This is a genomic window from Spirosoma daeguense, from assembly GCF_054776875.1.
The window spans coordinates 1-57,671 of sequence record NZ_BAAHBF010000010.1; the positions used below are offsets into that span (position 1 = coordinate 1).

At 46.2% G+C, this 57,671-nt stretch carries 52 protein-coding genes (1 of these 52 running past the window's edge); 20 read left to right on the top strand and 32 right to left on the bottom strand.

Annotated elements, in window-relative coordinates:
* Positions 1-259 precede the first annotated feature (259 nt).
* The 4 genes from ACYVD4_RS27585 to ACYVD4_RS27600 are packed head-to-tail and all read right to left on the bottom strand — an operon-like array spanning position 260 to position 1,496.
* A complete protein-coding gene (locus ACYVD4_RS27585) occupies positions 260-838 on the bottom strand; it encodes a DUF4494 family protein (protein ID WP_460951159.1) in 579 nt (192 codons plus the stop codon).
* A 1-nt stretch (position 839) separates the two neighbouring features.
* Positions 840-1,007: a hypothetical protein gene (locus tag ACYVD4_RS27590; RefSeq protein ID WP_460951161.1), complete on the bottom strand. Its 168-nt coding sequence runs from the start codon at positions 1,005-1,007 to the stop codon at positions 840-842.
* A complete protein-coding gene (locus ACYVD4_RS27595) occupies positions 1,007-1,219 on the bottom strand; it encodes a hypothetical protein (protein WP_460951162.1) in 213 nt (70 codons plus the stop codon). Before ACYVD4_RS27595 ends, ACYVD4_RS27590 begins: the two co-directional genes overlap by 1 nt.
* Positions 1,209-1,496 (bottom strand): hypothetical protein, encoded by a 288-nt coding sequence (locus ACYVD4_RS27600; RefSeq protein WP_460951163.1) that lies wholly within the window; start codon positions 1,494-1,496, stop codon positions 1,209-1,211. Before ACYVD4_RS27600 ends, ACYVD4_RS27595 begins: the two co-directional genes overlap by 11 nt.
* Before the next feature lie 430 nt (positions 1,497-1,926).
* Between ACYVD4_RS27600 and ACYVD4_RS27605 the strand changes: the two genes are divergently transcribed.
* Positions 1,927-2,718 (top strand): DUF4393 domain-containing protein, encoded by a 792-nt coding sequence (locus tag ACYVD4_RS27605; RefSeq protein ID WP_460951165.1) that lies wholly within the window; start codon positions 1,927-1,929, stop codon positions 2,716-2,718.
* Between the two features lie 89 nt (positions 2,719-2,807).
* Here ACYVD4_RS27605 and ACYVD4_RS27610 read toward each other — a convergent pair whose 3' ends face one another.
* From ACYVD4_RS27610 to ACYVD4_RS27630, 5 genes are read right to left on the bottom strand one after another with little or no spacing between them, the layout of a single operon-like run.
* Positions 2,808-3,275, bottom strand: coding sequence for a hypothetical protein (locus ACYVD4_RS27610; protein WP_460951167.1), 468 nt, complete (start codon positions 3,273-3,275; stop codon positions 2,808-2,810).
* Positions 3,265-3,510 carry a hypothetical protein gene (locus tag ACYVD4_RS27615; protein ID WP_460951168.1) on the bottom strand — a complete coding sequence of 82 codons (246 nt, stop codon included), beginning with the start codon at positions 3,508-3,510 and terminating at the stop codon, positions 3,265-3,267. Before ACYVD4_RS27615 ends, ACYVD4_RS27610 begins: the two co-directional genes overlap by 11 nt.
* Positions 3,503-4,132 (bottom strand): hypothetical protein, encoded by a 630-nt coding sequence (locus ACYVD4_RS27620; protein WP_460951169.1) that lies wholly within the window; start codon positions 4,130-4,132, stop codon positions 3,503-3,505. The genes ACYVD4_RS27615 and ACYVD4_RS27620 overlap by 8 nt, the downstream gene beginning before the upstream one ends.
* Positions 4,129-4,932, bottom strand: a complete 804-nt coding sequence (locus tag ACYVD4_RS27625; RefSeq protein ID WP_460951170.1) for a P-loop NTPase family protein — start codon at positions 4,930-4,932, stop codon at positions 4,129-4,131. The genes ACYVD4_RS27620 and ACYVD4_RS27625 overlap by 4 nt, the downstream gene beginning before the upstream one ends.
* Before the next feature lie 16 nt (positions 4,933-4,948).
* A complete protein-coding gene (locus tag ACYVD4_RS27630) occupies positions 4,949-5,959 on the bottom strand; it encodes a helix-turn-helix domain-containing protein (RefSeq protein ID WP_460951171.1) in 1,011 nt (336 codons plus the stop codon).
* A gap of 383 nt (positions 5,960-6,342) precedes the next feature.
* Between ACYVD4_RS27630 and ACYVD4_RS27635 the strand changes: the two genes are divergently transcribed.
* A complete protein-coding gene (locus ACYVD4_RS27635; RefSeq protein WP_460951173.1) occupies positions 6,343-6,939 on the top strand; it encodes a hypothetical protein in 597 nt (198 codons plus the stop codon).
* Between the two features lie 454 nt (positions 6,940-7,393).
* On the opposite strand, the gene ACYVD4_RS27640 is transcribed toward ACYVD4_RS27635, so the two are convergent.
* Positions 7,394-7,699, bottom strand: a complete 306-nt coding sequence (locus tag ACYVD4_RS27640; protein WP_460951174.1) for a helix-turn-helix domain-containing protein — start codon at positions 7,697-7,699, stop codon at positions 7,394-7,396.
* An 88-nt stretch (positions 7,700-7,787) separates the two neighbouring features.
* On the opposite strand from ACYVD4_RS27640, the gene ACYVD4_RS27645 reads away from it, so the two are divergent.
* Positions 7,788-8,993, top strand: coding sequence for a transposase (locus ACYVD4_RS27645; RefSeq protein ID WP_460951176.1), 1,206 nt, complete (start codon positions 7,788-7,790; stop codon positions 8,991-8,993).
* A 120-nt stretch (positions 8,994-9,113) separates the two neighbouring features.
* Here ACYVD4_RS27645 and ACYVD4_RS27650 read toward each other — a convergent pair whose 3' ends face one another.
* From ACYVD4_RS27650 to ACYVD4_RS27665, 4 genes are read right to left on the bottom strand one after another with little or no spacing between them, the layout of a single operon-like run.
* A complete protein-coding gene (locus tag ACYVD4_RS27650) occupies positions 9,114-10,496 on the bottom strand; it encodes a hypothetical protein (protein ID WP_460951177.1) in 1,383 nt (460 codons plus the stop codon).
* Positions 10,493-12,049 (bottom strand): glycosyltransferase, encoded by a 1,557-nt coding sequence (locus ACYVD4_RS27655; protein WP_460951179.1) that lies wholly within the window; start codon positions 12,047-12,049, stop codon positions 10,493-10,495. The genes ACYVD4_RS27650 and ACYVD4_RS27655 overlap by 4 nt, the downstream gene beginning before the upstream one ends.
* A 41-nt stretch (positions 12,050-12,090) precedes the next feature.
* Positions 12,091-12,783, bottom strand: a complete 693-nt coding sequence (locus tag ACYVD4_RS27660) for a glycosyltransferase family 2 protein (protein ID WP_460951180.1) — start codon at positions 12,781-12,783, stop codon at positions 12,091-12,093.
* 40 nt (positions 12,784-12,823) lie between these two features.
* On the bottom strand, positions 12,824-13,426 hold the full coding sequence (locus ACYVD4_RS27665) for a TIGR04282 family arsenosugar biosynthesis glycosyltransferase (RefSeq protein WP_460951181.1): 603 nt from the start codon (positions 13,424-13,426) through the stop codon (positions 12,824-12,826).
* Positions 13,427-13,522: 96 nt separating this feature from the next.
* On the opposite strand from ACYVD4_RS27665, the gene ACYVD4_RS27670 reads away from it, so the two are divergent.
* A complete protein-coding gene (locus ACYVD4_RS27670; protein ID WP_460951183.1) occupies positions 13,523-14,344 on the top strand; it encodes a purine-nucleoside phosphorylase in 822 nt (273 codons plus the stop codon).
* Between the two features lies 1 nt (position 14,345).
* Here the strand turns inward: ACYVD4_RS27670 and arsS are convergent, their stop codons facing one another.
* From arsS to ACYVD4_RS27700, 6 genes are all read right to left on the bottom strand, one after another.
* Positions 14,346-15,392, bottom strand: coding sequence for an arsenosugar biosynthesis radical SAM (seleno)protein ArsS (gene arsS, locus ACYVD4_RS27675; protein ID WP_460951184.1), 1,047 nt, complete (start codon positions 15,390-15,392; stop codon positions 14,346-14,348).
* A 62-nt stretch (positions 15,393-15,454) separates the two neighbouring features.
* The gene (locus ACYVD4_RS27680) at positions 15,455-15,787 is read right to left on the bottom strand and encodes an arsenosugar biosynthesis-associated peroxidase-like protein (protein ID WP_460951624.1); all 333 of its coding nucleotides are present in this window, start codon (positions 15,785-15,787) and stop codon (positions 15,455-15,457) included.
* Positions 15,788-15,853: 66 nt separating this feature from the next.
* Entirely contained in the window at positions 15,854-16,780 is a 927-nt protein-coding gene (locus tag ACYVD4_RS27685; RefSeq protein ID WP_460951185.1) for an SDR family oxidoreductase, read from the bottom strand.
* Positions 16,764-17,774 carry an NAD-dependent epimerase/dehydratase family protein gene (locus tag ACYVD4_RS27690; RefSeq protein ID WP_460951186.1) on the bottom strand — a complete coding sequence of 337 codons (1,011 nt, stop codon included), beginning with the start codon at positions 17,772-17,774 and terminating at the stop codon, positions 16,764-16,766. Before ACYVD4_RS27690 ends, ACYVD4_RS27685 begins: the two co-directional genes overlap by 17 nt.
* Positions 17,774-18,466 (bottom strand): TIGR04283 family arsenosugar biosynthesis glycosyltransferase, encoded by a 693-nt coding sequence (locus ACYVD4_RS27695; RefSeq protein ID WP_460951187.1) that lies wholly within the window; start codon positions 18,464-18,466, stop codon positions 17,774-17,776. Before ACYVD4_RS27695 ends, ACYVD4_RS27690 begins: the two co-directional genes overlap by 1 nt.
* Before the next feature lie 76 nt (positions 18,467-18,542).
* The gene (locus ACYVD4_RS27700; RefSeq protein ID WP_460951189.1) at positions 18,543-19,649 is read right to left on the bottom strand and encodes a BamA/TamA family outer membrane protein; all 1,107 of its coding nucleotides are present in this window, start codon (positions 19,647-19,649) and stop codon (positions 18,543-18,545) included.
* 124 nt (positions 19,650-19,773) lie between these two features.
* On the opposite strand from ACYVD4_RS27700, the gene ACYVD4_RS27705 reads away from it, so the two are divergent.
* The 4 genes from ACYVD4_RS27705 to ACYVD4_RS27720 are packed head-to-tail and all read left to right on the top strand — an operon-like array spanning position 19,774 to position 24,082.
* The gene (locus ACYVD4_RS27705) at positions 19,774-20,535 is read left to right on the top strand and encodes a DUF547 domain-containing protein (protein ID WP_460951190.1); all 762 of its coding nucleotides are present in this window, start codon (positions 19,774-19,776) and stop codon (positions 20,533-20,535) included.
* Between the two features lie 21 nt (positions 20,536-20,556).
* A complete protein-coding gene (locus ACYVD4_RS27710) occupies positions 20,557-21,885 on the top strand; it encodes an NAD(P)/FAD-dependent oxidoreductase (protein ID WP_460951191.1) in 1,329 nt (442 codons plus the stop codon).
* Between the two features lie 12 nt (positions 21,886-21,897).
* On the top strand, positions 21,898-23,448 hold the full coding sequence (locus ACYVD4_RS27715; protein WP_460951193.1) for a 4Fe-4S binding protein: 1,551 nt from the start codon (positions 21,898-21,900) through the stop codon (positions 23,446-23,448).
* The gene (locus ACYVD4_RS27720) at positions 23,372-24,082 is read left to right on the top strand and encodes a DUF6134 family protein (RefSeq protein WP_460951194.1); all 711 of its coding nucleotides are present in this window, start codon (positions 23,372-23,374) and stop codon (positions 24,080-24,082) included. Before ACYVD4_RS27715 ends, ACYVD4_RS27720 begins: the two co-directional genes overlap by 77 nt.
* A 202-nt stretch (positions 24,083-24,284) precedes the next feature.
* On the opposite strand, the gene ACYVD4_RS27725 is transcribed toward ACYVD4_RS27720, so the two are convergent.
* The 3 genes from ACYVD4_RS27725 to ACYVD4_RS27735 all read right to left on the bottom strand — a co-directional run bounded on the left by ACYVD4_RS27725 (position 24,285) and on the right by ACYVD4_RS27735 (position 27,401).
* Positions 24,285-24,698 carry a DUF6157 family protein gene (locus ACYVD4_RS27725; protein ID WP_460951195.1) on the bottom strand — a complete coding sequence of 138 codons (414 nt, stop codon included), beginning with the start codon at positions 24,696-24,698 and terminating at the stop codon, positions 24,285-24,287.
* 348 nt (positions 24,699-25,046) lie between these two features.
* A complete protein-coding gene (locus tag ACYVD4_RS27730; protein WP_460951197.1) occupies positions 25,047-25,790 on the bottom strand; it encodes a LytR/AlgR family response regulator transcription factor in 744 nt (247 codons plus the stop codon).
* A 9-nt stretch (positions 25,791-25,799) separates the two neighbouring features.
* Positions 25,800-27,401 carry a histidine kinase gene (locus tag ACYVD4_RS27735; protein WP_460951199.1) on the bottom strand — a complete coding sequence of 534 codons (1,602 nt, stop codon included), beginning with the start codon at positions 27,399-27,401 and terminating at the stop codon, positions 25,800-25,802.
* Positions 27,402-27,632: 231 nt separating this feature from the next.
* Here ACYVD4_RS27735 and ACYVD4_RS27740 point away from each other — a divergent pair, with 231 nt between their 5' ends.
* From ACYVD4_RS27740 to ACYVD4_RS27750, 3 genes are all read left to right on the top strand, one after another.
* Positions 27,633-28,970, top strand: coding sequence for an OmpA family protein (locus ACYVD4_RS27740; RefSeq protein WP_460951200.1), 1,338 nt, complete (start codon positions 27,633-27,635; stop codon positions 28,968-28,970).
* Positions 28,971-29,040: 70 nt separating this feature from the next.
* Entirely contained in the window at positions 29,041-29,709 is a 669-nt protein-coding gene (locus ACYVD4_RS27745; protein WP_460951202.1) for a hypothetical protein, read from the top strand.
* A gap of 6 nt (positions 29,710-29,715) precedes the next feature.
* Positions 29,716-31,050 (top strand): hypothetical protein, encoded by a 1,335-nt coding sequence (locus ACYVD4_RS27750; protein WP_460951203.1) that lies wholly within the window; start codon positions 29,716-29,718, stop codon positions 31,048-31,050.
* 138 nt (positions 31,051-31,188) lie between these two features.
* Here ACYVD4_RS27750 and nhaD read toward each other — a convergent pair whose 3' ends face one another.
* Positions 31,189-32,484, bottom strand: a complete 1,296-nt coding sequence (gene nhaD / locus ACYVD4_RS27755; RefSeq protein WP_460951204.1) for a sodium:proton antiporter NhaD — start codon at positions 32,482-32,484, stop codon at positions 31,189-31,191.
* Positions 32,485-32,677: 193 nt separating this feature from the next.
* Entirely contained in the window at positions 32,678-33,103 is a 426-nt protein-coding gene (locus tag ACYVD4_RS27760; protein WP_460951206.1) for a LytTR family transcriptional regulator DNA-binding domain-containing protein, read from the bottom strand.
* A 437-nt stretch (positions 33,104-33,540) separates the two neighbouring features.
* On the opposite strand from ACYVD4_RS27760, the gene ACYVD4_RS27765 reads away from it, so the two are divergent.
* The 9 genes from ACYVD4_RS27765 to ACYVD4_RS27805 all read left to right on the top strand — a co-directional run bounded on the left by ACYVD4_RS27765 (position 33,541) and on the right by ACYVD4_RS27805 (position 45,247).
* The gene (locus tag ACYVD4_RS27765; RefSeq protein ID WP_460951207.1) at positions 33,541-34,101 is read left to right on the top strand and encodes an RNA polymerase sigma factor; all 561 of its coding nucleotides are present in this window, start codon (positions 33,541-33,543) and stop codon (positions 34,099-34,101) included.
* Between the two features lie 45 nt (positions 34,102-34,146).
* Entirely contained in the window at positions 34,147-34,440 is a 294-nt protein-coding gene (locus ACYVD4_RS27770) for a putative quinol monooxygenase (protein ID WP_460951209.1), read from the top strand.
* A gap of 488 nt (positions 34,441-34,928) precedes the next feature.
* Complete coding sequence (locus ACYVD4_RS27775) at positions 34,929-35,537, top strand: RNA polymerase sigma-70 factor (protein WP_460951211.1); 609 nt, start codon at positions 34,929-34,931, stop codon at positions 35,535-35,537.
* Positions 35,538-35,790: 253 nt separating this feature from the next.
* Positions 35,791-36,792 carry a FecR family protein gene (locus ACYVD4_RS27780; protein WP_460951213.1) on the top strand — a complete coding sequence of 334 codons (1,002 nt, stop codon included), beginning with the start codon at positions 35,791-35,793 and terminating at the stop codon, positions 36,790-36,792.
* 227 nt (positions 36,793-37,019) lie between these two features.
* A complete protein-coding gene (locus tag ACYVD4_RS27785; RefSeq protein WP_460951215.1) occupies positions 37,020-40,292 on the top strand; it encodes a TonB-dependent receptor in 3,273 nt (1,090 codons plus the stop codon).
* 18 nt (positions 40,293-40,310) lie between these two features.
* Positions 40,311-42,020: a RagB/SusD family nutrient uptake outer membrane protein gene (locus tag ACYVD4_RS27790; RefSeq protein ID WP_460951217.1), complete on the top strand. Its 1,710-nt coding sequence runs from the start codon at positions 40,311-40,313 to the stop codon at positions 42,018-42,020.
* A 2-nt stretch (positions 42,021-42,022) separates the two neighbouring features.
* Positions 42,023-43,603, top strand: coding sequence for a sulfatase family protein (locus tag ACYVD4_RS27795; RefSeq protein WP_460951219.1), 1,581 nt, complete (start codon positions 42,023-42,025; stop codon positions 43,601-43,603).
* A 741-nt stretch (positions 43,604-44,344) separates the two neighbouring features.
* Positions 44,345-44,908 carry an RNA polymerase sigma factor gene (locus tag ACYVD4_RS27800; RefSeq protein WP_460951221.1) on the top strand — a complete coding sequence of 188 codons (564 nt, stop codon included), beginning with the start codon at positions 44,345-44,347 and terminating at the stop codon, positions 44,906-44,908.
* Between the two features lie 45 nt (positions 44,909-44,953).
* Positions 44,954-45,247 (top strand): putative quinol monooxygenase, encoded by a 294-nt coding sequence (locus ACYVD4_RS27805; protein WP_460951222.1) that lies wholly within the window; start codon positions 44,954-44,956, stop codon positions 45,245-45,247.
* Between the two features lie 393 nt (positions 45,248-45,640).
* On the opposite strand, the gene ACYVD4_RS27810 is transcribed toward ACYVD4_RS27805, so the two are convergent.
* The 7 genes from ACYVD4_RS27810 to ACYVD4_RS27840 form a co-directional block, all read right to left on the bottom strand.
* A complete protein-coding gene (locus ACYVD4_RS27810) occupies positions 45,641-47,941 on the bottom strand; it encodes a TonB-dependent receptor (protein ID WP_460951223.1) in 2,301 nt (766 codons plus the stop codon).
* Between the two features lie 94 nt (positions 47,942-48,035).
* Positions 48,036-49,352 (bottom strand): tetratricopeptide repeat protein, encoded by a 1,317-nt coding sequence (locus ACYVD4_RS27815; RefSeq protein WP_460951224.1) that lies wholly within the window; start codon positions 49,350-49,352, stop codon positions 48,036-48,038.
* Positions 49,353-49,446: 94 nt separating this feature from the next.
* Positions 49,447-51,720, bottom strand: a complete 2,274-nt coding sequence (locus ACYVD4_RS27820) for a DUF4331 family protein (RefSeq protein WP_460951625.1) — start codon at positions 51,718-51,720, stop codon at positions 49,447-49,449.
* A gap of 44 nt (positions 51,721-51,764) precedes the next feature.
* On the bottom strand, positions 51,765-53,459 hold the full coding sequence (locus tag ACYVD4_RS27825) for a DUF4331 domain-containing protein (RefSeq protein WP_460951627.1): 1,695 nt from the start codon (positions 53,457-53,459) through the stop codon (positions 51,765-51,767).
* A gap of 1,134 nt (positions 53,460-54,593) precedes the next feature.
* Positions 54,594-55,583, bottom strand: coding sequence for a hypothetical protein (locus ACYVD4_RS27830; protein ID WP_460951225.1), 990 nt, complete (start codon positions 55,581-55,583; stop codon positions 54,594-54,596).
* Between the two features lie 310 nt (positions 55,584-55,893).
* Positions 55,894-57,075 carry an ATP-binding protein gene (locus ACYVD4_RS27835; protein WP_460951227.1) on the bottom strand — a complete coding sequence of 394 codons (1,182 nt, stop codon included), beginning with the start codon at positions 57,073-57,075 and terminating at the stop codon, positions 55,894-55,896.
* Positions 57,076-57,082: 7 nt separating this feature from the next.
* Positions 57,083-57,671, bottom strand: partial view of an alpha/beta fold hydrolase gene (locus ACYVD4_RS27840; RefSeq protein WP_460951229.1) — the 3' portion only. Its footprint extends 218 nt past the window's final position; the window shows 589 of its 807 coding nt (coding positions 219-807); the start codon falls outside the window, past its right edge; it ends in the stop codon at positions 57,083-57,085.

Sequence of the window (57,671 nt, forward strand, 5' to 3'; positions counted from 1 at the left end):
GAAAACTTTAAATCCTTTCATGGTGAGAATGTTAGTTGCTTTCGTTTATCCCCCGACCACCGCAGCCGGGGGAGGATTTATTGCTCCCCTAACCACTCATCGATTACGACCGATAGGCCAATCAGCATAATGCCGCCGATGAGAATGAGGAGATGGAGTACTATCATTTTATGGGTTAGGCCACTGCCTTGCCAGAGAGCTAAGAACAGGCGGCAGAATCCACCGCCCATTGCTTCGTGCCCTTCTCGTTGCTAATTGGTTAGTTAGTTGGGGCTGAATAGAATAACACTTCCAGAATATCAGTTTTATCAACGTGCGTAATTTCAAACGGATCGAGCGCAGATTTTAAACTTTCCGTTACACGTTGCAGAGCTTCCTGATTACTGTCTGCATTGACCAGCATTTTGGTCTTTTGTCGTTTCTGTTTACCCGTCCGTTCATCCTCCACCAGAAAATCTACTTTCACATCGTACCAGTCGTTACCCGTGTCGTATTGAACAACATCTGCATATTTCTGCCGTGCAATGGTAGTGATGGCGGAGTCTGTATGGTTAGTAGGAATGTACTCGTAGGTGCGAGACTCTGCATCAGTGAAGCTTACAGCATCGACCAGTAACGTACAGGTTTTAGGTTTTACCCGACTAAACTCCTGATTACGTGTACCTACCGTTGAATCGTCAATAGGTTCGGAGTAGGTGTATTTCGATTTGAACCAAGTTGGCATGATTGATAAGGATTTATGCACGACGATAATTTTCTGTCCGTCTTTGGTCTGGGACTGTACACGCCATTCTAATTCTGAGGGCGTTATGGGTGCGGTTAGTGTTGTCAGTTCCATGTTACGACAGTTGCGAAGGGTGACAGGTAAACGGGATGCCTCTTAGTAATACCACTGCCTGACCGTTGACGATGTGCTGATACGTAGCGATAATCTTATTGCCGTTATGCGACTTGATACTGACGGTCTGACCGCGCCGGAATGTCGGGAGTTGTTGAGGGGTTGCCATTAGCGAGAGAGTTTATAGTAATAATCTTCTTTTACCTCCCCATCCAGCAGGAAAAACGCGTTGTCACCGTAGTAGCGGACAAACTCCACCGAATAGGCCGGGCCAAACATATCCGGCTCATAGGTTAGTGTTTCGCCTTTGACGAACCTGCCTGATTTACGTGGCATCACGAACAAGGTGGTGGTAACGGTTTTGGTGGGGCTAGTATTCATTTTCTTTCGTCAAATCGTTTAACAATTCTTCCGCGAGTCCAGCAATATCAACACCTAGCCATGCTTGTTTACCAGCTACGTAAGTGGAGCCATCGGTCGTAACAAATAGCCGATATCGTTCAAAGGGGAAATCTTTAGCTGGTATGGCATATATCTCAAGAGAGAAATCATATTTCGCAAACAGGCCAGCCGCCCAGTTGCAGGTATCTGACAAATCAGTCCAGTCTGCATCAAGCAAAGGATTGATTAGCCAATCGGGTAAGGGTTGATGTTGCATAATGATAGTTGCGAAGTATCGTTTGTATCGCTCAGCAACGTTGCAACTTTCGTGGGGAGTGCTCTCTGTTGCTGATTGACTGTACAAATGTACGCAAAAGATTCAATTATGCAACAATTAAGATACAAAAAATATAACTATAAAGAACTATATTGATTATACGGTACTTTGACAAAGCCGGGAAAATGGTGTAGGTTGAAAAGAAAAAGCCAGCGAGTGGCTGGCTAGGTATTTGGGAAGTAAGAAATTAACAATCAATAGAGTGCCGCACCTATCAAGCAGCCAGCACTCCCAAGCAATAAAAACGTCATGATTGTTGCCCCCAATCTGGCTGGCGATTTATTGTCATCGGAAGTTAGTGTCCCATAATAAACGAATAGGCCAACGGCAGCATCCGCAATTCCAAATAATAATAATAACGTATTCATATATGGCTGATTTTGGCGAAGAAGCTGGTAAAGCTTTAACGGAAGTTTCGAAAGATATTTACAATGACCTAATTAAGAAATCATTCTCCCATTTAGGTACTTTTGCTGGTGATCTTATAGAATGCGCGTTGCGTTTTTCTTATCCTATGCGACTATCAAATGCAAAAAGACGTATGGAATTTGAGCGTAATTTAAAATTACTAAGTGAATCTTTTGAAAGCATTCCGGAAGCAAAAAGAATTGAAACTCCACCGGAATTACTGATTCCTACTTTTGAAAAGTTAACCTACATCACCAATGAAGACATTGCCAAGCTTTTTATTAATCTACTTAATAAAGCAAGCAATGTAGATACTATTTCTCAGGCTCACCCCAATTTTGTAAGCCTAATTGAAAAAATTTCCGCCGATGAAGCAAAAATTATTAGGCTCATCTACGCACAAAGACTTTTTCGATTTGCATATGTAATTTTATATAAAGAGCATGTTTTAACGAAACATCAAATTATCGTTGAAAGATACTTAACAGATCTTTCGCTAATCGTAGGTAGTCTGCAATTCCCAGAAAATATTTCATTTTATATTTCAAACCTAATTGCACTAGGTATTATAGCAGATATGTTGCCACAACAAATATTATACGACGCCCCGTATAATGCAATTAATGCAATACATAGTGATTTTTTAAATCACTTAAACATTCAAAAGCCTTCACATCAAGAAATAAAACAAACGCGCGCATCAATTGAGGTAACTGAATTTGGAATGAAATTTATGCGAACTTGTTTTACTTAAAGAATCAGCCCCGCACAATACCGTCGGGGCTTTTCTGTACTCAACCTAAACCTTTTACTGAAAACCTTTCTTTTTTTTACGTTCTTTTCTCATCTGCCGACAACCATCCTGCCTGCATCAATTAACTCCTGATCTTTCGTCTCCCAACCGCTAATCATTTTAAAATACTCGGGCGTCCACTTCTTTTCTGGCAACACCTCAGCATGAGCAATCATGTAGTGCTCTAGCCATTGTTTGATTGATAGTCCGAACCCATGATTAACGCCTTTATCGCGTGCTACCGACGCTTTTTTAGCCGAACTCCATTTTGGGTCTAATCCCCAGATATGTTTGATTAAGTGTCCGGCTTCCAAATAAACAAAACCAGTCTCCCTGTAATCAATACAGAGCAAAACCGTTTGTGGCGTCGTGAGCCGTTCCAGTTTGATCAGCTTCTGGGTAGGTCGATGCCAGAGGGCTACGCCGTTTTTATCCTTATCTGGATCAATGCCAATGGCGAACTTTGCCCATTTGTCGGCATGTTCTAGATAGTAAGGCTGTGGAATACTATCCTGCATTTGTCATTAATAATTTATTCACTTCACCAGGTATATCTAATAATTCTTTCTTCTGAATTTTGGCTTTTAAGCAACGCATTATTTCATTTTTAGTGTATTTGTCCGCTAGTTGACTGATAACAGTAGCTTTGTCAAGGTCAAGTTCATTTTTGCGGACATCACGAATGGCACCCAATAAAAATTTGCTTAGATCGATGTCATTTTGCAATTCGTAGTTAGGCATTACTTTACTCATGGATTTGTTTTTTTAGTTGACGTTTTAAGGCAATTGTTTGCCGTTTCAATTCGATTAAACTTTCTGGTATTTCTTCGGTCTTAAGTGCGTAATGTGTTTGTTTTTTTATGACCTGCACGACATAGCTTTTATCAAGTTGTAGGCGAAGTAGTTTTTCGTGAGGATTCCAAATGCGTTTTCGATATTGTTTTTGAGTTTGAGATACATGCTCCTTGTTCTCTTGTCTAAACTTTTTTGCTCGCAATCGATGATTGGGGTTTAGTCTGTTTGTTGCGCTCCTTCGACCACTTTCTTTGTAACGTTTATCATATTCAATGCTTTTTGCGCGAAAATCTGGATCGCTTACATATCGCTCTCGCCTTGTTTTATTAAGAGTTGCGCTATGCTTACGCCACGATTTTCTGTTTATTTCTTTTGCTCGATTAGGATTATCTTTACGCCATTGCGCTTGCTCTAACCTATGCCGCTTTTTAATTTCAGGATTGCTGCAATATTCTTTTCTATGATTGGCGCTACAGGTTTTACAAATACTTCTCACTCCGTATTTACCTCGCTTCTGTTTGTGAAACTCAGTCAATAGCTTTTCGTAAGAACATTTTGAGCAAGTTTTTGTCGTATTCATCCGCGTTTACTATCTCCGGGTAAAAGAATAACCTCGAACATATCGTTGAATCGGTCGAGAATACGACTGCCGTAAAGCTTAACTAACTGCTCTTCCAGTGCGTTTTCGCTGTCTCCAAGTCCTAAATTCGTTGTGACGTGTGTTACCTGCCCATAGCGATCAAAAGCCACGTAGCGTTCAGATAATAGCTCATCAATCGGATTTTCGACGTTGGTGAATGACATGATTTTTTGCACCTCTTCTCCTAAATCATCGAGTAGTAGATTGCCACGGCTGTATTGAAGAACTGGGTTATTTTTTTTCTCTTTACTGTCCTTAAAGTTCTTCCAAGCAGTGACAAAGGTTTTGGTCGAAATCTCTTCAAACTGCATATCTGGAATTGGCGCAATTCGGCAAAGCGTCTGCATTGCTCGAAACAGAAACGTTTTACCTACTCCGTAACCGCCATACAGAAACAGTCCTTTATGAAGCGGATAGGGTGAATTAGGCGCACCGATGAAATACCTAATGATATTTTCCAGTACTATAATCTGCTCGTCGCTGAGGTCGATTTCCTTACTTTTTCTGGACAATTCGATTTCGAACGTCCGCTTGATTACCTGACAGGCAATATCGAAACCAAGTACCTGCCGACGGTAATTTGCACGAACTGACGATTCCAAACGCCCTAAAATGGCTTCTAATTGCGTCGGGACATGATTAGCGGCTGCAACACGCTCTCTGTCCTCTTTCCCCTTTTCGGTTAGCTTACTGTAATCGACTGGCTGAAAGAATGAATCGTTACGGGATAGCTTTTCCATTGCCCGACGGTGATTTTCATTGTAGCGTTCCTGATCCTGCTGGCTGGGGATGCCCGTCCACGGTTTTTCTTCTACCGAAAGACTGTTGTCGGTAAGTTGATCCTGTGGGAATGATGGCTCCCTGTCCGAAAGGGTTGCTGTTGGCGCTGGCATTGCCATTGATGGCGTTTTTGGCAGGGTTGTCATGGTATGTTCTGTATTTGTCTGGGAATAAGCCTTGATAATCGTTGGCAATCGAATTTTCAATACAGGCGATCAATTGAACCTCATTCAGTACAGATAACTTTTCGAGTTGAAGTTTAACCGAATCAGGTTGCATATTCCGTCCAGCTTTTTTTCTGTAGAACGGAATCCATCTTTCGCTGTAAATCGATTGCATAGATGGTGTCCAGTTTTCGGGAAATTGGGGCGGCCCGGAACTGGGGGGTTTAGGCTTTTTACGTTCGGCTTTTAAGAAAGCTTTGTACGTTTTCTCATTTTCGTACACACCCCCAGAAATTAAAAGGATGGTTTGAAACAGCGCGGTAGCGCCATTTACTTTTTTAAATACTCTTTCTATTTTACTTTCTTCTTTATTTTCTCTTTTATTTTCAATCCTATATATAAGCTCTTTAAAATTATTAAAGAGGGTATTTAAAATTTTTAAATAGGGTCTTTCAAATTTTATAAGAGCCTCTTTAAAATTTTTAAATAGGGTATTAAAGATTTTTAAAGAGGCAGCATCCCCCTCTTTAAGATTTTTAAATAGGGTATTTAAAGATTTTAAAGAGGGGTAAATTTGCCGTTTATTCCCTTCGTTTTTACCATCCTCAATATGAATGTAATCTTTCTGGGAAAGCTTTTTAAGAATCAGGCTTATCGACGTAACGGTCGTGCCGATCTGCCCAGCCAAATACTTATTGGTGGCGTTGCATTCGTTTTCCCTTGAAAGGGTAATAACCTGACACAGCACAACCTTATCGGTCAGGTTGAGGTCAGAAAGCTCTAATACTGGCTTAGATAGCCAGATTCCACTAAAATCAGCCATTTGAAGTTTAATTCAGATTGAAGTCGGGAATCAACTCGGCAGCACGATTCAGGAAGGCATCTCTAATTACCTTGTTATCTGAGTTTAATGGAGCTTCATCATTAATGACTCTGCGTATTTGATGTCTATCATATACATGCGCGCCAGGTATCAATTGGAGGTGAGTTATCACACCCTTTACGTATTTGCTCTTCAGCAAAGGATACCGTTTAAATATCTTTTGGAACCCATTATCAAATTTTCTGTCGCATAACTGTTGCTTTTCCATGACTTTTTTGTTGCTTTGTATCAAAGGCTTAATTATTCATATATCCTTAGGGACTTAATGATTAGCAAATAAAACTATAAAGATACATTTTAGCAACCTTTTAGATGCTTAATTTATGGAGAACGAGAAGTTAATTTCAGAAAGTGGCTTTTCTGAGCGATTTAAGCAGTTCATGAAAGAGTTTAAATTGAACACAAATCGTTTGGCAGTTCAGATGGCCTCAACGGAAGATGAGAATATTATCAAGCGCAGTCGCGTCAAGTACGGGCGATGGGCTAACGGCGAGGTTGCTCCGGCTTATGATGGGCTATGCGAGGTGGCTGATAAGTATGGAATAAGCCTGGATTGGTTTGCAACAGGGCAAGGTGAGATGCTTCGCGTAAATAGGACATCGTCGCCTGAGGTGGCAAACATTGATTATAAAAAGCTTTTCGAAAGTGAAAGGGAAGAAACAATACGCCTACGTAAGCTTAATGAGCGCTTAAGTATATCCATATTGGAGAAATCTGGATTACTTACAGACCATCCAGGATCAAAGCTTGAGTCAAGTGATCAAGCCGCAGCTTGGGAAGAAATCAGAAAACAGAGCGAAGCAATGGTAATAGCTACTGAGCAGGAACGGGAGACCATTGGCTACAAGCCTAAGTATCTCACTACTGGCAAGGTAATCGAGCTGTACCCATCAGCAACTGTTGTTCTGAAACTGGCCTAAGCGGGTCACTTGTCAGATCGGGTTACGTGCTCGGTTCGTGGCATAAATCCTCTTATCTGCACAAAAACCAGTCCCAAAACCAGTACCTTTACACAAAACAGGGCCTGAGTGCATTGAAAGAGGAAAATCGGGTTCCCAGCTTCGGGAGCCTAATAATCAGGGAGTTGCACTATTGTGCAACTCCTTTCTGTTTTTATTTGCAAACAGATTTGCAAACATCCATTATTATATCTGAGGGAAATTTTCGGGGACTACCTTTAACATCATGTGTAATATGTCTCGCTCCCCTCACCACACAAATCATATCGCCTAGAGTTAACTGTACAAATGTTAAATGTTTGAGAGTTAAATTGATGCGATTAGCTTAGTTCGCATCCCAGGCTATATCTGTATAACTTCATCAGCCTAGATAAATATTATTACCGATCTTGGGGCACTAACCCTTCTAAAGCAATTACTGGCCTTGAATGTCTTCTCCGGTTGGCGGTAAGGGAAAATCAAATAAATCGGCTATACTCACTTCCAACGCACGAGCTAAAACAAGGACCGTACTGATCGTGGTGTTGATCTCCCCTCGTTCAATTCGACCAATCTGACGCACATCTACCTGGCATTGATATGCCAATTCATCCTGAGAAAGTCCTTTTTGTTGCCGCTTCTGGCGGACACTCACCCCAAAGAGTTTTATGAATTCTTTGTCTCGTATCCCTATCACAGGGCAAAGAATCATAATTTCTAAAAAAACATTAAGGACATACATGTCCTTAACAGTCCTTTACTTCTATATTTGATCAAACTTTTGCGATTTACAGTCAGCCACTTTGCACAAGGTGATGACTTCTTTCAAGATGGCTTCAGGAGAAAAATTTGATTACGAGCAGTTTCGCCTACAGGCGGTTGAGAAGTTGCGAATGGGGCCCATCAATATGGCCTCCATCAAAGCAGTATTAGGGCCTGTGATGCAAGACTTGCTGGAAACGGCTCTTCAGGGAGATGAACAACTCGTTGCCTCTATTGACGAATCAGCGAGTCCAATAGAGGCAGCGGTGACAGAAGTAGAATCTGATCAGTCCGTCGAAGCCAACGAGAATGCTCCTGTTTTGGCAAACCATACACTAGAGGCTACCTTGCTTGATCAACCAGCCATTTTTGGGATACAGGCAGATCACTTTGTGAACGAAAACTTCTATGAAGGGGTACCCTACCAATCCATTCGACGTCAGCTTAACTGGCATGGGTGGCCTGTGTCGATGACCGTTCTGATGAGGATTACCGATCAAGGTTTGCCTCGTGTAGAAGCCTGGCATAAACGCCCCCTGCATCCCATCTATACTTTTCTGTGGGTGGCAAGTCTACCTTTTCAATTCTGGCATAGTACCCACTCATCTAATAGGCCAGTATATGTGGTTATTACAATTGATTTGCAGGGCAGGCGGGATATCCTAGGCTACTACGCTGGTGCTCACGATTTATCCAGCACTTGGACAATGATATTATCTGATCTACAGGAGCGTGGAGTTGAGGATATACTGATTGCCTGTGGCGAGGAGCCAGTTAGTCTCCGGGAAGCCTTTAGGAAAATTTATCCCCAAACGCATGTACATGGCTGTGTGATGCTTCAGATGCGGACTACACTACACTCTCTGATCGGCAAAGACAAAGTGGCTGCCATTAAGATACTACGTTCTTTATATTCTATCACGGATGAGACTCAGGCAACCGAGATATGGCAAGGTTTCAAAACCGAATGGGCTAAGCGGTATCCTATGCTGGTGGAAAACTGGGAACGTAACTGGCCACTAATAACAGGGCTTATGCAGTATCCTCCATTGGTAACTAAACGAGCTCAGCGGTTTACCTTACTGGACACACTGCATCAGACCATACTCGGTCATTTAAAAGCCTACGGGCCTTATGTCAATGAGGAGGAATTTCTAAAATCCACTTACGTTATCAGTCAAAAATTAGTAGCTAAAAACACATGGAGTGTGGGTAACTGGGGTTTGTTATTAGAACAGCTAATCAGTGTATTTGGCAATCGACTAAAAAAATAGCTGTTATCTAGGATATTACTGGATAATATCCTAGATAACAGGTCGTGCGTTCTGTAAAATTTAAATATGTATTCAAGGTATGCCTTTTTCAGTATTGCTGATAGTGTTAGGACGGACTTGTTAATACTCTAAAGTTTCAAATTCATCTGACTCCTTTCTGCCATTTAGCCTTTTCCATTCATACAATACAAATCCAATCAGTATCCCGTATTCCAGACAGATAAGTGGTAAATTCTCATTATATGGATACGTCTGGTAAGCACCGTAAGATAGGATGGCAAGTCCCGACCAGATAAATGGATACCGAAGAGCTGTAAATGAGCTTACTACCAACAGCGAAGTTATATACCAAGGGTGAACTGTTGTGGCCAACAGCCAGTATAAACTCAACGTTAGCATTAATTGAATCGATAGTTTACGAGAGGATATCTTCGATGGGCTCCAGACAGCAATGGCAATTATACTAAAGGCGGTAAGAATAAATAGGAATTGACCAGCTGTTTTGATAATACTGTGGCCCGTTAGTAAGTAGCCGACTGCCCGAATTAAGTAGTAGATACTGGCATTGAACTCGAACGTCTGGAAATAAAGGTCAAGACTTGCAAATAGATTCACTACCAAGTTTGTATCAAAAAATGGCAGAAAAAGCATTCCGACTATACCCAAGGTAACTGAACCGTACACGAGTCCTCGCTTCCAGCCTACGTATCGAATTAACACTGGAAAAAAGAGTAATGGTAGCAGCTTCGTGCCAATACTCAGGGCTAATGCACCTGCTGATATCTCCCATCGTTTCTGCTGATAAGACCAAACGGCTAAAAGCGCGAAAAAAATCATTACAGCTTCATAATGAAGGTTGCCCGTCAGTTCTAGAATCACTAGTGGATTCAAGCCGTACAGCAAGGCCAAATTGGGGTTTTTTCCAAATCGACGCAGGAGCTGAGGCAGTAACCACAACGTACCAAATTCTGCCAGCAGAATCGGTATACGTAACCCAATCAGATTGCCTGGCAAATCATAGGGCGAGAGCAATGCCGCAAGCCCAAATAATGCCTGATTGACTGGGGGATAAACTGTGTAATAATTTGGAGAATTTAAACCTTGATATAGCGATTCGGCTAGTCCAAATGTTACCGATAAAGGGGTATTGATAATCTGGCTGGGTAAATAAAGATACGGGTTATAACCGTTGGCAACCAAATGTCCATCCCAGATGAATCGAACATAGTCATCTGATAGGTTAGGAATGACTGCTAGTAGACTTAGCCGGAATAAAATGGCTGCCAGAAAGAGAAATCGATCGGGTTCAGGTTGGGGGCTAAACGTGAGTGATGTTTGACTTGAGACTGTCCACAGCGGCCTGGTAATCCAAACGTATCCCCAAAAGGTAAGTCCGTATAACAGAATTAGAAGGTTAAACTGTGGCCGGATAAGCCCATATCCGATCAGGGTATACAGAGCTAGTGAAAGAAATAACCAGCCAATTCGGAATGGCGTAATCATGGCTGTAGAACTGTCACGTTTGGCACTACGTTCCTTTCTCTGGTCCAGCTATGCGCCAGAGTATAGCTGGCCACCAACCCATAGCCAACAACCAGCAGACTATGCAGAATACTCATAGAATAATCGTGTAAATATAAACCTAAACCGAGCCCCGCCAGAAAATACAGACCAAGTGCAATTTCCCCAAAAACAGATTTGGGGAATGTTTTCTTTATGTAAACATTTGAATTCCAGTCGATGACCTTTGTCGTACTGTTGAATTTTGGAGTACGAATGAAGGGCGTTTTTTTCCCAAATAGGCCTTCCAGAACGGCCAGGCTGTTGTGTAGTGACAAACCCAGCATGATGGAAATAAAGGTTGGAAAGAGCCAAAAAAATCGAACTATTCGGCTAAGGGTATTTCCTTTTGTTTGATAGCCAGTAAGTCCTTGTTTTATCTCAGCTTGATAATAGGAAATCCCATAAAAAATGGTTGAAATGATGGTAGCCAGTAAGAATAATTTTGATAATTGATAGCTGGTAGCTGCCCAGACGGGATGGCGATGATGAATCCATAAGACGGGTACGCTCAGCATAGCCATACTCAGAATAAGTACCAGCAAAGAGCTGTTCAGCAAATGAAAACAGGCCTGTATTTTTTTGCTGATTGAGAGGCTAGGTTTCTGCCATACCTTTCCCAAAAGCTTCCGACTGCATTCAGCTGGCCCTTTCATCCACCGGTACTGTTGAGACCTAATTGCATCCATTGTAATAGGCAGTTCGGCAGGCACCCCGATATCGGTACGGTAAACGATTTTCCAATCTGTTAGCTGCGCCCGGTAACTTAAATCCAGATCTTCGGTCAAGGTATCCGCCTGCCAGCCACCACTGGTTAGTATGGCTGCGCGACGCCAGATACCGGCTGTTCCACTAAAATTTAAAAATAGATTGGTGGCATATCGGGCATACTGCTCAATGAGAAAATGGGCATTTAAGCCAAATGCCTGAATTTGAGTCAGGTGCGAATAGTACTGATTGGTGTGTAACCAGCGAGTCTGTACAACACCTATGCCGGGCTGCGTAAAACTGGGAAGCACACGTAGTAAAAAATCGGCGTCAGGTAGAAAATCAGCATCGAAAATCGCTACGTATTCGCTATCGATTAGGTTAAGCCCATGAGCAAGCGCTCCTGCCTTGAAACCCGATCGGTCGGTTCGGCGGATATGCACCAGCGGATGGCCTGCTGCTTGATAGACGTTCACTTTTTGTGCAATCAGCAATGTAGTGTCATCCGTCGAATCGTCCAGAATCTGAATGGTCAGCTTGTCGCGAGGGTACCGCAATTGAACGATGGCATCAATCAGTCGCTCCACTACGTATAATTCGTTATAAATAGGCAATTGAACAGTTATCGAAGGTAACTGCTCCCAGCCTGTATCAAGCTCCGGAATGCGCTCATTTCTATGACACCAGCGACCGTATACGTATCGCACAAGAAGCCCTAACTGACCAATACTGAACAGCACGATTAGAAAAAGCAGCAGGTTGTAAAGAAAGAGAATGAATAGCTCCATTGTGTCAATTCCAGCGCATTATCAGCACTGATTCAGTCTTACTACCAGTACTTAAAAATGGTGGTCAGAATTTTATACCCCGCCAACACCGTGCCTTTGATCGTGCCCGAAATTTTTGAGTGCCCGATCCGTTTTCTATAACTCACAGGTACTTCCGTTGTTTTACAGCGTAGCTTGGCGGCTTTTAATTGCATTTCGACGGTCCACCCATAGGTTTTATCCTGCATATTTAGGCTCAATAACGTCTCGAACCGAATAGCGCGAAATGGCCCCAAATCAGTAAAACGTACTCCATACAGCCAACGTAGCAGCCGGGTAGCCAACCAGTTTCCGAAGAGCTGTTGAGGTGTCATAGAGCCACGCTGCCGTTTGCCTAATGCGCGTGAACCAATCACTAAATCAGCGTTGTGTTTCAGAATTGGCCCAACGACACGAGACAGTTCAGCCGGGAAATCAGAATAATCGGCATCTAGAAAAACAACGATGTCGGGTGTAGGCTGAAGTTGCTTAATATAAGCTATACCCCGAAGACACGCCCGCCCATACCCCTGAATAGGTTCGTCCAGCACGGTAGCGCCAGCGCGAGAAGCTTCGACAGCAGTACGGTCGTTGGAGTTATTATTGACGACAATAACTTCCTGTACTAATTGAGCAGGTATTTCACGGATCACCTTCCCCACTGAATTCTCCTCGTTAAAGGCGGGAATGATAACGACAATAGTTGGCTGATTCAAACGTGGCGTGACGGTAAAAGCGAAAAGTATAGGGCACGTATCATAACGGCTGATCTGTTTTCTGAAGATAAGCCTCATAATCGGCCCATTCGTCAATATCGGTTAATTCATCAAGTCGGGCGAAGGTTAAGCCATGCTGCATAACAGCTAATTCTGTTAACTGTCTCAGCTCGGGCTGGCTCCAAGGCATCTCCTGAAATAAAAAAGGATGTAGATTATTCATGCCCAGCAAATAATATCCGCCGTCGGTGGCTGGCCCGATAACTACATCCACGGTATCGAGGGCTGTAAACGCATTATGAATATGGCTGGGGGTTATATCAAAACAGTCGCTGCCAATAATTACCACTTTTCTGGCGCCCTCTCTAAATTGTTCCTCAAATGCATTATACATACGTTCACCCAAATCCCCTTCTGATTGCTTATACTTAGCAAATGGATTCCATCCATCATCAGCGTTCACAAAATCACCGTAATATACGGCACAGCGCCCCTTAAATTCAGATGCCAAATTTTGTGTATAAGTTAGTAAGTGTTGGTACACTTCGAGCGCTTTAGCGTCTCCCACGGTTCGGGCGATACGGGTTTTAACCTGGCCGAGAATAGGATTTTTGACAAATACAATCAGTTGCTCTGGTGTCATGAATAATAATAACGAAACAAGCCAACAATCGGTTAATGAAATCGTGTGATTAATTCTCAACGAGTATCTTGCAAAAAAGATACCCTACTATCGTTTATGACCATACTTGAACAGGTTCAGCAGACAACCGAGTTTATTCAATCGAAAACACAACTTTCCCCTCAAATTGGGATCATTCTCGGAACAGGCCTTGGCGCACTGGCACAGGAGCTGACCATCGAAACGACCTTACCCTACGAATCCATTCCTCATTTCCCGCTATCAACGGTTGAATTTCATTCAGGGAAGCTACTTCTGGGTACATTAGCTGACAAACCCGTAATCGTGATGCAGGGCAGGTTTCATTTTTATGAGGGCTATTCCATGCAGCAAATTACCTTTCCAGTACGTGTCATGCATGCTCTGGGCGTTCAAACGCTGCTGGTTTCAAACGCAGCCGGTGGTTTAAATCCTGCTTTTCAAACAACCGACTTAATGGTCATTGACGACCATATCAGTTTGTTACTCCCTCAGAATCCGCTCGTAGGGCCAAACCCTCCCGAGTTTGGTGACCGTTTTCCCGACATGAGTGAACCATACAGCAAAGCGTTGATTGATCGGTCATTTACTATAGCCGATGAACTTGGTATCCGTCTCCAGCGAGGGGTTTACGTCAGCGTAACGGGTCCTCAACTCGAAACAAAGGCTGAATACCGAATGCTCCGGCAGTGGGGTGCCGATGCCGTGGGCATGTCAACCGTTCCGGAAGTTATTGTGGCTAATCAGATGGGAATTGCTGTTTTTGGTGTGTCGGTCATTACAGATATATGCATACCTGAAACCCTGGAAAAAGCCGACATTCAAAAAATTATAGCGGCTGCGGGTACAGCAGAGCCTCATCTTACTCGCCTGATGCGATCGCTGGTCAGTCAGATGTAAATCAAGCGGTTGTACCTCCGCAACTGGACCCAGCTCCGGCGGTGCAACCGTAGCAATGCTGATTAATAACCACTGCTCGCTTATTTAAGGTGTTCAGCTCGAAATCCTTGACATGCTGTACAGGACTAGCTACTTTTAAATCAAGCATTTGATTGAAATCACAATCGTAAATAAACCCATCCCAACTGATGGACAGAGTATTTCGGCACATGACTCCAGCAGCTGCTACCGGATTGAAGGCATTGACCAGTTTTTCCATGTAGCCGTCGTAATTACCAGAAGAAATAAGGTAATCCAGAAATCGACTGATCGGAATGTTGGTAATGGCGTACAGGTCATTGAACTGAATGCCAAACTCATCTTGCAAAACCCGTTTGAACTGTCGCTTCAAACTCTCCTGCGAACCAGGCAGGAAAGCGCCGTTTGGGTTATAAACCAGATTCAGCAGCAGGTCCGTATCGGGTTGACCATAGCCCACCGCATTCAGCATACGTAACGCCCGGATAGAGTCCTCAAAAACGCCTTTTCCACGCTGTCGGTCTGTTTTATCGGCATTATAGAAGGGCAACGAACTAACGACTTCAACCTCGTGCTTTCGAAAGAAATCAGGTAGGTCATTGTATTTAGGATTGGCTACGATGATGGTTAGGTTGCAACGTACCATAACCTTCCGGCCCAGCTTCCGAACCTCTTCCACAAACCAACGAAAATTCGGATTCATTTCTGGGGCGCCACCCGTTAAATCGACCATCGGAATATTCGTTTGGGCCAGCGCATCCAAACACGCCTGCATCGTTTCACGGGTCATAATTTCCTTCCGATCGGGACCCGCATCAACGTGGCAATGCCGACAAACTTGGTTACACATTTTCCCCAGGTTTATCTGAAAAACAGCAGGCTCAACGGTACTTAGTGGAAATAGTCCCGCGGCTTGAAGTTTCTGGTGAAAAAGGGGCAATTGCAACGTATCGGCTACTTCGCTTTGTAGCGTTTGCAGTTGTACGTCAACGTTGGCTAACTGATGCCCACTGGCTTTAAGTGATTTCATAGGCTGAATGAGTGAAAGAGCGAAAATTGCTTACGTTAACTATTCCCTCTCTCGCTCTTTATTTACATCGATAAGTCTTTGGCTTTGTTCATCATTTGCACGCCGTGTACCAGCGAAGCCCCTCCGCGAATGGCGGCTGCTACGTGAACGGCTTCCATCATTTCGGCTTCCGAACAGCCTTTTTCGAGCGTATCAGACGTGTATGCATCAATACAGTAAGCACATTGTACCGTATGAGCAACCGCCAGCGCAATCAATGATTTCTCACGGGCCGTCAGTGCTCCTTCCGCAAAAACAGAACCGTAGTAAGAAAAAAACTTGTCGGCCAGTTCTTTCTGAAACTCACCAATCTTACCAAATTTTTTGAGGTCTTCAGGATTATAATACGTCTGCATAAAGTCGGACCGGCGCACCGGTTGAATTAAGTTAATGAGAATACGAGAACAAGCTAAAAATAGATTTTACTCATAAAAATGCCGGAGTCTACGAATTGTAGTGAGCACAATCCAGTCTCCTAGCCGGGGTAGATGCGTATGGACTAGTACAATGAGTCTGCCCAGCGCTGAAATTACTGTCCGTTGCCGACGTCGTCGAACATGCTTAAGAATAATCCGGGCAACTTCCACCTGACTTTTCTGCCAGCGGGGAGGACGGTGTGCAATTGGTACCGGTTGACCCATTGCATCGAGTACTCGTTTGTCATGGTCATTCTGTGTAAAACCGATGTGTACTACGCCAATCTGAATACCTGTATGAGCCAATTCGAGACGTAATGTGTGGGCCAAATTAGCTACTGCCGCTTTCCCGGCGCAGTAAGCCGAGCCACTGGGCATTCCGTTTAGCGCAGATATAGAGGAAATGAACGTAACGACACCTTTGGTTTTGGTCAGATGAGGCAAAGCGGCTTTCAACGGATAAACCGTCCCGTATACGTTACTATCAAGCACCTGCCGGAATACGTCGGGATTCATGTCGGCAAAGTAAGCACGCATAGAGATACTGGCATTCGTGATCAGAATATCCAATTGCCCGAACGTTTCGATTGCAGTTGCAATCAAGCGTTCGCAGTCATCGAAGCAAGTTACATCGGCCAGACAACTCACTACGTCCAGACCTTCGCCAAGCAGTTCATCCTCTGTTTTGGCCAATCGATCCGTTGTGCGTCCATTTAAAACTACCTTAGCTCCCGCTGCGCCCAAGGCCCGTGCAGTAGCTTTTCCAATGCCCGATTCCGAGCCAGTAACAATAGCTACTTTTCCTGCAAACACCCCTCCAATCGCTGTTACAGGTTTGCGTTTTTTGGGGCCATCCGAACTGGCAATTGGTGAAGCCGATGTTTGTATGTCACCGGGTTCTGACGATGCGATTGGCTTAGTTAGTTCGAGCACGTTGAGTAAGATAGTTATTTTGAATAAACCAATTGAAGGCCTCGTCTACAGCCTCCTCAATTGGCGTCTGAGGTAGTCTTAGTTCGGTGATGGCTTTCTGTGAACTAAAATAATGTCCATCGTTCGCCACCGCAATCATGGCTGAATTTAGCTGTCCCGGACGGCGAGTTAGTTTAGCAAATGCATCACAGCCAAACCCATACAGCTTTGCCAGACTGGGAGGAATCGACCAGCGCGGTGGTGATACGTTCATACGTCTTGCCATCAGTTGAAACGCTTCCTGGTAACTCATGTTTGAATTTCCCAAAATGTACGATTCACCCAATCGCCCCTGCGTCAGAGCATTGACCGTGGCTACCGCTACGTCTCGTACGTGAACATAATTTTTTCCACCGGCTGGATAGCCCATCACACGGCCTCGATAGAGTTCCAAAAGCATTTGCCCGGACGTTGGTTTAGCATCGAATCCGCCCAACATAAACGTTGGATGAACCATAATCGCGGGGAGGCCAATCTGCTGTACTGCTTCCTGAACATGCTCAGTAGCGGCTCGTTTGCTATCAATGTAATCGGAGCCATACCGCTCCCCCCCAAACGGATAGGTTTCGTCTCCAGGTTGTTGCTTTGTACCAACCCCAAAAACGTTAGCCGTTCCAACATAGACAAATCGTTGAACGCTGGCCTTCTGGGCTACCTCAATCATATTTTGGGTTCCGGTATAATTCACAGCCCATACAACTGGATTGCGGGCCGGGTTAACCTGAGCCAGAGCCGCTGCATGAACAACTGCATCGCAACCTGCTACTGCTTTTTTTAACGACTGAGTATCTAAAACATCGCCTTCGCAGTGTTCAACCGGTAACCCAGCTAGCGTTGGGCAAAGCTGTTGATGCCGAATTAATACTTTTACCCGGTATCGACGCACCAGTAGTTCACGGGTCAGGTGAGACCCTAGAAAGCCACTTGCTCCGGTTAAAAGTACGGTTCTTTTCATCAACGATAATTCAACATGGCTTTATACGTGCGGGCAATCCGGCCTGGCGACACGTTCATAAAAAATAGCGAAAAGGCGGTCAGGTTCGCCAATTGTACGCGCAACCAACTGTTGGTGTCGTATTTTCGGGCTGATACCAATACGTCTTTCGGTATGATACAAAACCGCGCTACCTTCCGAATCCGGATAATTATATCAAAATCCTCCATGATGGTATAGTATTCATCGAAACCACCCAGACGGTCAAACAGCGAGCGAGTTACGAATAAAGTCTGGTCTCCTCCGCGACTCATTATGCCTGAAAAACGGGTTCCGTAACTGTTAAAGCGGAGCATAATTTTGTCTGAATTGAACCGAAACCGATAACAACCCGCTTCATAACCTGCTTTAACGGCCTGCTCAATATCTGCAATGAAATCAGAGTTGATACCAACGTCGGCATGGACAAAATACAGTATATCGCCTTTTGCCAACGTAGCACCGAAATTCATCTGGGTAGCCCGGCCCGGCTTTGGCGATTGCCAGACGATAGCACCCGCCTGTCTTGCGACCTCAGCAGTACCATCAGGACTTCCTGCATCAATCACCAAAACCTCCTGTAAGGAAGCTCCGCCGAGGGTCAGTAAATTCTGAACTAACCGGCCAATCGCCTGAGCTTCATTATAAGTAGGAATGATAATACTATACGTCATTGGTAATCAATAAGTAAGTAAAATAGGCTATTTATCAGACCCTGACAAACACTCTGGGCAGGAAGACATTTTTCAGTTAAAAAGCCTCTCCAATGGTCAGATAAAAACCGCTCGATTGACGTCCCATTCCGTAATCTAATCGGATGTTAAGATGGTCTCTACGATTCATCGTAAAGCGCAATCCAGCTCCGTAGGACAGTTTAGGTTCATTAACACGTAGCAATGAATGCGTATCACCCAGAATGCCAGCGGCCCCGAAAACCACACCACCCAAACGCTTATACAGGTCAAACCGGACCTCACTCTGAATCATTGCTACGTTCTGGTCGCGGTATCGACCTTCGTAATAGCCACGCATCCGCTTGGTCCCTCCCAGCAATGACAAAGCATTGAAGGGAGCCCCACCCGCTGTAAAACTTACGAAATAATTGACCGCTAAGATTGCTTTGGTACTCAACGAATGATAGGACGATACGTCAGCGATGTAGCGATCGAAGCGAACATTGCCGCCCAACGTCTGATTGTGAGTTAGATACGTAATGTCGGCCACAATGCCTTTAGATGGGAAGAAAATGACATTACGTGAATCATAAAACAAGCCTAGTCCAGCTCCCGACAACCGGCTACCTAATCCTCCAGCTACAGTACCCGAAGCCAGCAATCCACCCGGCTCAACGCTGGTTACCTGATAATCTTCGTATTGATACCGAATGCCTGCGTAAAGCTTTCCCCGATTCAGGTTCTGGCTTATTCGTCGGAACGCATTGACACGTATCCGCGGGAAATTCACTCCGTAAAGCTCACGAGTAACCTCCTGCTGGCCAACTCCAAAGAAATAATAATTGTAGCGATAATACCCGGCCTCGCCATTAACGTAGTATTTGTCACAGTCGTAAAAAATCTGAAAAGGCAGGTAAAACAATATTTGTTTGTTCTGCGTATACGCAAATCCCAGCGTAATCTGGGAAGGACGAACAGCGGCTCTGGCCTGTCTGGATGAATCTGACCGCAAAAAGGCCATATCCCGTTTAAAACGGAATGTAGCTGTAGCCGCCACACCATATGCCAGTCGGGTTTCGGGCGTATAATAAACGAGCGGAAGAGGTAAGATACTGAACCCTTTTGGAACACTGTCGGACGGAGGTGAAATCAATAGGGCGGTTAACAGCGACGATAGAAGCATTAAGATGTTGGCTTGCTTACCCTATCATACGAAAAGTTAATCGACAGAGTTTGAATTTATGATTATTAAAACCATTCGGTAGCTTGGGGCGTATATCTGAGAGTAAGACAATTTAAGCCGAATTATGAAAACGCACCTTAAGTATAAATTTCTACTGTTTGGATTAGTAAGTCTACTAACCACTGCTTTCACAGAGCCAACTGTAGCACCTGTGGATCACAGCCCTTATGACCGACTCCTGAAAAAATACGTCAACGAAAAAGGCTTGGTCAATTATAAAGGCTTCAAGTCGGAGGGGAAGGCATTGAATGATTATCTGGCTACGCTCAGCAAAAATCCACCGGCTGCTTCGTGGAGCAAAAACGAGCAGATGGCGTACTGGATTAATGCCTACAACGCCTACACCATCCGGCTGATCCTCGACCATTATCCCGTAAAAAGCATCAAGGATATTGGATCAAAAATCAAGATTCCGTTTGTGACTACGCCTTGGGCTGCCAAGTTTTTTACAATCGGTGGTGAAAAAATGAGTCTCGATAACATCGAACACGGCATCCTGCGTAAAAAATTTAACGACCCTCGCATTCACTTTGCCCTTGTCTGCGCATCTATTTCATGCCCCCGTCTTCGAAATGAGGCTTACATGGCCGATAAACTGGATGCGCAAATGGACGATCAGGGGCGTGACTTTCTGAATAATCCGTCCAAGAATAAAATCAGCAAAGACGAAGCCCAGCTGTCGAACTATTTCAACTGGTACAAAGGTGACTGGACCAAAAATGGTCAATCGATCGTGAAATGGGTCAATAAATATTCCAACACAAAAATTTCGGATAAGACCGACATAGAGTTCCTGGACTACAACTGGAATCTCAACGAGCAGTAAGCGCTGCTGAAATGGGCCGTTATGAAGCACCTTATCATTATCGGAAACGGTATTGCCGGTATCACAACCGCCCGGCATGTTCGCCAACAGGATTCAACGGTACGTATCACGGTCATTTCGGCTGAGTCCGAGCACTTTTACTCGCGCACCGCTCTCATGTACATCTACATGGGGCATATGACCTACGCTCATACCAAGCCCTACGAAGACTGGTTCTGGACCAAAAATCGTATAGATCTGCTACGTGGCTATGTTGAGCAGGTCGAAACATCAACAAAGCGAATTCGGCTGGCTGATGGCCAGTGGCTCGAATATGATATGCTGGTGCTGGCTACTGGCTCGGCGTCTACTACATTCGACTGGCCTGGTCTGACTTCGTCTGGCGTCCAGGGATTATATGGCTTGCCTGATCTGGATCGAATGGAGCAATTCACCAAAGATATCGACAGGGCGGTAGTGGTTGGCGGTGGACTTATTGGCGTTGAACTGGCCGAAATGCTACGTTCCCGGCATATTGACGTAACAATTCTGGCGCGAGATCCACATTACTGGAGTTCCACACTACCCACTGAAGAAGGTAAGTTAGTCGGTCGTCATTTGCTTCGGCATGGTGTCGACCTCCGGCTTGAAACCGAACTTAATGAAATTCTGGCTGATCCATCGGGACGAGTGCGTGCGGTAGCGACGAAGGCAGGCGAAGAAATTCCTTGTCAGTTTGTGGGTCTTGGTGTAGGTGTTACGCCGAACGTAGCATTCCTGAAAAATTCAGGTATTGAACTGGGGAAAGGTGTTTTGGTCAACGAGTATTTCGAAACCAATGTAGCAGATGTGTACGCCATCGGCGATTGCAACGAGTTTCGCCAACCTATAACAGGAACAGACGGTGCGCTTCGCAAACCCATCGAACAAATCTGGTATACAGGTCGGATGCACGGCGAGACCTTGGCTCGTACGCTCTGCGGCTCCCGAACGTCCTACCGACCGGGTGTATTTTTCAACTCGGCCAAATTCTTCAACATCGAATATCAGACCTATGGCACCATGAACGCCCAGCTTACCGACAACGAACAAACTTACTATTGGGAGAATCCGGCTGGCGAACAGTGTCTACGTATCAACTACCGAAAAACTGATCAGTCCGTTGTCGGTATTCATGCCTTTGGGCTACGGTTGCGTCATTCTATCTGCGAATGTTGGATTCAGCAGCGGACACCTTTTGAGGAAGTACTGAGCCAGTTTCGGCAGGCTGATTTCAATCCGGAATTTTCGGATGCTTATACCGATCGACTCACTGGCCACGCCCCCGCTCGCAAAGGTTGGTTTCATCGGTTATTTTCAGCTACGTATTAATCCGTTATCACTATGCTAACTACCGGGCAACGTATTGGTCTCACTGCTTTTCTGATTGGATTTGCTCTCTTTATTGCGATCCTTCCCCTAAGTCGATATGTACTAACGGACAAGGTATTAAGCGAAACCATTAGCAAAGAGCAATTAGAGGCTGTTCGTTCGGCTACGGCTTCCATGCAGGGAAAGGTTTACGGTGCGTCGTTCGGGTTTGTCGGGGATTATCGGGTTGCTATCGCCCAGCTTAATGATAGGTATAAGCAGCGTAATGAGACTAATCGACTCATTCAGGATTATGCCTTTCAGGTAACGAAAGCCGCCAGCACTGGTTTTTTTTCGGATAATAGTCAACTGTTTTTATGGCTGATTTTACTGCTGTGCATTGGCGGGGCTTTGCTCTACATCCTGCCGACTCAACGGAAATTACCCGGCATTAAAAACAATGGCATTTATCAGAACCCGGCGACAAACCGGGGCTGGATTGGCATCGTAGTGTGTGGCTTCCTGATTGGGTTCTACGTCCTGCTCTATTTTTTCCCAGAGTACATGAGCAATTGGGTACTGTTATTCGACCCGCTGAGTCAGGTTCTGAACGGTGGTCCCGCCAGCCAGTGGTTCGTGTATGGTACATTGTATACGCTAGTGATTCTGGTAATGGGGGTACGGATGTTAGTCAAGTATAGACATAACCGCTACCAACAGTTACGTACACTTTCGGTAATGTTTTTCCAGATGGTTTTCGCGTTTCTAATTCCTGAAATACTCGCTTTCTTTCATCAGCCCGCGCAGGATTTGAAAAATATGTGGCCGCTGGATTACAGTTTCTATTTCGATTACCGAATCGATGAAAAAATTAAGGCTGGTACGTTTGGTGTCTTTCTCCTCGTCTGGGGAACGGCCCTCTGGCTGCTTGGCGTACCGATCCTAACTTATTTTTACGGCAAACGCTGGTACTGCTCGTGGGTTTGTGGCTGTGGTGGTCTGGCTGAAACTCTGGGCGATCCTTACCGACAACTATCCGACAAACGACTAGGCACCTGGAAGTTGGAGCGTATCGTTGTGCATTCGGTACTCCTATTTGCCGTTTTGATGACGGCTTTAGTGCTATATACGTACTGGAGTGGGCAACCATCGCTATTTGGTTTTCTGGATTCCAACAGTATCCGTTCGGTATATGGGTCCGCCATCGGGGCTATTTTTGCAGGGGTACTAGGTACCGGATTCTATCCCGTTTTCGGAAGCCGGGTCTGGTGCCGATTTGGCTGTCCGCTGGCAGCTTATCTGGGACTTGTCCAACGCTTCAAATCCCGATTTCGCATCACTACGAACGGTGGTCAATGTATTTCCTGCGGAAACTGCTCAACCTATTGCGAAATGGGTATTGACGTACGCTGGTATGCCCAGCGTGGGCAGGATATCGTTCGCTCATCCTGCGTTGGATGTGGTATTTGTTCAGCGGTTTGCCCACGAGGTGTTTTAAATCTGGAAAATGATTCAACAACCACTCGACACACTAACCCCGGTCCAATTTTGCTGGGAAACAACAGTTTTCGTATTCAACAATGAACGTAGCTTCTTTCGAACTGGGCTGATTACTCTTGTATTATTGACGGTGTTGACATTGGTTAGTTATGGACAAAATACTCCTCACGATACAACTTACACGAAAGAATATGCGATTGAAATGGCCGGAATCAAGGTCGGTACGATGACTGCTAATCGGCAGCAGCGTGATAAACAAACTGTGGTTTTTACGCTGGTCAGCGATGTAAAAGTCAATTTTCTGGTTTACAAGATTAAAATTTATTACAAAGTCATCAGTCTGGTTCAACAAGGGAAATTGATTCGCTCTACGGTCGATGCTCATACCAACCAAGGCAATTTTTCTTCCCGAACCGAGTGGAAAGGCGACCATTATGAGATTACCGCTGATCAGTATAAATACACGCGTACAGCTTCGGAAACCCGGCGCATCGACTATACGGTAACTGACATGTTCTACACGGAGCCAACGGGTCGAAATCGGGCTTATTCCGAATATTTTGGCGATTATTTTACGCTGACCTCACCCGCAAAAGGTACGTATCAAGCCAAATTAAACGACCGGGAAGATGAATACCTCTACGAAAACGGCCAACTCGTGAAGATTATCAAGAAGAACCCGCTAAAAAACTTCATCATCCGGCCTATACGGAAATGAAGTTTAAGATGCTACTAGAAAATCACGGGTAGTTTTGCCTTTTCGTTCAAAATCCATCACTTATCATCAATCCGTGTAGCACGAAAGGAGCCATATATGAGATGGATATTCCTTGATTCGTTCGCCTGCGAACACGGTGGCTGTTGGGCTGCCAAGCCTCCTAACCGGGTGACAAGCTCACACTCGCGGAGCGAATCCCACTTTATTTGGATGTTTTCATCGCTTTAATGACCTTCAAGGAGCTATTCCTTGAAAACGCCTTATATTCTGGAGTTTGACAACCATATAAAGCAATTTTCCCTTCCGAATCAGAATGAACACCCCAGCCATATCGTTTTGTTAATGGAGAAGCCCGGAAACAAGGTTGGCCTTTTGAAAAAAACTGCTTTCTGGCTTCGTCCAATTCGCTCTCAGCTAAGTCCTGTCGTTCTGCGTACACCTGGAAGAAGACATCGTCCGAAGTGAACTTATATGGATTTTTGTTCACTAAATCAAATTGAAGATTGGCAACCGACTTTCCATCTCCTTTCACAGGTGGAATCTCGCCCATGGTAGCTGGACAGTCTTCGGCAATTTCAATAAATGTATTTATATAGTTGGTTGAATGAACTTTCATTTTTTGTTAAATTTGGTTTTATGTAGTTACCTTTCATTGTTAGACCTGCGAAGCCAAACAACGTAACGAATCCACTTTTGTCAGGGGGCAAATACTGAGCTATTTCCCAAGTCAGCGGCAAGTTGGCAAACCTATCGAACCGCCCAATCTTTATGCGCCCCAATTATAGATACGTAAATCTCTCTTCATCTCTTTGGGGAGCATTTTATGAGACACCGATGAAACCGCCTATTTTGTTTGAAATAAAAAGCTAAAATCTACGGGCAATTGATTAATAACAGTTTCACATAGTGGTTGATCAGTAAAGTATGTAAACTCCTTAGCGATTGTTTGCAATCATGAAGCATATTATAATCGCTCAATCGTAGTAAACTGTTCAATCAACCAATCGCGTTTGGGTTTGCCGACGGGAACCTGTGATTTATCAGCCATGATCAGATAACCGCCCTCCTGCCGAACAATCTTCTGTATATAAGCAGGATTAATCAGGTGCGACTGGTGAACTCGCACAAATCCGTGGCCCGCCAGCGATGATTCTACTTCCTTGAGTGTCCGACAAATCAGGCTCGTTTGTCCATCATTCAGATAAAAACGCGTGTAGCTGGCGTCAGCCATGCAGCGAATAATGCTGGACACTTCCAGTATTTCGTATCCTTCCTGAACAGGGAGCGCGATACGTGTTTTTTTCGTACCAGCCGTCGTGTCCGGCAAGCTAACCCGCTGCAAACGCTGACTATGTTTCGCCTGCAGCTGTTGCCACGACCATAGCGCCTGCTGCAATTCATCTACCTGAATTGGTTTCAGTAAATAATTCAACGCACTGACCTGAAACGCCTGAATGGCAAACTGATCGTAGGCCGTCGTGAAAATGACATCAAACTGGAAACCCGGACATTGCTCCAACACCTGAAAGCCATTCATTCGGGGCATCTCAATGTCCAGAAACAGAATATCGAACGTAGCCAGCCGGATGTAATCGATTGCGGCTTCGGGCTGGTTAAATTTAGCCAGCACCTCAACGCCCAGATGCTGCAGTTTGAGCTCCAGTAGCTCGGTGGCGTACGTTTCATCGTCAACAAGAATAGCTTTCATATAAATAGCCTAAGAAACAACGGTTTTAGCGTCGGGCTGATACGTAATACGAACCAGCGTACCGGTTCGGGAGTCAGCCCGAATATCAATAATCTGAATCGCAATCTGCGACGGATAATTCTGGTTGAACAATGTAACGCGCTGCTGAGTAATATCCAGCCCAAACGACTTTTGGCGGGTAATCGACTTAGTTTGGCGTGCCTGCTCTCGTCCAATACCGTTATCTTCTATAGCAAAAACTATCTGTCCTTGCTCATTTGGGCCAATCCGAATCGACAGCCATTTATCATGCTGGTAACCGGGCATGAGTCCGTGCCAGATCGCATTTTCGGCAAATGGCTGTAGTAACATGGGCGGAATAATCAGACTGGCCGGATCAACCAGTGAATCGACCTCGATCACGTAGCGAAATTTATCATCGAAACGCGTCGATTCAATATCCAGATACAATTGCAGTGCTTTCAATTCGTCGGCAAGCGGGATCGTTTCTTCTCGAGAGTGGTTCAGAATCAGACGGAGTAGCCGCGAAAAACGGGACAGATACAGCGATGCCTCATTCGGCTTTCCTTTTAGTACCAGATACTCAATCGCATTCAGGCTGTTGAACAGAAAATGTGGATTCATCTGGCTACGTAACGCCAGCATTTCCAGCTCAGCAATTCGTTTTTCGAAGCTGGTACGTAGCTGCGTTTCGCGCTGTAGCTCCAGCAATCGCTGGTTTTCGAGTACTTCATCGGTCTTTACCGACACTTGTTTTTCCAGCTCAACATTGGCTTTACCGATTAGTTGACGATTTTCTTCGAGCTGAGCAATGTAGGCCCGTCCACTGGCTTCGCGCTCCTGATCCAGCAGTTGAATACGATACGCCAGAGCAAGCGCAAACACCAGAATTTCCAGCAAAACACCGAAGGAAATACGCATCAGATCGTCTACTGAACCCGGCAGCTTTACTCCTTTCAGAATCACTTCACCCGCTCGCAACCAGGCCAGTATGCTGGTAACAAGGAGTAGCCCATTACCGATCAGTACGTACACTTTTAAGGGCGACTGACCCCGAAACCCAACCCACAACAGCAAGCCAATGTGCAGCGGAACCAGAATCAACCGCGATAGCCAGAACGTAATGGTTTTGAGCGAGGCAATATCGACCAACGCACAAATCCCAGCATACGTAACACCATAACCGATACAAAGCCAGGCCACTCGACGTAACAAACGACCTGCTTGTGCATGATGCTGCGGCAGATCAAGCAATTCGCGCAGAAAAAACAGATAGGCCCCCATGCCGCACCAGATCACGGCTTCAGAAAACTGATTAGGCAAGAACGAATATTGGCTCAGCCAATTGCCCAGGGGCGTGTAGGCGCGCATTTTCAGGAGCGTATAAATCGATGCGGCCAGTACGTATAAAAAATAATACCGGTAGATCGGGGCACGATAGCGGCTATACAGCAACCCCATGAAAATCATAAAGAAAAATAGCCCACCCTGAATCCAGCTCCGATACTGAAACTCGATAATATCAGCCGACGTAATGCCTGGTTCAATAAAGCCCAGCCAGCCGTCAGTAGAAAGTTTCTGGACTAGAGTAAATAACCCTCTTCGAACCATAAGCTGCCGATTTATACCAATGCTACGCAAAATGGCCAACGATTGAAAACGAATCTAGCTCAAAAGTGGATCTGACTTACTCAGAGCGCCATCTGAGTCATTACATAGCGCTTCGATTCACTCAAACGCCCTGCTCACAAATCAATATGGGCTATTGATTAACGGATCAGGATTCGCCAGATCAGGAATGGTCATCTTTACCCGTAGACTATCTTTCTCTTTCCATCGAGTATGAAAAAGCAAGCAATCGGGTTCGGTTGCCTGATGCTGGCTGCCCACGTAGCGGCAGCGCAGGTTCGGGTCGAAAATCCTCAGCGAACGGTTGAACGTAACGTAGAAGGGCGCACTAATCAGAAAATCGATCAGGGCATCAATCGCGGATTGGATAAACTAGAAGAAGGAATCGGGACTATTTTCAAGAAGAAACCGAAAAAAGATCAGCCCAAAACCAAAAATGAACCCGCAACAGAAACTGATCAGCCTTCGGCCAATGCAGAAGAAAGCGTTCAGGAAAATCCGAAACCAACAGCAAAACCCAACGTAGCGAAGCCCGCGCCCAAATCGCTGAAAGCCTACAGCAAGTTCGATTTCGTTCCAGGTGAAAAAATTGTTGCGATCGAGGATTTCAGTCAGGATGCCGTGGGCGATTTTCCGGCCAAGTGGAACACAAATGCCAGCGGAGAAGTCATCACCATCGACGGGCAATCGGGGAAATGGCTACAGTTTGCCAACAATGGCATCTTTTATCCCGAATTCGTTACGGAGTTACCCGAAAACGTCACGATGGAATTCGACATGATGGTTTCGGAAGACTTTAGTGAGATGCAGTCCGGGCTAAAGGTGTTTTTTCCAACCCGTTCTGAACGAACCCTCAAATTCGATCAGCATTTTAACAATCAGCCGCTAGCCTCTATCGACATTCACCCCACCAACGACGGCGGCAATACGCATGTGTGGGTCATCGACAAAAGCAACGAACGCGTTCTGGAAAATAGTTTGCCCTTAACCTGGGCAACCGGCGTACCTCACCATATTTCGTTATGGAAACAGAAAACCCGGCTTCAGGTCTACGTTGATGAAACGAAGGTTTGGGATATCCCCAAAGCCTTTCTGGCCGACGTAACGTATTCGGTCCTGTTTGCGACCTACATCAACAGCGGAACGGCCTATGCCCGCAATCTTCGGGTAGCGGTGGGTGCGCCCGATACCCGTTCTAAACTCAGTACGGAGGGCAAATTCAGTACGACTGGCATTCTATTCGATGTTAATTCCGATAAAATTAAGCCCGAATCGTTCGGCGTTCTGAAAGAAATCGGCACGGTACTCAAAGAAAATCAGGGCGTTAAAGTCAGCATCATTGGCCACACCGACTCCGACGGCGATGATACCAGCAATCTGGCTCTCTCGAAACGTCGGGCGGCTGCTGTTAAATCGGCACTCAGCAACGAATTTGGTATCGACGAAAGCCGGATGGAAACCAACGGCAAAGGCGAATCCGAGCCAGCCGCTCCCAACACAACACCGGAAGGCAAGGCCAGCAACCGCCGGGTCGAATTCATTAAACGATAATCGGTTCACTACTAAGTATCGTCCATTGCCAGTCAACGTATGGATGATACGTTCTACCATTTCATACGCCATGAAAAAACGCTTTCTGTTCGCTACGTTGATGAGCAGTCTGTCCCTACTACGTAGCAACGCCCAATCCTGTCTGTTAGATTATCAGACACGCCTGGACGAGCTTCTTCCCAAAGCAACCATCCAGAAACATGTTACCGGCAATTGGTCGGACGCGAAACTGAAATACCGCAAATCGGCCTCCAAATTCGCCAAATATGATACGTATGAATATGTATGGACCAGTGGCCGTACGATGAAACAAACAATTGGGGGACGTAGCATAGATCTTCCCGACGACAATCGGATTGGCGTCGGCTGGATCAATGAAGTCAATCCGAAATACCATCCCGATCCGCTGAACTACTTTAAAAATTTCTACCGTACCGCCACCGAAGCCGAAAAACAGAAAGCCTCCGAACTGATTGAGAAAAAACTAAGCGAGAAAAGCCCCGGCGACAAAGCCGCCGGTAAAGCCGTATCGGGTGTTGTGATGAACCATGCTGGTTATGAGCCCATCGCTGGTATAGGCGATGCGGCTACGTGGGATTTAACCAGCCATCAGCTGATCGTTCTGAAAGGTCGAATCACGTTTCAGGTCATTTCTCGAATCGGTACCGACATGAAAGCGAATCAGGCTCTGGCAAAAAAACTAGCGACCGAGGTACTGGCCAAATGCCCTAAATCCTGACGGAACATGCAAAAACTTCTGACATTGAGCTTTCTGCTGTTGACATCGGTCGCTACGGCCCAAAAAATTGACATCATCAAGCTGGGCAAAGGCTTTCGAGAAATTGATTTCACCCGCCCGACCGTAGCAGCCCGCGTAGATCCAATTCCCAACCAGCCTGGTACGTATCGTTTTACTCATTTTATGGGTGTTGTCTGTACCGATGATCAGTCGGGTGAACAGGGAGAGCTCTACCAATATGTGAACATGACGAATGGCGTAGTTGGTATTTTCGGCGACGATATTGCTCGGATGATACCCGAAAGCCAGCACCAGGACAGTAGAATGGATTTCTGGGCATGGATGCCCAACATGACTCAGCGGATGTACACCAACAGCGCCGAACATGGCAAACCCGTGATGCAGGCCACCAGTGGCGACGGAATGCACACCACCACCATGGCCCGATTCGATGCCTGGAACGAAGGAACGATGTTCTGGCAAAACGCAAGAAAAATTAAAACCACTACGTTGCCTGCCCCCCTGCTGAACGGGAATCGGACACCCATCGCGCTGGATGTGTACGACTACACCAGCGATGAAGGCAAGATTCAAGTCTGGCTGAAGGACATTGGCCCTGCCGAGGGTCAACACGCTCCCCTGAAAAGTATTCATCTGGCAACGGGCATGGGCGGTCTGGGCTTAGTCCGAAACCCAATGAACAATCATGTTTATCTGGCTTTTCAGGTTAACGATGCCGCTAACACAAAAGGCTGTCGGCTTTTTGAATTCCGCCCTAAAACACATTTGTTTTCAGGCGCTTCTTACAAGCCGATGGGCGATCTGATCCTTGACAAATTAACCGAAGCGCAGAAAGAACAGGCTCAACATCAGCAGGAAAAGCTGGAAGAAATCAGCCAGGAAGAGGACGCCCGACTGCGGGAATTATTGGCCGAAAAAGCCCGTATGGAAGCCGACATACGGAAGCAACTATCGGCAGGCATGGCCAACACGGCTCTGTTCAACGACGCGTCGGAAGCCACCCGTACCCAGATACAGCTAATGAGCAATGGAGAAGACCAATATCGATTAGCCGACCTTGAGCTGAACATTCAACAACGTAGACTGGAAATTGAACTGGATCAGCTCAATCGAAGTGGTGCCTCTGCCGAAGACAAGCTGGCAATCAAGCGAAAAATGAACTGTATTCCGGCCCAGCGTCAGAACTGGCAACAATATAAAAATGAGGTACAAACCCTACGTAAGAAATACAAATCGCCGGAAAGCGACGCTGATTTTCTGGAGAAAATGGGCGTGCTCTCTACTCAATTTTACGAACGAATGATGCGTACTTGCCCGTAACGATATTCAATTCTCCTGCGAGCAAACGGTCCATGAAACGTATTCGTCGATGTCTTTACGGTAATGAACGGTTCTCGTTCTTAGTGAGGAGGAGCGATGGTCGATTCTACATAAAGCTACACGTCCAGTAATATTCCGTTAGTGGCTCAAGGCATAAACGCCTAAATAAGTGAGTGCACCGGCTACATAACCCAGCAGGGCTAGCCCACTGATCCGACGAAGATACCAACCAAATTCAAGCCGTTCCATACCCATAACCGCTACACCTGCAGCCGAGCCAATCACCAATAAACTGCCACCTGTTCCGGCACAGTAGGCCAAAAACTCCCACAACTTATGATCGGGTGGGTAAGAGGCCAGGTCATACATGCCCATCGCAGCCGCCACAATAGGCACATTGTCGACAATCGCCGAAACAACGCCAATAATGCCCACGATCACATCTAGATTGCCCACCGATTCATTGAGGGCGGTAGCTACCTGTTCTAATATACCCACTGATTCCAGCGCACCAACTGCCAACAGAATACCCAGAAAGAACAAGATACTCGGGACATCAATTTTACTCAGCGCATGAGCGACCGAAAAGCGTTGTCGGTCCTGCTCATCTTTGTCAGCATGAATGAACTCAGAAACAACCCACACCAGACCCAGCGCTAATAAGATGGCCATATAGGGGGGTAAATGGGTAATTGATTTGAAGATAGGTACCATAATAATGGCGGATAAACCAGCCGCAAACATGACGCGTCGGTCCCGTCGGGCAACGGGGTCAATATAGGGACGGCTAGGATATTTATGATCCTTGCCATCCTGTTTTGCGTCGTCAGACTTGAGCGTGAAACTCAAGATAATCAGAGGTACCAGTAGGCAAACGAGGCTGGGCAAGAATAATTGGCCCATAATCGTAACCGTTGTCACTTGTCCTCCGATCCAAAGCATGGTGGTGGTCACATCACCGATTGGCGACCAGGCTCCTCCCGCATTGGCGGCAATGATGATCATACCGGCGATCAGTTTACGTTGCGCTGGTTGCCGAACCAGATTACGGGTCACTGAGACCATCACCAAAGCGGATGCCAGATTATCCAGCAAGGCTGACAAAACGAATGTCAGACCGCAAATAAGCCACATCAGGACGCGAGGATTTCGGGTAGCAATGCGGTCCGTAATGATGATGAACCCGCCATGAATATCGATCAATTCGACAATGGTCATGGCTCCCAGTAAAAAGAACAGAATTTGGGCAATCTCAGCTAGATGATGACTGAGTGCTTCCAGAACAGGATCAGGACTAGGAGCTGCGAGAATATACACAGTCCAACAAATGATTCCGGTGATAAGGGCCGTAGCGGTTTTATTGATTCGGATGGGATGCTCTAACGTAATGAGCAGATAACCCAGCAAGAACAGGGCAACCAGCGTTGTAATCATACCAGAGGATAAGTGCCCTTTTAACTTACTGGAAGCCTTTCCAGTAAGTTAAAAGGGCTTTTTTATGCGCAAGTTAGGAGCCAGGCTTATAGGAAAGATTAGAAAAACCTTAGATTAGTTTCCAGAGGCCTTTGGGCTCACTCCTACTGCTCACGGAGAAGTGTAAGAAAGATACTCCGCCTACGAGTAAGCTTTAAGATGTATGGAAAGAGGCCTGAAGGGAACGACTAACGGGAACATCGCCCAGCATGATCTGACACACCTCCCGCCAGCGACGGCGGGCTATGGGCAAAGAAAGGCCCGTTGACAGATGCGCCCAGAGTCCCGTTCGACTACTGTATAACTGCTCAATAAATCGGCGATTGACAACATAATTTCGGTGAAGCCGCAGAAACCAATGAGCGGGCAATTTATTATGATGGTATTTTAGTGGGTGTGCTAATTGGAAGGAAGGTTCATCAAGCCAGTTGAACTGTGTATAGCTGCCCTGTGCTTTTAGATAGATTAGATCAGCAACGAAGAACGATCGATGCCCAACGTCTGGCACAGGAAGACTGATCGGCGGAAAGTTGCGTAAATCATCGGGTAGCGAGGCTACCTTCTCAAAAAAGAAAGTCATCAGTTTGTGGAGTGCTTTGTACTAGGAATGTATACGAGTAAACTCTCCTATTTGGATTTTTCGGAGGCCAATCTCAACCAATTGAAACGATACTATAATGCTGAGTAATGCCACAAGAAACATCCCGTTCAAAGGCGTAAATTCAAGAATATTCTTTCGCTTATGTGGGAGCTTTTTTTGAGATGACTACAGATACACAAACATTTAGCGGCTGAAGAGGTGTCACTGTTGTTGTGCTTAATAAATGACTACCGCTTAATATATTCAACCTCAAATTTTTGAGTTGGTATAACCATCTACGGTTAAGCAGGTTAATCAAGTTAGAAAATCTATGCTTGGCGGAGTTGCGTACGTAACGTTATGAAAACCACATTACTTAAGCAGTTTTCATAACAGTACCTCTTCAAGACAATCCACTAATAATTGACAACCTGATTATGATTTCTGCTACAGAACAGCAACTAGTAAAGGACTTACAGGCTAAAAAACAGTCTGCTTTCCATCAACTTTATGATGCCTATTCACCTGCACTATATGGCATTATTTTCCGGCTCGTGAAAGAAGAAGAGTTAGCGCAGGATTTATTGCAAGATGCATTTATAAAGATTTGGACAAACATTGGCCATTTTAACGCTGAGAAGGGACGGCTATTTACCTGGCTTGTTACGTTAACCCGTAACGTTGTTCTTGATGAGCTACGTATCCAAAAGCAAAAGCAAAAATGTGATAGTTTTCTTCTTCAGCGTGGAGAAATTTCACATTCGGGTACTTTCCCGGATAAAATTTTAGATAAATCGTTGTTAAATCTACTACGTCCCAATCTACGGCAGGTGGTTGAGTTAACGTATTACAAAGAGTTGACTCAACAGGAAATTGCAGATCAATTGGCCATTCCACTAGGTACAGTTAAAACTCGGATACGGTCAGCTATGCAAAAACTGCACAAGATATTGATTCAGGACATTCACCACTATCGCTTAAGAGTGGTTTACACTTAATCAATACTCAATTTCAATAATTACCATTCCTCAAAACCAAAATTCATGGAAAAGTTAGCCTTGCTCGCTCGTGTTCAAGCCAAGCCAGGTCTGGAATCTACCGTCGAAAACTTCCTAAAAGAGGCATTGGTGATGGCTCAGCAGGAAGAGGGTACTATACGTTGGTACGCTTTCAAACTGAATGAAAATACATTCGGTATTTTCGATACGTTCGGGACTGAAGACGCGCGGCAGGCTCACTTAACCGGCGAGATTGCTAAAGCACTGATGGCTAATGCCAATGCCTTGTTGAGTGCTCCCCCTGTAATTGAACAAATCGAACTGCTAGCCGTTAAGTAATCGCTATTATCGAGTCAGAAAACAGCAAAACACTTTAGAGCCGGATTACTTCATGTATTTCGGCTCTATTTATTCCAAATTTCGATTACTAGGTAACTAGCGTTTTACGAGAAGCCCATAGAGTTTAGCTAGTTAACAATTTCTGGCTCGCTGCGCCATTAAACACCAATTAGGAGGGATTAGTGGAACGGATAAATCAATAGGCGTGTGCCCCCCCTTTACTAATTTCGATATAGTCATAAGAATTGTACTATAACGAACACTCATTCAATAGGCTAAACTCACCATTTGCCAAATGGTACTGGGCGACCGTTGCCAAACAATTCCACTAAGGCAAACTCAATTTGGACGTAGCTGCTATCCAAATACTAACTGAAACCAACTAAAAACAGCTTTTGACTAGTATAACGAAACAGGAAGTAGGAAGGGGCAGGGAATTAAGTTGAAATATTTACAGATATATTTGTGATTTAATTCCTTGGTAAAGCTTGGCTAAACTCGATATAACTACACTTATGGAGGCCACTAACGTATCTGATGCTATCCTGTTGGAGCGCTTAGGAACAGGTGACCAACAGGCTTTTCAGGAGATCTATCAGCGGTACTGGTTTAAGCTATACGAGGTGGCTAGACGGAAAGTCCTTACCGAAGAGGATGCCGAAGAAATTGTTCAGGACATTTTTGTCGATTTGTGGGAAAGGCGGGAGCTATTACTCATTCAAGATATTAGTAAGTTTCTTTATAAAGCGGTCAAGTATCAGCTTCTAGACTACCTGAAAGCCAAGTTCGTGCGTCAGGCGTACCAAGATAGTAAGCAGCGTTTTAATCTGGACACGGATACCCATACTGAAGAACAGTTGGCTTTAAAGGACCTAAGTGAGGCCATTTTAACCGGAATTGACCAATTACCGGCCAAAACGCAGGAAATTTTCCGATTGAACCGCTTAGAAGGAAGGTCTGCTAAAGAGATAGCGGATCTGCTACAAATTCCCGAACGAACCATTGAATACCACATCACCCAGGCCCTGCGCACGATGCGTAGCTATTTGAAAGACTTTATTGTCTATACCCTGTCAATCTTGCTTTCAAATCTATAACGTCTACTCTTAGTCGTATTTATACAAATATTGTATTTAAAAGAGAAAAATTGCTCAATTTTAATGATTTAATATAAACTTTTAGAGAATCTTTTGACCCATTTGCGGTACCTATACGCCACAGTCTACATATTGAGTAGAAGGCTTCAGATCGGCAAATCTTCGTCAAAGGATGTATAAGTACACAAAAGGATTCCTTAGAATACTCCAGCGATACATTGATAATTCAGCTTCCCGAGAAGAGAAACGGGTTATGGATTACTGGTATGAATCCATTGATCAGGATAAGTTGGTGGAAAAAACGGTTGCTGAAAAACGGTTACTGGAAGACAAATTATGGCAGCAAATCCAGGCAAAAACTAATCCTTATCCTGCCAGCTTAAAGCAATCAGCACCCAATTGGTGGACACGAAATCGAATTCGATATGCCATGGCAGCCTCGATCGTTCTACTGGTAGGTTCTCTTTATTTCATATCAACCTTCTCTCATTCACATCAAGTTGCTCTAAAGGGATTAACTACCGAGCAAATCGATGCGTTGACTCTTCTGGAAAATACCTCAGGTGGCCCGAAACGTGTTCAGCTGTCAGACGGTAGTCAGGTAACGCTGGAGCCAAAGGCATCACTCTATTACTCCCAGCTGTTTAACGGAAATCGACGAATTGTTTACCTGGTCGGCAATGGGTTCTTTGAGATTGCCAGGAATCCCCAAAAGCCGTTTTGGGTCTACAGCGAATCCATTGTCACCAAGGTATTGGGAACTAGTTTTACGATCCGGAAAAATGAAAAATCGGGCGATATAGAGGTGGCCGTCAAAACCGGTAGAGTTCGTGTTGAAACATCTGAGGAACACAAATCGACTACCGAAAAGCAGTCCAATGGCGTCGTGTTAACGCCCAACGAAAAGGTTACATATCAATCCCTCAAAGATCGTTACGTTACCGGACTGGTGGATAATCCAATTCTGGTCGACCCTTCACCGGAGTTTAGTAAACCGGATGCCTTCGCCTTTGAGGAAACTCCCTTGAGTACAGTGATCAAAAAGCTGGAGAAGGCTTATGGGGTTGACATCACCCTCGTTAATGAATCCATCGGTGATTGCCCAATAACCGCTAATCTGCCGAACGAATCCTTGTTTGCAAAACTGGAAGTCATCAATGCGTTGTTAAACTCAACGACCGAATTCAACGGGACTACTATTCTCATGACAGGTGGCGAATGTGTTCCCTTTAAACCCGTTTCACCTAACCATTAATGCGAATGATGTAGCTTTTTTTAGTCAAAAAGCCGGATATGCTTCCAACACATCCGGCCAATTACGCTCCCCGCAATTTCGTTTCCGTCTCGAAAAATTCATTTTCTCAAATGAAGCGGGGGTTTATTGTCAAATTTTCCCAATTCAACAAAGGCAAAGCAATGCAAAAAAGAAGAAAAATCCTAACGCCCTTAGGTACCCTAATGAAAGTTTCCTTTTTTCAATTTATGCTAACAATCATCGCGGTAGGGTATACCTACGGCCACTCGGTTAGCGCCCAGGAAATCCTGACTCAGAAGGTCGATCTGACCGTTAATCAAAAGGAAATCAAAACGGTCCTGTCTCAGCTGGAGTCGATTGCCCATGTGAAATTCGTATATAGCCCACGATCACTGCCCGTGCAGCGGAAGGTGTCCCTATCATTGACCAACAAATCACTTTCGGACGTATTGGATGTGTTGTTTCAACCGGAACAAATTTCCTATCAGGTGGTTAATGATCGAATCATTTTGAAAATGAGCAGCCCAACGTCTTCCCTTCCCAATCCTGATGATTTGCTGGCCAGTAAACCCATTGAGATCACCATCCAGGGTAGAGTAACGGATGAAAAAAATGAGGCTATGCCTGGTGTCAATGTCCTGCTCAAAGGCACAAACCGGGGAACAACAACCGATGTGGACGGAAGCTACCGGCTGAGTCTGCCCGAGGAGACTACCCATATACTCGTTTTTTCGCTGGTTGGCTATACGCCCCAGGAAGTCACGATTGGGAATCGAAATACGGTTGATATTCAACTGGTACCCGATGATAAACTCCTGTCTGAAGTGATCGTGGTTGGTTACGGTACCCAGAAAAAAAGTGATTTGACAGGTTCCGTTGTCCGAGCGGATATTGAGGCATTTCGCGAATCGCCTAACGTTAATATTGCGCAGTCCTTACAGGGCACGGTACCGGGTCTAAACATTGGTCAGGTTAGCACAGCCGGACAAAATCCAACCATATCCATTCGAGGCCGAACGACGATTAATGGAAACCAGAATGTTCTCCTGGTCGTGGATGGGATCATCTACACCGGCAATTTAAGCGATCTGAACCCAGCCGATATTGAATCGGTCGACGTACTAAAAGACCCCAGTAGTATGGCGATCTATGGGGCACAGGCTGCCAATGGCGTCATCCTGATCACCACCAAAGGGGGCAAAAAGAATGCCAAGCCGATTTTTAATTACTCCGGCAGCTACACCACGCAAAACCCGGTGAAATCGCTGACCCTATTCGACCGCGACGGGTATATTGCCAAATTGGCCGATCAGGACTGGAAAAACGCGTTTCTGGCGCCGGATTATACGAAGCCTAATCCTGCCTACAATATCCAGAATTACATTAGCGATCCTCCTATTCGAGAGGGATATGCTAACGGGACAAACTACGACTGGTGGGGCAACACCACCAACCCCGGTTTTATCACCGCGCATAACCTGAGCGTAACCGGATCGAGCCAGGACTGGTCCTACTTTCTATCGGGCGGGTACACCGATCAGAAAGGTTTTATCCTCAATGATAAATTCAAGCGCATTACCACCCGGATCAATGTGGAAAATACCATCCTGAGCTGGTTAAAAGTAGGTGCGCAGACGTTCGGCTCCTTTTCTGACTATTCCGGTATTTCGCCAAGCCTGGGTGGCATCTCGATCATGTCTCCTCTTGTGACGCCTACCGACGCAACCGGGAAGTACATTCAAAATCCGCTGGGCACCAACGTAACGAATCCCTTTTTGGTTGCGCTGGCCGATGATTTTGATAAACAGAATAGCCTCTTCGGTAACTTCTACGCAAACATCAACGTACCGTTTGTAAAAGGATTAACGTATCGGCTTAACTACGGCCATAATTACGCCTGGGACCGGCATTACAGCAGCAATCCTTATTCGAATGGGGGGACTGGAGAAGCCTACAAGATCAATTCCAACTCCTACGACTGGACGTTTGATAACATCGTCAACTATAAAAAGACGTTCAAGAATGTGCATAGTATTGATGTCACCCTGGTGGCTGGTCGTCGATCCAGAAATTATGAAGAATCCAATGCTACCGGTACCAATTTCAACAATCTTCAGCTGGGCTATAATGACCTGAGCCAAGCCACGATCCAACGAATTACGTCTGCTGCCTGGAAGGAAAGCTATCTGTATCAGATGGGGCGTATCAACTATGAGTTTAACTACAAATATTTACTCACGGCTACGTTGCGCCAGGACGGCTTTTCCGGCTTTGCCGAAAACAAAAAAACCGCCTTATTCCCCTCTATCGGTTTTGGGTGGGTGTTGAGTCAGGAAGACTTTCTAAAAGTAAGCACGATCAATCTGCTCAAATTAAGGGGGTCGTACGGGACAAATGGCAACCTGGTCAATCGATACTCGTCGCTGGCCCGGACGAATATTTACCCGGCCTATGTGTTTGGGGACGGCGGTTCGACTGCATTCGGCCAGCAGATTACTTCGCTCGCTAATCCCAACCTATCGTGGGAAACAACGACGGGATTCAACTTTGGGCTTGACTTTTCGCTGGTAAAGAACCGGATTTCCGGCAGTGTTGACTATTACCGAACCACCACCAGCAACCTGATCTTCAACGTGAATATTCCGGTTGTGACGGGATTTAACCAAATTATCTCGAATGTCGGCAACATTGCCAACCGGGGCGTTGAATTTATCCTGAACGGTAAGGCGATTACCGGCAAAAATCTCAACTGGACGGTCAATGTTAATCTGGCTGCCAACCGTAACCGGATCGTATCGCTGCTTGGTCAGGATAATGACCAGAATGGCGTTGAAGACGATTTAGTGGCCAATGGATTATTTATCGGGAAATCCATTGGGGCGATTTATGATTACGAAACGGGTGGTATTATCCAGATCGGTGAAGAAGTACCAAAGGGTTACTTTGTGGGGACGCACCGGATTATCGATCAAAACGGGGATGGTTTTACCGATGCGAACGACCGGGTCATTCGGGGACGCACTGAACCGGCCTATAATTTCGGTATCCTGAACGAATTCAGCTATCGCAATTTTACCCTACGATTTTTCATCAATTCCATTCAAGGGGGGAGAGACGGATACCGCAAGCTGAATATGCCCACCGCATTAGGAGTTGGGGACAACATCCGACGGAATAATTTCTGGAAAGAATTCGACTACTGGACACCTTCCAATCCCGATGCGCGTTACCGGGCACTTGATCAGGGCGCAGCCATCGAATACAACTATTATGGCGACCGTAGTTTTGTCCGGCTGCAGGACGTTACGCTGTCGTATGCGCTTGATCAAGCATTAACAAAAAAGATTGGCATGCAGGGCGTCAAGGTATTTGTAAGTGGAAAAAATCTGGCTACCTGGACCAACTGGCAGGGTTGGGACCCAGAAACCGGAGACGGCTTATTAGTGAACGGGCGACCAATTATGCAGGGTATTTCCGTGGGACTGGATGTACGTTTTTAACCCCTAACTTTTCTTGTGATGAAATCAATACCCTCAATTTATAAAGTCTTGGTGCTCCTTACCTTCCTGTTGGCCAGTTGTGATGAAAAGGAGATACTAAAAGAAGTACCACTGGATTTTGCCAGCCCTGAAACCTCATTCAAAACCATCGGCGATTTCAATTCCGCCATCAATTCCCTATATGACCTGACCCGGGGAACTCTGTCGAGTGGAGAATTCCGTCCGCTGGATTATACATATGGTACGGATATCGGCTATAATGGCGCGCAGCAGTTGAATGAGCGGTTTGGCAGCTATCCCGCTACGTTAACCCCCATATCCGATCTGGTTCTATTTCACTGGCAACAGTACTATAAGATCATTTCGAGTGCCAATATCATTCTCAACCGGATGCAAAAAGCATCCCTGAGCCAAACCGAAAAAACTGCCGTAGAGGCAGAAACCCGCCTGTTCAGAGGACTCGCCTTCCGAAATCTAGCTCAGTTATACGGCGGAGTGCCGATTGAACTGGAAGAAGTCAGCTCGCCCAAAACGAATTACACGCGTTCGAGCCGGGAGCAGGTATACCAGCAGGCAGCGACCGACTTGGAGTTTGCCGCAGCGAACCTACCTAATATCAACCAGGTAAAAGACGGCAAGGTATCGGGACCAGCGGCTAATCACCTGCTGGCCGAAACGTATCTGTGTTTGAAGCGGTATGATGATGCAGTGAAAGCTGCAACTGCGGTCATTGCCAATCCAAATCTGGCGCTGATGAAACAACGATTCGGTTCGCTGGCAAAAGAACCAGGGGATGTCTACTGGGACCTTTTCCGTCGGTATAACCAGAATCGAAGTGCGGGTAATACCGAAGGCATCTGGGTTTTCCAATATGAAGTGGACGTCCTGGGAGGTGTTGTGCGGTCCTCGGCACTGGCTGGACCCATGCTGGAACGGGACCATTCTCCCCGGCCCTATAGCTTTACCTATAAAGATCCTACGGGTGTTTATCCATTTTTACAACTGGCCGTTTCGGATTATACCGGTGGCCGGGGCATTGGCCGATTGAGGGGAACAAACCATCTCAACTATGGCATCTGGCAGGAGGACTGGAATGATATGCGAAACTCGGAATACAATTTTGTCCGGGATGTTAAATTCAACAATCCGGCGTCCATCTGGTACGGCAAAAAACTCTCGGAGTTCCGAGCGACCTTCCGCCGAACCCTGGATGATACCATTCGAAATTTCTACCCCTATCAGTCGAAAGTGACAACGCCGGGCCAACATCCGGCCGAGCTTTTTATTGATCCAGTTTTAAAAACCCTAAATGGTTCAGCGGCAGGTACCACCTATAGCGATCAGTACTTTATCCGCCTGGCGGAAACCTATTTACTGCGAGCCGAAGCCTATCTTGGGAAAGGCGATGCCGCTAGCGCAGCTGCCGACATTAATGTGGTTCGCGCCCGGGCCAACGCTAAACCAGTAACCGCCGGAAGGGTCACCATCGATTATATTCTGGATGAGCGCATGCGGGAATTGGGTGTTGAGGAGAAGCGACGACTGACCCTAAACCGGTTGGGATTGCTTTACGAACGCACCAAAAAATATTGCAACGGCCACCCAACAGCGGCCAAATTTGGAGTTGACGTTGAGCCCCATAACAATCTTTTTCCCATTCCCTACAGCGAGATCGAGCGGAATACCGGTGCCGTTCTGGAACAGAATCCGGGCTATGCAAAGCGTTAATCATGAACAATAGCAGTAAGTTGAAAACCACCCTCAAAACTGGTTTGGTGGTTACGGTCTCCGTTTTTCTATTGTCCGGCAGAAGTCTTTTTTCGGACCGACTCGGTCAGGCGAATCCGTCAATTGCTGACAAAAAGCCGAATATTCTTTTTGTCATTGCGGATGATCAATCGTATCCACATGCTTCGGCGTATGGCTACAACGCCGTTAAGACCCCGGCGTTCGACCGTATTGCCCGCGAAGGAGTCTTGTTTACGAATGCGTTTTCGGCCTCACCGGGTTGCAGCCCGTCCCGGGCGGCTATTCTGACCGGGAAAAACTGCTGGCAGTTGGAGCATGCCGGTACCCACGACAGTTCATTTCCATCAGACTTGAAAACATACCCAGATCGGCTGGAGCAGTCAGGTTATTACATAGGATTTACAGGCAAAGGCTGGGGGCCGGGGAATTTTAAAGCGTCCGGTCGCAGCCGGAATCCGGTGGGCCCCGCGTTTCAGGAGCAAACCATGGAAGCCCCTAAAGGCATCAGCACCAACGATTATGCCGCCAATTTTAAAAAATTTCTGGCTGCTAGGCCCGTCGGACAACCGTTCTGCTTCTGGTTCGGTGCCCAGGAACCGCACCGACCGTATTCGACAGGTATTGGGAAGAAAAGCGGGATGGATATTACCCAGGTGAAAGTACCTGGTTTTCTGCCCGACCATCCGGACGTTCGATCCGACATATTGGATTATCTCTACGAGATTCAATGGTACGACAACCATCTGGATCGAATGATTAAGCTGTTGGAAGAAACGGGCGAACTGGATAATACCCTGATCGTGGTAACAGCCGACAACGGGATGCCTTTTCCAAGGGCTAAAGCGAATGCCTATGAATATGGTATCCATATGCCGCTGGCGATTCGGTGGGGGAACCGGGCGAAGGGTAACCGAACTGTAACGGACCCGGTAAGCCTGATCGACCTGGCCCCAACGTTCCTGGAAGCGGCTGGCATTGCTTATACTCGGGGCGAGATTAGGGGGCACAGTTTACTGAACATTCTGACCAGCTCACGGCAGGGAATTGTGGATAAAAGCCGGGATGCGGTGTACGCATCCCGCGAGCGGCATTCGTCGTCCCGCTGGAATAATTTAGGGTACCCGCAACGATGCATTCGAACCCGTACTCATTTGTATATCTGGAACGTAAAACCCGACCGGTGGCCAGCGGGTGATCCACAGGTGTATGATGCTCAAGGTAATCTGGGGCGCATGGATAACGGTTATTTTGACATTGATGAGTTTAACCAATCCTATGTTTTCCGAAATCGTCAAGATCCGCAAGTAGCTCCTTATTTTCACTGGGCAGTTGACAAGCGACCCGAGGAAGAACTCTACGATATTGTAAATGATCCGTATTGCTTAACCAATCTGGCTGGGAAAAAGGAGTCACAGAAAATCCAGCAGAATCTGAGTACCCGGCTAAAGGCTTACCTGAGGGAAACACAGGATCCTCGAATGGGCGGCAATGGAGAAATCTTTGAAAGCTACAAACGGTATAGTCCACTCCGCACCTTTCCTGCACCGGAGCTCCAGAAATAATCAATCTGGGACTAAACTACACTCTTGCTGTTCTGTAGTTGTACTCGTGTAAATCTTATCCCTATAAAGTTTGTGAGCAGTTACTGGTTACTCACAAACTTTATAGGGATGACGAAGAGAAGCAGCAAGTTCATCCACTTACTTTTGAAATATTTCGTCTCAACTGGAATCACTCATGCCCGCTTTGCCCAGGCCGTATAAATAGCCTCTGTTTTCTTAATACGCTGTAGCTCTTTTCCGGCCATATCCTGTATTGAGTTCGATCCGTTTTCAGGTTGTAAAACGACCATTCATTCACTAAATAGTCCGAAACAATCTTCCATTCCCCTGCCGAGTGACCAGATTGCCTTCGCGCTCTTTCCTTGGTTTGCCTAGAAATAAAGAAACCAGGCTGACACCTTCTGTTGGGATAATGTTATTCCCTTTGTTCGATTTCGGATTAATTCGTCTCAGTGAGGAGCATTTTTTGAGATTACTGTAGGACATAATCAGTTGGTGGCTTATGAGCTGTTACTGTAGTTGTGCTTAATAGATGACTACCGCTTAATATATTCAACCTCAAATTTTTGAGTTGCCATAACTATCTACGTTTAAGCAGGTTCATCAAATTAGAAAATCTCGGTTTGGCCTTGTTGCGTAGGTATGCCAGACGCAGACACTCAACGTTATGAAAACCATATCCCTCAAGCAGTTTTCATAGCAGCTCCGTTTTAGGACAATCCACTAACTATTAGCAACCTGATGATGATTTCTGCTACAGAACTGCAACTAGTAAAAGACTTACAAGCAAAAAGTCAGTCAGCTTTCCATCAGCTTTATGATGCGTATTCGCCTGCACTTTATGGGATTATTTTGCGGCTTGTTCATGATAAAGAATTAGCTCAAGACTTATTGCATGATGCTTTTATCAAAATCTGGACAAACATCGACCAGTTTAATCCCGAAAAAGGCAAGCTCTTTACCTGGCTTGTTACCTTAACCCGTAATCTGGTTTTTGATGAGCTACGAGAACTAAAGCAGAAGCAAAAATTTGATAACTATCTTATCCAGCAGGTCGAAGTTGCACACACCCCTACGTTTACAGATAGACTATTGGACAAGTCACTGTTAAATAATCTGCGCCCACCATTACGACAAGTCGTTGAGCTAACGTATTACAAAGAGTTGACTCAGCAGGAAATTGCTGACCACTTATCTATTCCTTTGGGTACGGTAAAAACCCGAATACGGACAGCCATGCAAAAGCTGCATAAGCTCTTAATTAGGGATATTCACCACTTTCGGTTAAGAGCGGTTCACATTTAATCAACACTCAATTTCAATAATTACCATTCCTCAAAACCAAAATTCATGGAAAAATTAGCATTGCTCGCTCGTGTTCAAGCCAAACCAGGTCTAGAATCTACCGTCGAAAACTTCCTTAAAGAAGCATTGGCGATGGCTCAGCAGGAAGAGGGTACTATACGTTGGTACGCGTTTAAACTGAATGAAAATACGTTCGGTATTTTCGATACGTTCGGGACTGAAGACGCGCGGCAGGCTCACTTAACCGGCGAGATTGCCAAAGCACTGATGGCTAATGCCGATGCCTTGTTGAGTGTTCCCCCTGTAATTGAACAAATCGAACTTCTTGCCGTTAAGTAGTCGCAATAAACGAGTCAGAAAACAGCATAACATAGTAGAGCCGGATTACTTCAAGTATTCCGGCTCTATTTATTCCAAATCTCTATTAGTGGATAACTAGCATTTTTTTGAGAATGAATCTTTTTAGTATGTGTCAAACTCTACCAGTATAGTACGGTTTCCCAGCTTAGAAACAGCATTTATCATATATAATCTACTCAGGTTAACAAATAGCTGAGCTTTCGCAAAAACAAATACTAATCAACACCTTCTTGCTGGCTCAGTAAACTTTACCAGTTGGATTAAGGCACTTCAGGAACATGGCTACTAGGGGTTTGACCAACAGTGTATTAAACACAGCTTTCCAGTTACAGCAGTTAAAGATCAAAAAGTCTTCTTCACTACGTTGGTTTATTACCAGAAGTAGGTAAAACTCAGTCGGGCGAAAAATGGTGTGCCGGGTGTAAAGTGAATTTCATCAACTGGAGCGGCTTCACCTCGTAAACGGCTTTCAGTAGCAAACTGAGTTTCTTTCCAGCGCGTGTTAAGCAGATTCTGAACCGATAAGCCAACAGAATAGGAACGCCTGGCGTAGTTCAACTGTAAATCAGTCACGAAATAACCTTGTGCCACAATCGAATTGTCTTCATTTGCAGGCCGGTTAGCCAGATAGCGATACCGTATCGAGCCACTCCAGGCGCCAGTATTCTGAAGCGACAAGCCGCCCACCGACGTAAAGGTAGGCGCCAACGGTAGATAATTTTGCCTCGGTTCTGCGTCGATAGCACGGGGTTTGGCCGTGTTGACATCAAGGTCGGCAAAAAGGGTTTTTGTGAGTTGATAACGTACGGATACGTCGATACCTTGCCGTCGCGAACGCCCGCTAGGTTCCACCACGCCCTCGTCGCCCACGTACACAAACTCCTGTTGGAGCCACAGATACCAGGCTGCGGCATTGATAAGTAGTTTAGGAAAGGGCTTGAAAATAACCCCTAAATCGGAACCGTAGGCCGCAGGTAAAATTTCCCGACCATTTTGTGCTGTTACTACTCGTGCATCGTTTGAGTGAAATCCTCGACCTGTATTCAAGTAGAATTGTACGTGGCGATTCGCAGTATAGTACAAATTCAGCTTAGGCGATACGATGGTCTGGTTGGCGCGTTTCGGCAAGGGCGACGTAGTGAGTAAATCTACGTATTGACTACGGAAATAATCGAGTCGGACCCCGGCGTTGAGCGTGAAGCGACTGGAAAGTTGAATGAGTTCATCGGCGTAAACAGACGCGTTAATTTCGTTGATATTGCCCAGTTGAATTGGATTCAGGATTTCGGTCCGATTCTTTGTGTGTGATAGCTCTGTATTTTTGGTGATATCCTGACGATATTGCGCGCCTACTGTTGTTGTCCAATTCGTTTTACCGATAGCGTTTTCGGTCGAAAAACTACCATTGTATCCAACTAGATTTCGGCTTTCTTTCTGACGAATCTGGTCGCCATTGAGCGAGTCTTCCTTGAAAAAAGTAAAATTTGAATATAACTCAAAATTGTAGTTGCTGTAGAAAAACTGATTCTTAATCGTGTGGTTTCGGGATGTAACGGTCACTAACTGAATATTGGCATTGGTGCGGCTTGTTTCGCCCCCTTCGGTAGGGTCGACCGAACCGAAAAAGCCTACTGATCCCGATTCAACCGCCCGGTCGGGAATCTGCCCCGAATGATTCCATTTACTCCAGAACGTAGTACCGGTTAGGGTCAGATTGGTGTTGGGCGACAGATGACCGTGGTATTTGCCCACTACGTTTACGCGCTTGAAATTCTGTGGATTATCGAAATACGAATTGGTATACGAGTACTCCGATGCTACGTAGGCCGACTGATTTTTGTCCCGGCCTTTTTGCCCTAACAGATCAATGCCAGCCACAGCCCGATACGTACCATATTGACCAACCTCTAGTTTCGCGAACGAACGGTCAAGGGCGATGCGGGTTCGAAAATCGACCCATCCAGCCGTGGTGAGATTGCCTTTGTCGGTCTGATAGGCCCCTTTTTTGAAATCAACGCCTTCTACCAGTTCGGGAATCACAAAATGTAAATCGGCGTAACCCTGTCCATGGGCGTGCGAAACCATATTGACGGGCATTCCATCGACAGTCAGGCGGATGTCAGTGCCATGATCCAGATCGAAGCCGCGCAAAAAAATCTGTTCGGCTTTACCGCCCCCTGCATGTTGCCCGATAAACAGACCCGGCACCATACGAAGAATTTCCTGCGAATTGACAATAGGCCGGAGTTTAATATCGACACTACTGATAAGTTGCTGGTCGTGTGCTCGTTGCGAGGAAACCACTATTTCGCGTAACTCAACCGAAGCCGAAACCATTTCCGTTGAAATGGTAATGGTCTTGTCATCAAGCACCGTTACGTTGATAAGCTGCGTTTGAAAACCAACGTGCGATAGTTCAATTTTGTAAGGAGCCGCTACTAAATTCTGAAACCGATATTGGCCTAGTTCGTTGGTTACAGTCGCTTTGCCAAGTCCTGTCAACTGGACGGTGACACCCCGTAGCGGTAGTTTCGTTGTCTGGTCAAAAACCGTCCCCGACAGGTTGCCCAAGTGCGCATAAGCTGGTAAGCCAATAAGCACCAGAACGATACTACGTAACCACAATCGCCTGAGAGATTTTACTAAAATAGGAAGGTAATCGAAATGCTCCATGATTGATGTTGTACGTAACGTAGTGGCAAATTAATGGGCAATAACAAAACAGACCAGCATGAATATGGTGGTAAAAAAGCCAGAAAATTGAGGCTTAGAGGGTAAACTTTGGATTTGTTTTTCGGGCGGCAGCTACCAGTTTACTACTTTGCTGCTGATTGCCGAGGGCTAACTCAATGGCTCCGGCTTGCTGCAATAATTCAGGGTCTTTACTGCCGGTCCGCAAAGCAACCTGCATATGCTGCCCTGCTTTTTTGTAGTCCTGCTGTTTATAATAAACCCAGGCCAATGCGTGATTTACGTCAATATTTTTAGGCCGTTTCTGGTATTCTTTCTGACCATAGATGGCCGCCGAATCTAACTGACCCGATTTTGTGTAGAGTTTACAACGTTCGAGGTCAACAGCGTGACCAGATTGAGCGTCTTCGTCGAGCATTTTGGCCACTTCGGCAAATGTCTTTTTCGCCTTTTCGTTGTCTCCCCGCAAGGCATAGATTTCGGCCATTTCTTCGTGGAATGAGAACTCAGGCATAATTTTGGCCGCCTTGTCGAGGGTTGCCAGTGCCTTATCGTATTCTTTACGAGCCTTATATACCCGCGCCTGTCCGCCGAGGGCGAACGCGTAGCTAGGACGTAGTGTAAGAATATCCTTGTATTGCGCTTCAGCTTTGGCGAGCTGGCCAGTTGTTTCATACAGATGACCGAGAATATTTTTACTCCAGCATTGCGGTTCAGAACCGGGTAAACCAGCCTGTACGGCCAATTGCATGGCCGAAATAGAACCTGGATAGTTGCCGTAGATTTCGCGCAGGTACGATGCCCGTGAATAGGCTTCCAGCGAAGGTTTCAGCGCCTGCATTTTATCCGACATCGCCACTGCTTCTTCGTAATTCCCCAGTTCTACGTTAGCGTCGACCAGTACACCATATACATAGGCGTTGTTGGGGTTAATCTGCCGGGCTTTTTCGGCCAGTTCACGGGCTTCGGCAAACTGGTGTTGCGACATTTTGACGGATGCCTTGAACGTAGTGGCTTCAAAATTTTTCGGGTCAATGGCCAACACGCCATCCAGCATGGTCAGAATAGCTGGGTAATAATAAGGGTGTTCGCCGGTGATACGAGCCTCGGAGAGGTAAATGATGACAAGCTGCAACCGGGGCTTCACGTCGTTAGGCTCCTTTCTGATTTTCTCGTTCAGCTCAGCCACTTTTTCTTTGGTATGCTGCCATTCAGTAGCACTGGCTAATTCTCCTCTACGTTCATAAAGAGGAGGAATTTCCAGATTGGGGCCGCTGCTGGCGGTCGTTTCTTTTTTTGTATTAGTACAGGCAAGCTGCCCCAACATGAACGAGAGAAACAGGAAGAAACCAATCGTATTGCGTTGCTTTTTGACGTAGGGGAGAGAGTTCATGGAATAATGTCTTGTAAAAAGATTTAGTACGTGATTTATCCGTTTCAGACAAGCTTATGTGGATAAACCACGTACTAAAACAATAAGTTGAATGTTAACGTCGAATTACTTTAACTGACTGACGTTCAGTGGGTGTTACAGCCTGAAGGATGTACACACCTGTCTGGTCGCCCAAGGAAACGGTATGTAATTCAGCCGGGCCGGCTTCACTGATAATTTGCTGGCCGATACGTTGTCCACGGCTGTTTGTCAGCAGCAACTGCACCGTTTGCCCGGCAGCACCACTTACCTGAACCGTCACTTCATTGTTTGTCGTTGGATTGCCTAATACACGTAGCGTCAGTGGTTCTTTATATTCGGCAACACCCTGACGACCCTGACCGCAGGGTGTACGGAAATCGTACATGTAATTCACCAGAGAAGATTGATCGCCAACGTAGCGCGCCCAAATCCAAAGGAATTTGCTGCTTTTTACATCCCGTAACAGGTCGGCTTCAATCTGCTGATTTATATTGGTACTCCACGTACCGTTTATGGTTCCCGCAGCGAGGTATTCAACCTGCCGATTTAGATCGCCCCCAACACGCCCGAAGGTGATTTTTCCCGTTGGACAATCAAATGCAACAACGGTAGCAGCCAAAGGTTTCGCTACGTTCGCTTCTTCGGCAACGTAACCCTTACCAATGAATCCACGCCATGGGTCTTGAACAAATGGGAAGGCCGCTTTCAACGTCGTATCATTTTTGGTAACACCTGCGTTGAACGTCAACACTTTCAATAGATTAGGCGTTACTGGACTGGGAGTAGTCCCCGGCGTAAAATCATCGTACCAAAGACCAACGGCAGCCAGCACTACACCACCAACCGCCTGCAACTCGATGGTTGTTACGTCATCCTCTAACCGACGCCCGTTGGGAAAACCATCCATGTTAGGTATAAACTGCAGATTCACGTTAGTATAGGTCGGGTTGGTTAGACCAAGTACGGCTGCCTGCACTAAACCCAACGAAGAGAAGTTCGGGTCGTTACGTGGTGTGGCAGGCACGGCCATGTTGAGCCGCAGCATGTCGCCCAGCGTAGGCAGGAAGTTGTGAATGAAGGGTTTGCCTACGGCCAGTGGATTGCCGTTCTTGCCAGTTGCCAGTTGATAGGGAGCCATATTGGGCACTCCCGTGTAGAAGATCGGTAGTAAATCAACGGCGCGGGGGCTGGTCGCATTTGGTAACAGAATAGCACCAAAAGCATTCTCAGCCAATGCCGTTCCGTTTAATGCTGCGTTCCCTTTCAGGCCAAACAGACCCGGTTTACCATTTCGGAAGTCGAACGAACCCAATGATTTAGACTGGATACGTAGCGATGCCAGTCCAGGCACTGCTCCCCCAAACTGAGAATCGTCCATGTACAGGGCTAGCTCAGGATTAGTGAAATAGGAGGCAAACTGTAAGTCGTTGTTGTTATAAGGCGTTACCGAATTCCAGCGATCTTTCATGCCGATGGGAATAACGGCTTCATTAGTCAGGGGCATGCCCAGTCGTGAAACCTGCACCCAGTTACCGTCGAAACCCATGTCTCCATCGCCGTAGAGCGTCTGAATCATTTTGCGACTAGAGGATGCCCAGACACCAATGACGTAGTCAGGATCGAGAATGTTGGCAGCCTGAGCTACGGTTTTACCCGACTTTTGTAACGTAGCAACCGGTACTTCAATCGCAATTGTATGGCAGTTATACCGAGCTACGGCATCGCGTCCTTTGGGACGGAAATTGCCCAGATCAAAGGCTCCACCCAGATCAACAAAGAAAGGATCATCAATAGGTCCGCAGAAGACACGTTCTCCTGTAGAGGCCGTAGTTATAGCTTTGGTAGCCAAGGCATTGTAGCTAGCTTCTCCTAAACCAACCGTTTTGTCTTCGATAGAACGTGGACCAATGTTTGCCGGTGGCACTACGCCATTAGAAACAATGGTTGTGAAGGTACGTCCACCGTCGATGCTACGTTCGCAGATGTAGGTCGTTTTCTGGTTCTGTTTGCCCAGCCTGATGTTGAAGAACGTAGTAGGGTCTTCGTTTACGGTTGTGAACGTAAACCGATACGTAATGTCATCGCTAGCGGTAGCCGCATTGTTTTTGACGTGAATCTCATACCGGATATTTTGGCCAAACGTGTACCAGTTGGGGCCACCAGAAGCGTCCTCAAACGGAATGTAGTTGGCTATCAGAACAATTTTCTCTGTATCGGTCGGACTTTTGAACGCATACACGTCGGTATTATCAGCCAACGGATCAGAGGAAATTAGTGGCGCTTCACGGTGTGAAGAAGCCAATGCGAGCTGGCTACAAGGCAGATACAGAAGCACTGCCATGAGCATTATATTGACTATTTTTTTCATTGTGTTGTCGGAAGAATAATGAGTTAGTAGCGAGCCTTGAGCGTGTAATCGTAACCTCTCCATGGCGTTTGAACGTAGGGGAACGTTGCTTTCAGCGTCGTATCATTTTTGGTGACGCCAGCACTAAAGCCCAGTACTTTGGCCAGATTTGGCGTGACCGGATTTCCTCCCGGCGTAAAATCATCGTACCAAAGTCCAACGGCAGCCAGCACTACACCACCAACCGCCTGCAACTCGATGGTCGTTACGTCATCCTCTAACCGACGCCCATTCGGGAAACCGTCCATGTTGGGAATGAACTGCAGGTTCGCGTTGGTATAAGTTGGATTGGTTAGACCAAGTACGGCCGCCCAAACTAGTCCCAGCGAAGAGAAATTAGGGTCGTTACGTGGTGTAGCAGGGACGGCCATGTTGAGCCGCAGCATGTCGCCTAACGTAGGCAGGAAGTTGTGAATGAAGGGTTTACCTACGGCCAGTGGATTGCCATTCTTTCCGGTTGCCAGTTGGTAGGGAGCCATATTGGGCACTCCAGTGTAGAAGATCGGCAACAAATCAACGGCGCGGGGGCTGGTCGCATCAGGCAGCAGAATAGCACCAAATGCTTTCTCTGAAAGAGCCGTACCATCCAGTGCCGCGTTTCCTTTCAGGCCAAACAGACCCGGTTTGCCATTTCGGAAGTCGAACGAACCCAGTGATTTCGATTGAATCCGTACACCTTTCAGCGAAGGCACGGCTCCCCCAAACTGAGAATCGTCCATGTATAGAGCCAGCTCAGGATTGGTGAAGTATTTGGCAAATTGTAAATCGTTATTGTTGTAAGGCGTTAGTGCATTCCAGCGATCTTTCATGCCGATGGGGATAACAGCTTCGTTGGTCAGGGGCATGCCCAGTCGTGAAACCTGCACCCAGCCACCATCATAGCCTACGTCGCCACCGCCGTATAACGTTTTAATTTTCTGCCGACTGGCCGATGCCCACACACCAATGACATAATCTGGGTCGAGGATGTTAGCCGCCTGCGAAAGAGATTTACCATCCTTCTGAAGAAGATTGATCGGAATTTTTAGCGCAATGCTATGAACATTGTATCGAGCAAGGCCGTCTTTGGGTGGATTGACCGTGTTACCGTCGGGGCGGAAGTTGCCGGCATCAAAGGCCCCAGCCAAATCAACGAAGAAAGGATCGTCGGCCGGACCGCAGAACACTTTTTCCCCCGACGCAGCAGAGGCAATAGACTGCTGAAGTAAATCATTGTAGGACGTAGCGCCCAGCCCCACTGTTTTATTTTCGATAGAGCGTGGGCCAATATTATAAGCAGGCACAATGCCATTGGTCACAATGGCCATGAATGGACCGCCATTTACGCTTTTTTCGCAAGTGTAGGTCGTTTTGATGTTCTGCTTGCCGAGTCGAATGTTGAAGAATGTAGTAGGGTCTTCGTTGTTGCGGGTAAACGTAAACCGATAGGTGATATCGTCGGTCTGAGTCGTCGCTTTGTTTTTAACGTGAATTTCGTAACGAATACGTTCGCCAAAACTGTAATAATTCGGGCCACCTTCAGGCGACTGGAACGGAATGTAGTTGGCGATAATCGTAATGGTGTTTGGGTCGTCGGGGCTTTTAAAGGCGTAAACATCCGTGTTATCAGCGAGGGGGTCGTTGGAAATCAGCGGAGCTTCGCGGTGACTGGAAGCATAACTGACAACCGCCAGCAGCATAAAGGCAACGCTTAGGATTTTCGCCCTGAATTGCCCAAAAAGCAAAGGAGACATGCTCATGGATTGAAATAGTTAAATGTGAAATCTATGGAGAAGGGTATGAAGGGAGAATGAATTAAGTAATTTTACTTAATTAACATTCTTGTAAGTAGCGCTTAAAGTGCGTTTATACATGTTCTTGTGTATGTATAAACACATGCACAAGAATCAGCCTAATAGCTTTCTTTAAGGCAAAGAAGTACCAACGGCAATTATGAAACTAGTTGCCAGTCAGATAGATATTAAAATAAAGGGAGCGCTATTAACGGGGTAAGCCAATAGTTCGACTTACAAAAACAGAAACGGAAGGTGGAGAAAATACTGAGGTATGTTTCTTGTCATATACTGGTCAGGGGTTAGTAGTTGATTCAGTATTTACCATATATACCCTTATTAGCTGTAAATAGATTTTACACCGCAGAGAATTAATGAAAAATCTAATCGCCCTATTCCAGCAGTTTGGCGTAAGCCAACAAAAAAAGTACCGCCAGTTATTCTGAGGGTACTTTTTTGTTGGAACTAATTCTGTTTGGTTGACTTAATTAATTTACGATTTACGCAAAGACTACTGAAGGGTTTATGAACTCTTACAGGGATAGTTCTCGAATAAGCCTGGATTGAGTTGATAAACAATTTGTTTGCTTTGATACGCCAATTGCTTGAAACGTAACCAGGTCAAATGGGGCAACCCAATCGGATTGCACTGGCTACGGCCTGGCTGACACTGACAACATTTCATTCCCGTGATTAACTTTTCCTCACGATGAAATCACTCCATTGACTAGCAACTACCGCCGGACGAGGCATTGCTTTTGCGGCACTCGTCTTACTTTAACTAAGTCGTTCGTATGGATGCAGTTCGTCCGGTGGGTATCTTGTCTTAACCAACTCCAGATTATTCTTAACGAATACGGTGAATTAGTTACCGAGAAAAATATATATCCTGCCATCATCAGTAAAAGTGACACTAAAAACGTGCAGTTTACTTTTAATGAAGTAGATAAAAAAAAGCTTCTTCATCTCAAATTGGAGCGTTTTTGTAAGAATGCTTATTGAGAAGTGAACGAGTGAACTTCCGCCATAACGCTATGTAGACTACTCAACAGTCACTATTTTCTTGACCAGGTTGGCGGGCAGGTAACAGTTGAAGCCTGTCTGTTGTTGCAGATCCGCTAACAAACTGACTGTCTCTATACTACTCAGACCGATGGATTCCCGGGCTTGATCGACTTTGGCCTTCGCCTGAGCCGTCAAGGTACTACTTAAGTAACCGAAGTGGGTTTCGCGACGATCCGTCTTGACGGCCATATACCAGTCGTCAATCATCGAAAATTCGTAGGGCGAAATCTGCCCAGACTTCAGGGCCTTCAGTAGCTTAGGCCTCACGTGTGGGTAAAGGGTGTCTTTTAAGGCGTAGGCTTTGCTGATGGAGTTGTGATGACTCAGCATGACCGCCGCCCAGTAGCCATTGTGAATTAGTTGCTCACCGGGGTAGCCATACTGATCAATAATGGGCAGCAGTTGAGCCATCTGCTGCTCACTATGGGGAGCAAACCGTTTTTCAGCGTACCGCTCTTGGGTAGCCCCAATGCGAAACAGCGCCAATAGGGCCTTTCGCTGATCCTTCTTAAACAGTTTCTCAACCCGGGCCCGAATGGCCTGGTTTCCCCCGGTTTGGAAGAGCGTTCTGAGCGAGTCGTATTGATGTTCGACCACGCCCCACTGCGGATCGCCCTGGAGCGGAGTGAGCAAGGCATTTTTCTTGATGTCGCTCAGGGTCCACCCCATAGCAATCGCTTTCTTAAGATAGGAAAACGCCTGCTGCTTCTGGCCCACTTGTAGGGCCAACTGGGTGGCCACTTTATAGTCCCTTGAAAAGACGAACGGGTAGGTATCAACCACCTGTTTGTACAACGTGAATGCCTCTTGGTAGTGTTGGTGGGCAATCAGCTGTTGAGCCTTGGCAATGGTTTGATGATAAGTTGTGTAGTCGGTTTGATGGTCCTGGTCAGGCCGACTAACCGGGGGGGATGCACTAAAGCGAACGGCAGTCAGAAGCAGATAAAGGGTAAGGATGTAGTTCATACGAGCGGTTTTACTCTTTAGACGCGAATGGGTATCGGGCGGTTGTAAGCCGTTAAGAAGTTTTAACAAATTAGTGGCTGGCATGAGTATTCTCATTTTTCAAGTAGTCTCGCGTCATGACAGCCTAGAAGCAGAAACGCTCTCTCGTCTCAGCTGGGAGCGATTTGTGAGATATTGAAACCCCAATGATAAGTCAACCGTTGATAGATGAATTTGGTTATTGATAGCCAAACGCTTCCTGTAGGGGCACGCCGATCCGATTGGTCAACTCAACAATCGGCTCATCCCGAGTGAGTGAGAAAATGTATAGTTAGTAGGTCAACGGAAATAATAGGGTCATGGTCGTGCCATGGCCTTCTCTCGAATCAGCCCGGATGATCCCATGATGACGTTCCACAATCTTTTTGGCTAACGAGAGCCCTAACCCGATCCCTGGCGTGTGCGGGTCTAGTTTCTTTAAAATGCCAAAGATCTCCTCCCGATACTGATTGTTAAACCCGATCCCATTATCGCTCACCAGGATTCGGGCATAGTCGATGTACTGATACTTATCGGGCGTGGTTTGATACCGATTCTGACTCACCACACTACCCGTGACGGCTACCATTGAAGCGATATCCAACCGACGAAACTTCACCGCATTGTCTAACAGATGGCCAAATAAACTTAGTAACTCGGCTCGGTTACCCATAATCGTTGGTAAACGGGCTACCTCGAACCGAATACCCATTGCGCTATACGTGGCCACCGCTTGCTCCAGCAAGGCCGTTAAATCCACCGATTCATCCGCTGATCGGATTGGCTCAAACGTGAAGTATACCTGCAAATCGTGAATAAGTTGGCGTAATCGAGTACTAGCCCTGACAATGCCTTTTACCCCTCGCTGACCAAGATGACTCAACCGAGTTGTATCTTCCTGATTTAATGCACTGGCCAACAGATTGATCTTGCGCAACGGCTCCTGGAAGTCATGCGCGATAATGCGACCGAATTGCTCCAACTCCTCATTCCGTTGTTTCAGGTTAGTCACCTGGCGGTCCATCTCAGCCTGATGCTGTTCCAATTGCTGTTGGAGAGCCATTAACTCATCGTTGCGAAGCAGTGCCTGTTCAGCAGCCTGCTTACTGGCCAAGAGTTCCTGCTCGAACTGCCGTCGCTGATAAACGGGCATCAGGCACAGGTACGTAACACCTTCTCCCGAAGCGTTCGTCTGCCGTACGGCATTGAGCAAAATCGGAATACGCGCTCCGGACTGGGTTTGCAGGGTCAGGTTCAGTTCATTGGCCAGTGTTCCCAGGGCGAGCGAGGGATACAGATTCGTTTGAACGTAAATTCGACTCGCCCGGGTTAAGACCACATCCATCCGTTGCCCAAGCAGCACACCTGGCCTGTAGCCTAGCAACTCTTCCGCAAAGGGGTTCAGATAGTCAATCTGATTGTCCGCATTTAATCTCACTAGGCCTACTGGCATCAGCGTTGCGACATCCTGCATAGACGACTTAGTTGACGGCTTGCAGGTAGTGCTGGATAGCCAGAATGGTCTCAGCCGGGTCACTTAAGTGAGGCGAGTGCCCCTGGACCTCGATCAGTCGCAAGGTGCTCTGGGGCATCTGTTTTGCCATGTATTCCCCCACGGCAACGGGCGCAATGTCATCGGCAAGGGACTGAATAATCAAGGCTGGTCGCCCTACCTTCACTAAGTCCAGTCGATTGTCGCCCAGGAACGTGACCCGGGCAAACTGCCGCGCTACGGCCTGATCAGTAGCACAAAAGCTTTGGGTGAGCTCCTGGCCTAATTCGGGCCGTTCCCGGTTGGCCATGATTAGAGGACCCATGGCACTGGCCCAGCCCAAAAAATTGCCCTCCATCGTGTCCAACAGTTCCTCAATATCGGCTCGCTCAAAACCCCCGGTATAGTCTTCCTCATTGATATAATGGGGTGATGGACTCACCATAATCAGGCGCTCGAAGCGGTTAGGTTCCTGAATGGAGGCTAATAAGCCAATCATACTGCTAACGGAATGACCCACAAAAATCACCTCGTTTAGGTCCAGATCCTGACAGATATCGAGCAGATCCTGGGCATAG

Bases quoted from the DNA above. Each gene is read 5' to 3' on its own strand.
- ACYVD4_RS27740 (WP_460951200.1), top strand. From the start codon at position 27,633: ATGAAAAAGCAAGCAATCGGGTTCGGTTGCCTGATGCTGGCTGCCCAC.
- ACYVD4_RS27780 (WP_460951213.1), top strand. From the start codon at position 35,791: ATGGATTACTGGTATGAATCCATTGATCAGGATAAGTTGGTGGAAAAA.
- ACYVD4_RS27810 (WP_460951223.1), bottom strand. From the start codon at position 47,941: ATGGAGCATTTCGATTACCTTCCTATTTTAGTAAAATCTCTCAGGCGA.
- ACYVD4_RS27730 (WP_460951197.1), bottom strand. From the start codon at position 25,790: ATGAAAGCTATTCTTGTTGACGATGAAACGTACGCCACCGAGCTACTG.
- ACYVD4_RS27745 (WP_460951202.1), top strand. From the start codon at position 29,041: ATGAAAAAACGCTTTCTGTTCGCTACGTTGATGAGCAGTCTGTCCCTA.
- ACYVD4_RS27735 (WP_460951199.1), bottom strand. From the start codon at position 27,401: ATGGTTCGAAGAGGGTTATTTACTCTAGTCCAGAAACTTTCTACTGAC.
- ACYVD4_RS27615 (WP_460951168.1), bottom strand. From the start codon at position 3,510: ATGAGTAAAGTAATGCCTAACTACGAATTGCAAAATGACATCGATCTA.
- ACYVD4_RS27820 (WP_460951625.1), bottom strand. From the start codon at position 51,720: ATGCTCATGGCAGTGCTTCTGTATCTGCCTTGTAGCCAGCTCGCATTG.
- ACYVD4_RS27630 (WP_460951171.1), bottom strand. From the start codon at position 5,959: ATGGCTGATTTTAGTGGAATCTGGCTATCTAAGCCAGTATTAGAGCTT.
- ACYVD4_RS27605 (WP_460951165.1), top strand. From the start codon at position 1,927: ATGGCTGATTTTGGCGAAGAAGCTGGTAAAGCTTTAACGGAAGTTTCG.
- ACYVD4_RS27680 (WP_460951624.1), bottom strand. From the start codon at position 15,787: ATGCAGACGTATTATAATCCTGAAGACCTCAAAAAATTTGGTAAGATT.
- ACYVD4_RS27655 (WP_460951179.1), bottom strand. From the start codon at position 12,049: ATGGAGCTATTCATTCTCTTTCTTTACAACCTGCTGCTTTTTCTAATC.
- ACYVD4_RS27805 (WP_460951222.1), top strand. From the start codon at position 44,954: ATGGAAAAATTAGCATTGCTCGCTCGTGTTCAAGCCAAACCAGGTCTA.
- ACYVD4_RS27795 (WP_460951219.1), top strand. From the start codon at position 42,023: ATGAACAATAGCAGTAAGTTGAAAACCACCCTCAAAACTGGTTTGGTG.
- ACYVD4_RS27815 (WP_460951224.1), bottom strand. From the start codon at position 49,352: ATGAACTCTCTCCCCTACGTCAAAAAGCAACGCAATACGATTGGTTTC.
- ACYVD4_RS27695 (WP_460951187.1), bottom strand. From the start codon at position 18,466: ATGACGTATAGTATTATCATTCCTACTTATAATGAAGCTCAGGCGATT.
- ACYVD4_RS27585 (WP_460951159.1), bottom strand. From the start codon at position 838: ATGGAACTGACAACACTAACCGCACCCATAACGCCCTCAGAATTAGAA.
- ACYVD4_RS27595 (WP_460951162.1), bottom strand. From the start codon at position 1,219: ATGAATACTAGCCCCACCAAAACCGTTACCACCACCTTGTTCGTGATG.
- ACYVD4_RS27725 (WP_460951195.1), bottom strand. From the start codon at position 24,698: ATGAAAGTTCATTCAACCAACTATATAAATACATTTATTGAAATTGCC.
- ACYVD4_RS27785 (WP_460951215.1), top strand. From the start codon at position 37,020: ATGCTAACAATCATCGCGGTAGGGTATACCTACGGCCACTCGGTTAGC.
- ACYVD4_RS27750 (WP_460951203.1), top strand. From the start codon at position 29,716: ATGCAAAAACTTCTGACATTGAGCTTTCTGCTGTTGACATCGGTCGCT.
- ACYVD4_RS27765 (WP_460951207.1), top strand. From the start codon at position 33,541: ATGATTTCTGCTACAGAACAGCAACTAGTAAAGGACTTACAGGCTAAA.
- arsS (WP_460951184.1), bottom strand. From the start codon at position 15,392: ATGAAATCACTTAAAGCCAGTGGGCATCAGTTAGCCAACGTTGACGTA.
- ACYVD4_RS27590 (WP_460951161.1), bottom strand. From the start codon at position 1,007: ATGGCAACCCCTCAACAACTCCCGACATTCCGGCGCGGTCAGACCGTC.
- nhaD (WP_460951204.1), bottom strand. From the start codon at position 32,484: ATGATTACAACGCTGGTTGCCCTGTTCTTGCTGGGTTATCTGCTCATT.
- ACYVD4_RS27635 (WP_460951173.1), top strand. From the start codon at position 6,343: ATGGAGAACGAGAAGTTAATTTCAGAAAGTGGCTTTTCTGAGCGATTT.
- ACYVD4_RS27825 (WP_460951627.1), bottom strand. From the start codon at position 53,459: ATGCTGCTGGCGGTTGTCAGTTATGCTTCCAGTCACCGCGAAGCTCCG.
- ACYVD4_RS27610 (WP_460951167.1), bottom strand. From the start codon at position 3,275: ATGCAGGATAGTATTCCACAGCCTTACTATCTAGAACATGCCGACAAA.
- ACYVD4_RS27620 (WP_460951169.1), bottom strand. From the start codon at position 4,132: ATGAATACGACAAAAACTTGCTCAAAATGTTCTTACGAAAAGCTATTG.
- ACYVD4_RS27690 (WP_460951186.1), bottom strand. From the start codon at position 17,774: ATGAAAAGAACCGTACTTTTAACCGGAGCAAGTGGCTTTCTAGGGTCT.
- ACYVD4_RS27670 (WP_460951183.1), top strand. From the start codon at position 13,523: ATGACCATACTTGAACAGGTTCAGCAGACAACCGAGTTTATTCAATCG.
- ACYVD4_RS27760 (WP_460951206.1), bottom strand. From the start codon at position 33,103: ATGACTTTCTTTTTTGAGAAGGTAGCCTCGCTACCCGATGATTTACGC.
- ACYVD4_RS27770 (WP_460951209.1), top strand. From the start codon at position 34,147: ATGGAAAAGTTAGCCTTGCTCGCTCGTGTTCAAGCCAAGCCAGGTCTG.
- ACYVD4_RS27665 (WP_460951181.1), bottom strand. From the start codon at position 13,426: ATGACACCAGAGCAACTGATTGTATTTGTCAAAAATCCTATTCTCGGC.
- ACYVD4_RS27650 (WP_460951177.1), bottom strand. From the start codon at position 10,496: ATGATTACGCCATTCCGAATTGGCTGGTTATTTCTTTCACTAGCTCTG.
- ACYVD4_RS27710 (WP_460951191.1), top strand. From the start codon at position 20,557: ATGAAGCACCTTATCATTATCGGAAACGGTATTGCCGGTATCACAACC.
- ACYVD4_RS27600 (WP_460951163.1), bottom strand. From the start codon at position 1,496: ATGCAACATCAACCCTTACCCGATTGGCTAATCAATCCTTTGCTTGAT.
- ACYVD4_RS27830 (WP_460951225.1), bottom strand. From the start codon at position 55,583: ATGAACTACATCCTTACCCTTTATCTGCTTCTGACTGCCGTTCGCTTT.
- ACYVD4_RS27700 (WP_460951189.1), bottom strand. From the start codon at position 19,649: ATGCTTCTATCGTCGCTGTTAACCGCCCTATTGATTTCACCTCCGTCC.
- ACYVD4_RS27625 (WP_460951170.1), bottom strand. From the start codon at position 4,932: ATGGAAAAGCTATCCCGTAACGATTCATTCTTTCAGCCAGTCGATTAC.
- ACYVD4_RS27720 (WP_460951194.1), top strand. From the start codon at position 23,372: ATGATTCAACAACCACTCGACACACTAACCCCGGTCCAATTTTGCTGG.
- ACYVD4_RS27640 (WP_460951174.1), bottom strand. From the start codon at position 7,699: ATGTATGTCCTTAATGTTTTTTTAGAAATTATGATTCTTTGCCCTGTG.
- ACYVD4_RS27645 (WP_460951176.1), top strand. From the start codon at position 7,788: ATGGCTTCAGGAGAAAAATTTGATTACGAGCAGTTTCGCCTACAGGCG.
- ACYVD4_RS27705 (WP_460951190.1), top strand. From the start codon at position 19,774: ATGAAAACGCACCTTAAGTATAAATTTCTACTGTTTGGATTAGTAAGT.
- ACYVD4_RS27800 (WP_460951221.1), top strand. From the start codon at position 44,345: ATGATGATTTCTGCTACAGAACTGCAACTAGTAAAAGACTTACAAGCA.
- ACYVD4_RS27790 (WP_460951217.1), top strand. From the start codon at position 40,311: ATGAAATCAATACCCTCAATTTATAAAGTCTTGGTGCTCCTTACCTTC.
- ACYVD4_RS27835 (WP_460951227.1), bottom strand. From the start codon at position 57,075: ATGCAGGATGTCGCAACGCTGATGCCAGTAGGCCTAGTGAGATTAAAT.
- ACYVD4_RS27715 (WP_460951193.1), top strand. From the start codon at position 21,898: ATGCTAACTACCGGGCAACGTATTGGTCTCACTGCTTTTCTGATTGGA.